Source organism: Bacteroides sp. A1C1, from assembly GCF_004328515.1.
In the GTDB taxonomy this organism is placed as follows: domain Bacteria; phylum Bacteroidota; class Bacteroidia; order Bacteroidales; family Bacteroidaceae; genus Bacteroides; species Bacteroides uniformis.
The window spans coordinates 2,249,185-2,306,855 of sequence record NZ_CP036491.1 but is presented as its reverse complement, the minus strand read 5'-3'; the positions used below and the strand labels follow the sequence as shown (position 1 = coordinate 2,306,855).

Here is a 57,671-nt window from a genome sequence, read left to right as displayed (position 1 = left end):
CTGGAGCGACAACGACTCCACACAGGTCAAGGTACCTCCATTCAGCTTTATCAAGCGCGGCTCGGACAACTCACGCAGCATCAATCCCGTATTCAGCCTCGCGCCGAACGAGAAAATCTACGGTTGCGGCGAGTCCGCCACCGCACTGAACAAGGCCGGGCAGAAGGTCAACCTCTTTGTCACCGACCCGCAGGGCCCCGAAACCCCGGACATGTACAAGCCTATCCCCTTCTTTTTCAGTAACCGCGGCTATGGCATGTTTATGCACACTTCCGCCCCCGTGACCTGCGACTTCGGCTGTTCCTACATCGGAGCCACCAAACTCTTCATGGCAGACGAAGCGATGGACATCTTCATCTTCCTAGGTTCGCCGAAGGAGATGCTGAGCGAATACACCGCACTGGTAGGACGGCCCGAAATGCCCCCCTTGTGGAGCTTCGGCACCTGGATGAGCCGCATCACCTACTTCAGCGAAGCAGAGGGCCGCGACGTAGCCCGGAAACTGCGTGAGAACAAGATACCGAGCGATGTCATCCACTTCGATACCGGCTGGTTCAGCGTGGACTGGCAATGCGACTACGCCTTTGCCGCCGACCGCTTCGACAATCCCCGGCAGATGCTCACCGACCTGAGGTCACAAGGTTTCCGCACCTGCCTCTGGCAACTTCCCTACTTCACTCCGAAAAACAAGTTCTTCCCTGAGTTGGTAGAACGCGGTCTGTACGTGCGCAACGGCAAGGGACAGCTCCCCTACGAGGACGTGGTGCTGGACTTCACCAACCCCGAAACCGTGCAGTGGTATCAAGAGAAGCTCGGCAACCTGATTGAAATGGGTGTAGGCGCCATCAAAGTAGACTTCGGCGAAGGTGCCCCACTGGATGCCATCTATGCCAACGGCCGTAGCGGACTATACGAACACAACCTCTATCCCCTGCGCTACAACAAGACCGTGGCCGAGGTAATCAAGAAGATACACGGCGAAAACATTATCTGGGCACGTTCCGCATGGGCAGGCTCACAACGCTACCCGCTGCACTGGGGCGGTGACGCCGCCACTACCGAAACCGGTTTCGAGGGAACCATCCGCAGCGGCCTCTCCATCGGACTGAGCGGATTCTGCTTCTGGAGCAATGACATAGGCGGCTTCGTGACCCAAAGCCCCGAAAGCCTCTACCGCCGCTGGCTGCCCTTCGGCTTCCTCACCAGCCACAGCCGCGTGCACGGAGCACCTCCCACCGAGCCGTGGTACTACGGGAAAGAGTTCACAGACTATTTCCGCCGTTGTGCCGAACTGAAGTACAAACTGATGCCCTACGTATATGCACAATCCAAAGAGTGCACCGAAAACGGCTGGCCGATGCTCCGCGCCCTGCTGCTGGAGTATCCCGACGACCCGGGTGCATGGCTGGTAGAGGACGAGTACATGTTCGGTTCCAATCTCCTCGTGGCACCCATGCTCGAAGAGGGCAGCGGACGGGATGTCTACCTCCCCGGACGGCAGAAATGGATAGACTACCAGACCGGAAAGGTGTATGCTCCGGGATGGAACCATATCGAGTGCGGCACCCTGCCCATCATCATTCTTGTAAAGGACGGTTCGGCCATCCCCCATATCCCCGTGGCACAATGCACAGACCAAATGAAGTGGGACAAGATTACGTGGAAGAAGTATCTGGCAGACGAAAAGAAAGCCGAAGGGTTGCTCTGTCTGCCGCAGGACGGACGGTTGCAACGAATGTCCATCCCATAATCCCCTATCCTTTCATGTACGAGATGCGCATCTCAAGTTGCATGAGATATACATCTCGTACATCATGAGATGCACATCTCGTGCAGACAAAAGGTATAGATTGAGATAACAACCAAGAATGTTTGCTATGACAACTCACTACATTGAATCCATTAAACCCTAATGAACCATGAGAAACAAGTCACTACTCCTCATTTTCTCTCTGCTGCTTTGCCTGCAGACAAGCGCACAACAAACACAAGCCTTCCAAGATACCACGCTCACCGACGAACAGCGCGTAGACCATCTTCTTTCCATCCTGACATTGGATGAAAAGATAAACCTTCTTTCCACCGACCTCGGTGTCCCCCGCCTCAACATTCCCCGTTGCGGACACTACGAAGGACTGCACGGGCTGACCCTCGGCGGGCCTGCCATGTGGGGCGGACGCCAAAGAACGGAAGACGGGAAAGTAGTCCCCACAGACTGCCCCACCACCATATTCCCCCAATCCTACGGTCTGGGCTCCACATGGGACACCGATTTGGTGCAGAAAGTAGCGGAACAAGCCGCTGAAGAAGCCCGCTACTACATGCAGACCACCGGTAACAAGCGTCATGCCCTCGTGATGCGCGCTCCGAATGCCGACCTTGCCCGCGACCCGCGCTGGGGACGTACCGAGGAGAGTTTCGGAGAAGATGCTTTCCTCACCGCCCAACTCACCATTGCCAGCGTACGCGGCCTGCAAGGCAATCATCCCCGCTACTGGAAAACTGCCTCTCTGATGAAACACTTCCTTGCTAATAGTAACGAGGACGGACGGGACAGCACTTCCTCCGACTTCGACACGCGGCTGTTCCATGAATACTACGCTTATCCTTTCTATAAAGGCATCACCGAGGGAGGCAGCCGCGCCTTCATGGCCGCCTACAACAGTTGGAACGGCATCCCCATGTCCATCCATCCCTGCCTCGAAGAGATTACCCGCAAGCAATGGGGCAACAACGGTATCATCTGTACGGACGGCGGTGCCCTGAAACTGCTGATTGAAGCGCACAAGAGTTTTCCAAGCTTTGCGGAGGGTGCCGCTGCCGTAGTAAAAGCCACCACAGGACAATTTCTCGACGTATACGTTCCTTACGTCAAGGAAGCGCTGGAAAAGGGATTGCTGACCGAAGCCGACATTGACAAAGCCATCCGCGGGAACATCTTCGTCGCCCTCAAGCTTGGCTTGCTGGACGGGGACCACTCCCGTAACCCTTATCTCTCCATCGGAAAGGACAGTACGCAGGCACCGCCTTTCATGACAGCAGAAGCCCGCAGGCTGGCACGGGAAGTCACCGCCAAGTCCGTGGTATTATTGAAAAACAAGAATCTCCTGCCACTCGATGCCGGAAAGCTGCGTAAAATAGCCGTTATAGGCCCGTATTCGGACAAAATCGTACAAGACTGGTATAGTGGTACCCCGCCTTACGAAACAACGATTCTGAGTGGCATACGCAATGCTGTGAAAGAAGGAACCGAAATCATCCACGCCGAAGACAACCGCATGGGCCAGGCGGAAAAGGCTGCCGCAGCCGCCGACATCGCCATTGTATGTGTAGGAAACCATCCTTACGGCACACGTGCGGACTGGAAGTTCTCTCCCGTCCCCAGTGACGGCCGCGAAGCCGTGGACCGCAAATCGCTGATGCTGCCCGATGAAGACTTGGTGAAGCTGGTGCTCAAAGCCAATCCCAATACCATACTGGTGCTCGTCAGCAGTTTCCCCTACACCATCAACTGGAGCCAGGAGCACGTGCCTGCCATCGTTCACATCACCCACTGCAGCCAGGAGCAGGGCAACGGACTGGCCGACGTACTCTTCGGCAAGGTAAATCCAGCCGGACGTACCGTACAGACGTGGGTGAAAGACATCATCGACCTGCCCGACATGATGGACTACGACATCCGCAACGGACGTACGTATATGTACCACCAAGGCCCTGTGCTCTATCCTTTCGGCTATGGTCTGAGCTATTCCGACTTTACGTACGAGAAGATTGAATCCGTCAAGCAAGACAAGAAGAACATCCGCGTGACGGTATCAGTGAAGAATACCAGCGGACGCGACGGAGAAGAAGTCGTACAGCTCTATGCCAGCTATCCGGACTCCAAAGTGGAACGTCCTTCCAAGCAGTTGCGCGCCTTCAAGCGTATCCCCATCAAGGCCGGCGAAACCCGGGAAGTGACGCTTACCGTTCCCAAAGAGGAGCTCGGCTATTGGAACGAAGGAAAGCAGATGTTCGTTGTAGAACCCGGAACGGTGAAGCTGCTGATAGGGGCTTCGTCGGAAGATATACGGTTGGAGGGAAAGATCAGGCTATAAGAATGAAAAAGCCATCCCTTAACATACCGACTATAAAAATTAGCGAGTTATGCCACAACAACGTGGCAAACCCGCTAATTACATATTTGCAAGCATAAATGAAGTACAAGGTCACTTTATAATAAACTCATATCTTCCTGCCGCCAGTTCCACCACCCGTACATTCTCGGCCTTGTCAGGTAAAGTGAGTGTAGCTGTACTGTTAGCGGGCACTGTAACTTCATAATGCACACATTTCCCTTTCCATTCCCAGCGAGAAACAATTTTACCGTAAGGCGACCGATGACGAGCTTCAAACCGTTTCAATCCCTTTATGAAATGGGGACGGAGCAGAATGTTTTGAAAACCAGGTTGCGCGGGATCAGGGAAAATACCTCCCAGCCCCTTGTAGAACCAAGCACCTATTTCACCGAACATCATATGATTGTCCGAGATGTCACGAGTAGCCTGCAAATCCCAGTTCTCGAGCAGCGTAGTGGCACCGTTCACCATCCACCAACCCCATGAAGGATAAGTGTCCTGTACAGCCACCTTATAAGCTGTTTCAGCATAACCATTTTCGCTGAGTGCATTCAGAATAGCTTTAGCTCCTAATACACCCACATCCAAGTGAAAACCGTCCTCCTCTACCTTATGTGCCAAGTTAGCTGCCACTTTTCCTATCAACTTTTCGGGCACAATCTTCCATTGCAAGGGAACACTCAATTCGGTTTGTGAACCTTCGGCATAGATGCCTGTTTCTCGATTCAGGAACTTATCATTGACAGCTTGCTTTATCTCCTCCGACAAGGCATTATAATATTCGTAATCGGCCTGTTTGCCGAAGAGTTTGGCAGCAGCGGCCAAAATCTTGGTATCTACATAAAAGTAGACCGAGGAAGTCAGCTCTTTATTGGATTTTGACTTCACCGGCACCCAGTCTCCGCGCCCCCACGTAGTGAGATGATTGTTAGAGATACGCTCCACATAATCCACATAACGTTTGATGCTCTCGTAACAATCGCTCAAGGGCTTGCTATCACCGTAGAAGAGGTAGATATTCCAAGGGATGATGGCAATAGTACTAGTCCAGTCCAGCCCGTTGTCTGTACCATATCCCCATCCACCAGTTGGAATAATATCGGGCAGCACTCCGTTGGGCTGCTGTTCGTCACGATGGTCGGCCAACCATTTTTCGTAAACGGTAATTCCATCAAAGTTATAAAATGCTGCCTCAATGGCAAAATGACCGTCACCAGTCCAACCGTTCTTCTCGCGCTGAGGGCAATCGGTGGGGTAGCCCATCAGATTGGAAAGGTAAGAGTGATTGGCAGCATGGAGCAGCTTGCCTATCAGTGGGCTCGAAGATTCCAAGCTACCTACTGCCGGCACATCACTGTGCATGAAGTAAGCAATCAAGCTGTTTTGGTCAAGCTCAATAGGCTTATCTGCCACTACCTCCACATAACGAAATCCCTTGTAATTAAATCGGGGCATGAACTCATCCTCTTCTCCACTCAGAATGAGAATGTCCGTCTGAAAAGGGTCTTTCTCCTTATCGCCTCGAAAGTAGACATCAATGTTCGAGAGATCGAGGCGGCCATTTGGATGTAAGCGTTCGCCATGTTTGATTCTGACCTCCGTTCCCCGTTCACCCGAAACATGAATACAAGTCACACCGGACATATTTTGCCCGAAATCATAGATGTATGTTTTCTCGTCCACTTTGCGGAAAGAGACGGCGGGGAAAATCTTTACATTACGGATGGGATGTACTTGCTGGGCAGTGACATTGGAAGAAGGTACACTCCGATAGGCTACTCCGCGCCACTTGGAATCATCGAATTCCGGAGTGCTCCATCCTTTCTGCTCCAGACGTGCATCGTAGTGCTCGCCAGTATAGATACTATTAAAAGTGATTGCACCCGACGCTGTCCGCCAACTGAGATCGGTGGGAATAGTCTCCACGCTTCCATCGGTGTAAGTAATGCGCAAGTCCAGACAGAAAGCGGGACGGTTGCGCCAAGGGGCACGGTCGAAGTCCCACACTGCTTTGGATTGATGGTTATACCAGCCGTTACCCAAAAGTACGCCAATAGCGTTGTCACCATTCTGTAATTGTGAAGTCACATCATAAGCCACATACAAGTTGCGGCGATCAAAGCGGGTATAGAGAGGGGCAAGGCAGTGGTCTCCTACCTTCTCGCCATTGATGTAAAGCTCATATAGTCCAGCAGCGGCAATATAAGCACGCGCTGACTTTACCTTTTTGCCGGTCTTGAACTCTTTTCGGAAGTAAGGGGCAGGCCCATAATGAATATCCTTGCCATCGCCAATCCAAGCACCTTGCCAATGTTGCATCCCCATCATGCCCGTTTCAAAGTAAGAGACAGGAGAAGCTGTCTCCTTATATTCCATGTCGCTGCAGATTACTTTCCAATAATATCTAGTGAAAGGCTGCAGTTTTTTGCCCGCATAGGCCACAAGCTGATTACGGGAATCGTTCTTTCCACTATCCCACATCCTGCCACAGCCATTGACCACATTCAACGAGTCTTCGTCTACCACAATCCGCCAGGAAGTCTGCACAGCTCCCTGCCTACCATCTTCCATCCGCCAAGAAAGGCGTGGAACGGGATTATCCAAACCTATAGGTCTGTCAAGATGTTCGCTCCTCAGATCAACCAAACGAACCGGAGTCTGCCCTTGTACAGTAATGCAAGCAAAGAATGTGAATAGAAGCAGTATATTTCTTTTCATAACTCCATTGTTTATCTATTCCGTAGTAATCACCAGTTCCTTGCCCTCCCTCAGTTGGTCATGGGTGATAAAGTAACCGTCAATCTTTTTACCGTCATAAGTAATGTCAATAATCTTCTTGCCGCTTCCTTTCTTCACAATCGTAAAGGGACGACCATTCAGATTGAACGTCACTTTATCGAACAAGGGAACAGTAACAATATATTCAGGATCGGCAGGCGAATAAGTGTAAAGTCCAATAGCATTGAGCACATACCACGAAGACATCTCGCCGGCATCATCCATCCCTGCATAAGCCAGCTTGTCGGCACCCATGTCATAGTAGTGGTTCATCAGACTGTCAAGAATGCATTGGGCTTTCTCTTGTTTGTCTATGAAATAATAGGTGTAAGGAATGCTGTGTCCCGGCTGGTTTCCGTGGCAATAGTTTCCGATGAATCCGGTCAGGTTATGGGCCTCGTAACCTCTCCACGGTTCGCTGAATAAGGAATCTAGTTTAGCCTCCACCGCCTCTTTACTGGGATAGAGCTTAATCATGCCTCCGGGGTCGTGGGGGGCGAAGAAGAGGGCGTTCCATGCATTGGCCTCACGGTACATGTACTGGTAATAGGGATAATACGGATCGAAATCCTGAATCCAGCTACCATCGTCAATCTTACCTCTCCAAAAGCCGGTAGAGGGGTCGAATAGCGTCTTGTAGTTGTTGGAGCGTTCCATCATCAGTTTGTAGTTGGCTTCATCTCCCAGCTCCTTGGCTACCAAGGCTACGGCATAGTCATCGTAAGCATATTCCTGGGTCTTGGTCACAGCCCCTTTGTATTCGTCCCATGTGGGTACATTCACTGTGTCTTTTTCAGCAATCCAACCTCGCTCCATATACTCATCCAAATAGCGACGTCCTCCTTTACCGGGCACCGTAGCATTTTTCAGAATCAACTTATAAGCACGCTCCAGATCGAAATCATGCAAACCACGCAACCAAGAACCAGAAATAAAAGTGGAAGCGTGATCACCATGGAAGAAGGTGGGCATGTAGCCGTCACGCTTCTCACCTTTGTCAATAATAGACCTAATGATGTCAGTAGTCACATCGGGAGAAATCATACCTATGAGTACCAGTTTGTTGCGATAATCGTCCCAAAAAGAAGGGTCAGTGTAATAGTGGAAGCCGTTATTCACTACTTCGCCACGGACATCAGTATATTCATGATTCACATCGCTACGCAAAGCCGGCCATTTAAAAGCATGGAAGAAAGTAGAATAAAACAATCTCTTTTCACGTTCCGTGCCACCTGCAACTTGAATCTTGGAGAGGAGTGCTTCCCAAGCCGCATCAGCTTCTTCTGCCACTTGTGCAAAACTTTTGTTCAACATTTCGGCCTTCAAATTCATTTGAGCATTCTCTATACTCACAAACGAGAAACCAGCCTTCACTTCCAAAGGTTCAACACCTTTGCTGTCGATAAAACGCAGCACAGCCACCTCATGTTTGTCGTCTTTTACCATTTCCACTTGGCCTATTTTATAGTTGGTCTTAGCGTAAAAGTAGATTTTACCGTCGCCATCCTGATAACCCGTGAACGTATTATCGTCAACCTTCTCAATCTTCCAATCACGGACATCATTATTAGAACGGCGGATGTCTACCAATAACGACTTATCGTCGCCCTTGGCGAAAGTATATTTATGGTAGGCACAACGCAAGGTACTGGTCAACTCGGCGTTCACTTTATAGCGTTCCAGATAAACTTGGTAATACCCCGGATGCGCAGATTCCTTCTCGTGACTAAACCCGGAGCAATAATTACCCGGAGCGATAGTTCCCACCACTGGCAACATGGGGACATGCAACAAGTTCCAATGCCCTTTAGCAGTATGTGAAAAACCATAAATCACAGTGTCCTCATATTGATAGCCCGCACCGCTACGAAACTGTGTAACGGGGCTGAGCTGCACCATTGCGTTGGGCAAGGTAGCACCCGGATAAGTTTCCGCACCCCATGTACGTGACTTTATTTTGCGCGTATACCCTAAGTCCTCAGGCTCCCACAAAGTAGCCGTACCCAAGAAAGGATTGACATATTCGGTTAATTTCTTCTGCGTACCGCCACAGCCCGTCAGAACAATCAGGGCGAACAGTAGAAATAAATATTGATTCTGTTTCATCTTTTGTGTTTATTTTATATCAAAAACTGTTGTCTCTAAAAACATTATTTCCAAAATAACTGTCAATTAAAAATGGCTCTAAAAAAAATGTGCCGAAACCCAATAACCAGATTGAGTTTCGACACACTTTTAATTGCTAACTTATTTCAAGCTCTTTTCAAAGAGAGCTTTGGCTTCAATCAAAGTACAACCACTTGTCTGCGTAGTCAGATGGTTGTTGCCGCTATTGTTCATTGCCCAGTTAGTATTATACAGCAAATCAAGTTTATTGATTCCCTTTCGCCACAAAATTTCAGCATTATTGTTAAAGAAAGTGATGAATTTCTTCTTATATATGGGGTCCAAATTCGGTTCCATAATCAGCTGCACATAATAACGCATGAAAATACCCTTAAACAAACCTCCGTCACCATCGCCTTCATCACGAAGTAAATTGTTTCCAGTATCTATCATGCTGCTATTACTGATAGCGAAATTGGCAGCCTTACGAGCATCTTTCAAATAGGACTCTTCTCCTGTGATCTTATACAGTTCGTAAGCAGCACCCAAGAATGTACCTTGGTTATAAGAAAGAGAAAGTGTACTCAACTCACCCGTCTCACCGTTCACATTATCATAGATGGCGCCGGTAGCAGGGTTAAATAAATTTTCACGCTCCCATTTATAAATATTGACAGCCCAATCCAAATCCTCCTGATTCCCGTTAATACGGTAAAGACGAGCAGCAATCAAAGCAGCAGGGCCGTTGGAACAAGCATTTTTGCTCCATAGCTGGTCGTGAGTCCAAGCAATGCCACCACCTGCGTAATCGTTCCAACCGGTCTTGATTTCATTCCACATCTCTTGAGAAGTTTCCAGATACTTGTTTTCATCAGTAACTTCGTACAAGCGAATCATGGTGAGAGCAATCCACTCCATATCATCATAAAAGTTGTTCCAATAACTGCCACCGTTCTTTGCCTTGATACCGACATACCATTTGTCAAACAAGTCGCTGTACTTGCTATCTCCGGTACGATTGTAAGCATCTATCATCACATCCATAGCATGAGCCTGCGGCCAATAATGGAAATCCTTGATTGAACCGTCATTCCCGTAGTTGAAATAATTCTCTTCCGTATTCCAGAAACGATCTATCAGGGTCACAGAACTGCTGTCGGCAGCCGCATCCCAATCTATGGTGTAAAGCCCCTTATCATACATATACTCATCTTCTATCTCGCACGATTGAAGTGCCAAAAGAAGCAGGGGCAGACAAAATAATATTTTTTTCATAATCTCTCCTTAAATTAGTTGACCAATTCCACTTTATGAGTATAGTTCTCCACATTGAATATCACACTAATCTTGGTGATGGCACCCGGATTGTGGCCATCGGCCGCACCATCGAATTCATTGTTCAGTTTCCACTTCTGATCCCATTGGTTATCAGGAGTCTCCATAATGTAGAAATAAGGATCTTCGGGAGTAGCCGCACCAGGATTAGAGTCTGTAGTATTCTTGGTTCCCCAATACTGTATACTACCATCAGCATAAGTCATCAAGAACTTATAGCGTTGGTCGCGCCCCCATCCTTCTTGCTTGAACTCAATTTTATCCTGACCGCAGAACACACCGTTTCCAACATAAGGCAATTCAAAAGTTGCGGCACCACTCGGGCAGAAGTAGAATTCCATCTTACTTACTTCCCTGACGGTTACAGATGCAATGGAGAAATCCATCTCAATGCGATAAACTCCCGTCTTTTCTACGGTTGTCTCGCCTTCGCCTTCCATAATCTTATTGCCATTGATATAAAACACCTTGGCACCTTCGGCTGCTCTATCTACCAGTTTGTAAGTCTTTCCGCCTTCCAACTTCGTAAAGACTTCGAACTTATCCTTTTCGGGTGAAGCACACGCCACGGCCTTAGAAGCATCCATACCACCTTCAGTAGCACTTCCGGTCAAGTAAAGCTGTGCCGGAATCTCTTCAAATCCCACCAAGCGAGTGATGGTGAGCTTCTTGCTTTCCTTTGCCATTACAGAATTCAAACCTCTGGAAGCCATTACTGTCCAAACAAGTGTACCCGTCTCACCACTGTTCAATCCGGCAGCCGCACCAACCTTGTTCAATGTCTTGTGGCTGATGGTAGCATAGCTCAAAGAACCGCCATTGTCAGAAAGCACTTTGTAAATAGGCTTAGAAAAATCTCCACCTTCTTTATCGAATACCACTTCATAAAGAGGGGCACCGCTATCTTCAGCCTTGGCCGACTCCCATTCAAAGAACAGGCTGGCGCTGGCCGACGATTGCAAGACTACTTCCTTGCCGTCAGTGGGTTCATACAACTGATTTACTGAGGAAACTTTGGAATCCTTGTATTCCATGTCTTCCGTACAAGACGTAGCAAAGAGGACTGCCGAAAAAAGAGCTATTGTTGAGAATATTGTTTTCATTGTTCTATTGTTTTTAATGAGTTTAGATACACGTTAATTTCCATATCCCGGATTGTTAGGCGCCAGATTGGGATTCAAATTGATTTCACTGATAGGAACTGCCCAAAGGTAATCTCTTGCCTCTTCGAACTTGCGAGTGTCAAGCTTATTCTCGTCCACGAAGCTTGCACCGCGCACCTTGCCCGACAAGTATTCGTTGCCAGCCTTCCAACGCTTAATATCATACCAGCGCAAACCTTCCATCGCCATTTCTACACGACGTTCGTCGCGAATAATCTGCCTCATCTCTTCCTTACTCTTTCCGGCAGGAAAGTTCAAGGCTGCATCGGCAGTGAATCCGGCACGTTCGCGGATGGGACGGATAGTCTTGTTCCATACCGCTTCAGTCATACCGCTTGTTTCGTGAACAGCCTCAGCATACATCAGCAAGATGTCAGCATAACGCATAGTGATGATATTCATACCGGAATTCTGATCACCGGAAGCCTGCGGATTATAATACTTACGAGTGAAATAACCGGTAGAAGTGCCGTTTCCACCACCATCGTAGGCATCGGTTCCCGAACCCGGACGAATGTTGATGACTACGTCTTTACTGCCATCGTCCACATTGCCACTCCAATCATAGCCATCATAAATGATAGTAGCGGTGAGACGTGGGTCACGGTTATCGTAAGGATAAGCAGGGTTATAATCTGTCCCGGCTTCACTGATAGTCTTTCCACTAAGCATCAGATAAGTGTCTACCAACGATTGCTGCGGCACACGGTTCACGGCACGTCCGCCTCTTGACAAAGGAATCATGTCTACCATCTCACCCCAAGTAATCAAATTGGGTACATAAGAACGATCCATGATAATCTCTTCATTATACTCATTGGCTTCATCAAAAAGCCCGGCATAATCAGGAAATAAAGCATAAGTACCATATTCGCCTTGTTTGTTCATCAGATTGTCGCAATAAAGCATCACATTGTTCCAGTCGCTATCCATCAAGTAGACACGAGCCTGCAAAGCACAAACGGCACCTTTAGTAATTTTGCCCTTGTCTTCTTCGGGCAATTGGTCGCGAGTGGGAAGCGCATCCTTGATGTCTTCCAATTCTTGGTGAATGAAGCTGATAATGGTTTCGCGGTCTGTACGACTTACACTCCGCGATTCTTCCAGCGTGATGTCCTCCGTAAAGAAAGGTACTGCACCATAAAGGTTAGTCAGACGGAAGTAGAGGCTTGCACGGATATAGCGTATCTCGGCAATCATACGTGCTTTAACAGATGCGTCCATGTTGGGTACCAGATCCACCTTTTCAAGGAACACGTGGCAGGTCTTTATACCTCCGTAAAGGTCTTTCCATTCATTCTTGAAGATGTCGAGCGAGGGAGTGGCCATACCTTTGCGAATGGCACGTTGGTCGTCCACACTGCGACCGTCGTAAGCATTGTCACTCAAACTTTCATCGCTCCACATACGGCCTGCATTGTACATCTGGCTGTAAGCCATGTTCACCACATACTGGGCTTTGGTGGTGGAAGTCCAATAAGAGTTATCCGTAAATTTGTTTGTCGGTGCGTTCTCCATCTCGTTGCAACTGCAAAGCATCAGAACAGCCATTCCGGCAAAAGCTATATATTTTTTTAGTTTCATAGTTATCTGTTGTTTTTAGAATTCAATGTCTATACCGAAACCATAGTAACGGAGCGTCGGATAGTTTCTACCAGAATTGGCGCCACTATTACCCATCTTAGAGTCGAACTCAGAAGATTCAGGGTCAATAAACGAGTTATTACTGAAAGTCAGCAAGTTTTGTCCGTTGACATAGATACGTGCCTTTTCCATGCCCACCTTGCGGCTCCATGTTTTGGGGAATGTGTAACCAATCTGCAAGTTCTTCAGACGCAGGTATTTTCCATCCATCAAGAATAGGTCGGAACCTTGTCCGCTTCCGTAGTTGTTTCTGTTGGAAGTAGAACCCGGGGCAGTAAGTCTCGGCCAACGTGCATCGGTGTTGGTAGGAGTCCAGAAATCCAGTTGATGCTTATAGATATTATAAGAGTAATTGGCGTGGAACGGTTCAATCAATTCACCACGAAGCATCATGTCACGCTTGCCCACACCCTGCCAGAACATACCGAAATCGAATCCTTTCCATTCTACATTGTAGTTGAAACCGAAAGTAAGACGAGGGAAGGCATTACCCAAGATAAACTTATCCTTCGAGTCGATGACACCATCTTCGTTACGGTCTACAAACTTCACATCACCCGGCTGTACCTTTCCACCTACAGGAATAGCCGATGCCTCAATCTCCTCGTAGCTTTGGAAAAAGCCGTCCATCTTGTAACCGTAGTAAGACTCCAACGGACATCCTTCACGGGTGATACGGCTCAACTCCTCTATTTGTGAGATTCTTTCGTGACCAGGGTACTTCAGCACTTCATTCCAAGAGTCACCAAGATTGAAGTTGAAGTTATGATTTGCGGCTCCCGTTTTCAAACGATAGTTGATAGAGAGGTCCCAACCTTGATTCTGCATCTCACCAATGTTGTCCATCGCCATATCCGTACCGAATACCGAAGGCACAAGGGGCTTCATTAAAATGTCGCTCGTACGCTTGTAGAAATAGTCGAACGTCACATTCAAAGCGTTATTGAAGAACGAAGCGTCTACACCCACGTTGAAGGTTTTGGTCTTTTCCCAAGTCAAATTATCCTTACCTAACTTAAAACCTGCGCCCGATACTGTCTGGTTGTTGTATGCGTAAGAGTTGTTGTACAGTTCGTAAACAGTAAAACGGTCATAAGTACCAATAGACTGGTTACCCAAGATACCAAAAGAAGTACGCAGTTTCAAGTCACCCACACGTTCCTTGTAAGCCTGCATAAAGTTCTCCTCGCTCAAACGCCAGCCTAATGAAACAGAAGGGAAGAAACCCCATCGGTAGTCTTTATGAAACTTGGAAGAAGCGTCATAACGGAAGCTGAATTCTGTATAATATCTGTCAGCGTAAGAATACCCCACACGTCCCAACAGAGAAGTCAGACTGGTACGGTTGGATTCATCTACAAATGTTTTTCCTGTGATGTTTCCCACAGTACTATTGGTAATGTCTGTACCGATACCCAAGTCGGGATCTACCCCCTTCTTCTCAATCTCATTGCTAGACGAAGTAAACGATTCATTGGTTACTCCAAAAAGCCCGCTGACATTGTGTTTACCGAATGTCTTGTTGTAATCCAACAAAAGTTGGCTATTAATAAGGTAAGCCGTATGATTCCAGTTACTGGTCCGATAGTCAGTATCTTTCACTGGACGTGGTTCGGTAGCCTCTTCATTCAAGTAATAGGATACGCCCAAATTGCGGGTAGAACGCATGTCGTTTATCACATCCGCACCCAACACTCCACGCAACTTCAATCCGTCAATAAGCCGGAATTCAGCATTGACATTAGCGTTCAGATAATTGTTACGATACTTGTTACGGCCACCAGCTTCCAATGCTCCCAATGGGTTAAATTCAGTCAATACATCATTTAACAAATATCTTCCATCTTCCGATTTCATTTTGTAATAATAATAAGTAGGTACACGGGCGGCATCCACTTCCAAACTCCCACCGGTGGTACTTACACTATTATTACGTGTATAAGCCAAAATAGCATTCAGTTTCAAACGTCCCACTTCCGTGCTAACATTGGTACGAAAATTATAACGCTGCACGCCAAAATCACTGTTGCCCACATAATTACTTTCCTGGTCATAATAACCCATGGACACCATGTAAGTAGTTTTATCACTACCTCCAGATACGCTTAGATTGTAATTCTGCTGTAAGGCTGTGCGGACTATCTGATCAAAAAACCAGCTTTCTTCATTTTGATGGGCAGCCAGGTCACGGATTTGATCGGGTGTATACAAAGGAGCCTCTCCAGCATTGGTGGCAGCTAAATTGCGCAAAGTAGCGTTCTGATAGCCTTTCACCGGAGAAAACAAGATATCCGGATTCTGCCATCCCATCATACCACTTAACCGAACTGTCGCACGCTGGTTCTTCTTACCTTTCTTAGTAGTAACCAAAACTACACCATTGGAAGAACGTGAACCATAAATAGCAGCTGTACCGGCATCTTTCAAGATGGAAATGTTCTCAATATCATTGGGATTCAATTTATCGAAACTACCGCCATCAGCTACCAATCCGTCTATGACAAAAAGCGGACTATTGTCATTCACAGTGCTGATACCACGAATATTAAAGTTAGTCTTACGATCATTAGGATTGCTACTGCGCTGCTGGATAACCACGTTGGGCGCAGCCCCTTGCAAAGCATCTGTCATGTTAGCCACGGGACGGTCTTCGATCATGGAAGCCTTTATCTGGTCTACAGCACCTACGGCACTCTTGCGGGTAGTAGTACCATAACCGATGACAATAACTTCATCCAGCACCTTGGTATCCTCCTTTAAGACAACATTCAATTGTTTTTGATTTTTCACAGCAATTTCCTGAGTGGCATATCCCACATAGGAAAAGACGAGAACATCTTGGGCACTACAAACAATGGAATAGTTTCCGTCCACATCTGTAATGGTACCCACACCTTCTTTACCCTTAACAGTAACACTCACTCCAATCAGGCTTTCACCTGTGGCATCCTTAACGGAACCTCTCACCGTGGCATTGTTTTGCTGCACCACAGTAATAGTCTCCGCATGTGCATAAACCGCAGGAGCCTGCGCCAGCATAGTCACAGCAGGCAAGGCAATAAGCCAGAACTTATAGTTCCCACCTATCCGAGCCAGCAATGAATTTACTGTGTACACTCGATTCTTTTTCATATTCTTTAAGATTAAACATTATAATAAATCACGATAAAAAAAGGAAAAGAACACAAATAATACCAACGAACAACCAATTCATGCAATTTGTATCCTAATCCTCCTTCCAGCGCACTTTATTGATTTTAAATAATTCCTGTTTTTACAAGCTGTTCAGCAAATCCACTTTACCCTCGTTCACTAATTTCAAGATCAATTCTCCAAACAGCGTATTCTGCCAAGCAAACCATGCACGGGTAAAGTTAGTGGGGTCATCCTTGTGGAAAGACTCGTGCATGAATCCCGTACCGGCATCCGTATCCATCAGCATTTTGATACAAATCTTTATCTCCTCATCATTCTGGCTGGTGAATGCCTTCATCATGATACTCATAGGCCATACCATATCATAACCAATGTGCGGACCTCCGATACCTTCACCGGCTTTACCTTTAAAAAAGTAAGGGTTGCTGCCACTCCACACAAAGCGGCGTGTATTCTGATAGATAGGATCGTTTACGTCCACATCACCCAAATAAGGCATAGCAAGAAGGCTGGGTACATTGGCATCGTCCATTAACAGATGATTGCCGAATCCATCTACTTCAAATGCATAGATTGTCCCAAACTCAGGATGATTGTAAGTGGCATATTTCTTCAGGGCTGCCTCCACTTCGGCTGCCAAATCGGTGCATTCTTTGGCCAAGGATGTTTCCTTGTTTACTTCCGTCAGAATTTCAGCAGCCTTTCTCAGAGAAGAGACAGCGAAAAAGTTGGAAGGGACCAGGTACTGAAGCGTAGTGGCATCGTCCGATGGGCGGAAAGCGGAAACAATCAGTCCCACCGGTTTGACCGGAGCACCCAAGCCGTCGTTATTCAGCGTATCCAGAGCACGTTCCGTCTTACGTTGGAAACGGTAAGGGCCTACACCGTCCTTACGCTGCTGTTCCTTGAAAGTCTTCAGGATAGCAGTAATTGCCTTCATCCATTCACCGTCGAAGATACTGCTGTCACCAGTTACTTTCCAATACTGGTAAGCCAGACGAAGCGGGTAACAAAGAGAGTCTATCTCCCATTTGCGCTCGTGCAGTTCGGGCTTCATATCTGTCAAGTCAGTCATCCAGTTGCCACCCGTAGGTCCGTCGTTGAAAGCATTGGCGTACGGATCAATGTTGATGCAAAGGAACTGACGGCGAATGACACCTTCGAGCATCTCTTTCAATTGCGCATCATTGTTGGCTAACTGCACATATGGCCACACCTGCGCACCGGAGTCACGCAGCCACATAGCATGGATGTCACCGGTATAAACAAAAGTATCGGGTTTACCGTCCAGCATGCGAAAGTGTACAGTAGTGTCAAGCGTATTAGGAAAGCAATTCTCAAACATCCACGCCAACTTAGGATTGGTAAGCAGTTTCTTCACGCGAACAATCTCAGCTTCCACCGCTTTTGAGGTGAAAAGGCGTTTCTTCATTTTTGGACGATTGCTCTTGTAAGCAGCAGTCATCTGAGCATAGTTCTCCACACAAGTGTTGTCACCTTTCAGGATAAAAGTGTCTGCCTTAGCATAGCCTTGCATACAGAGCATGGCAACAGCGCACAAGGTAATGTTTCTCTTTTTCATTTGGTCTGATTCGTTTTAATTATAAAGACTGATTAGCGAACACGGCCAAACGCGCGTACATCTCTACCATGGCGGCTTGTGTCAGCAGCCATTTACGATTGTCGCGGCTCTTGCCGGTGAAATCAGTATTGAAAAGGCCGTTATCTTCACGGGCATGCGTCCAAGCATAGTCCAGACTGCGGGCAAAGGAATCAAGATAAACCTTGTTACCGTCCACCTGATAGAGTTCCATAAAACCACGCAACATAACGGCGGTGAACCACACATCACCCTTCTTCAGCATATGGAACGGTTCTCCCTGTCCGGGGGTGAATTCCATGAAGAAATAATTATGACAAGCAGCAGCAATCGCTTGCGCATCCTTCAGATACTGCCCATTACCGGTAAGCTGATAGAGCAAAGCAGCCGACTGCATCATCTGACCGCTGTTATAGGCAAATTTGGCACGTCCTATCTCACCGTCCAAACGCATGTTGTCGAAGTAAAGGCAGTCTGTTGTGTCCTGCAATGTTGCTTTAGTCCACTCGTACAAACTCTTCCCTTTCTCAAAATAGGAGCTGTCTTGCGTAGCCTTGAAAAGTTTCAGGGCAAAGACGGAACCAGGGGCGTTGGAACAAGTGTTCTTTGATTCCTTCTTCTGTTCGCACCAATAGATACCTCCTCCCAAACAATCGTCCATACCGCTTTCTATAAACTTCCAGATAAGCTTGGCGCTCTGCAGATAGTTCTCTTGGCTAGTCATCAGATAGACGTCTGTGAAGTCAATGCCGAGCCACACGTTGTCATCGTAAAAGCGGTCGGACAACGGAGCGTCCTTGATGTAAGAAGCATACGCTTCGGGCATACGACGAGTATCGAAATATTCAGCAAGTCCCGGAAGCACTTTCTCATCAAGCAACTTCTGATAGTTCCCGAAATCTTTCTTGTTATCTTTAGTGGCCTCCATCAACGCATTCACTGCGGAGAAGGTACCGGAATAAGGCCACAAATAAGAGTAGAGATTGGGACGGTTCTTTTGTTCCTCGGAAGCCAGATAAGTAGCGGTATAGCCTTCCACGTCCGAAGGATAATTCTCACGCAACAGACAAGTGCCCGGTGCGGAATAGTGAGCATATAAGGAATCAAGTGTTTGTGTAGATCTGACCAGCATTGCGTTATCTGCCACAGCCGGTTCTTTCTGTGTCTTGCATCCGGTTACTGCCAAGGCGCATGCCAATAGGCAGAGGAGTGCTTTCTTGGAATTTTTCATCTTTTTTCTACGGCATTAAATTGTTCGACTTGTTTTTCACTCCGTTGCAGGAGTCTTCTTTTATATAATATATAAACCCTATTAAAAACGATTGCAAAAATAGACAGTAAGGTTAAAAGCCAACTATAAATCCGTGACATAACCGTCCACATTCCGGACATGGCAGAATTCTAAAACAAGTTTGTCACAAAACAGACACACCGTTTCCCCCATACTTCGGAAACATCATTTCCCAACAACTGGAAATTCTGAAATACGCAGGGTTGTACAACCGTAGGGTATCAGCGTGATTTCTTGCTCTCCTCCTTCGGCACTGCCACAGAAAGAGAAAGGCTGGGGCCCTGCCATTTCATTATATACTGTCCAAGTAGGGATAAGACGAGCCTTCATCTTTATTTCAACCGGTGCATTTTCCTGATTCCAAGGAAAGTCCAATTGCTGTTTTTGGCTATTGATACTTACTTGGGCCACCTCGTTCATTCTGTTACGGTCAAAATCCACCAATCCGTAGTTCCATGGATCCGAAGAAGTCACCTGATAATAATAAGAACCATACCAACTATCCTTAAACTCTTTCTTTTCCCAATTTTCTTCCATTTTCAGGGCATATACCAACGGACCTCTTTCAATAGATACTGCGTTTTCATACCAAGTGCTAGTAAAGACCTCCATGGGCAGATACAGTTCAATCTTATCATTCCGCTTCCATATACGGTCTACGATAGCTATTTTCCCACCTTTGACAGTTTGCTCCATCTTTCCATTTACCCGTATTTCAGCTTGCTTGCACCACTTCGGAACACGCAGGTGAAATGGAAATTTCACTTGTTTCACCTTATTTCTCACCTCTTTAATGGTAAAAGTTATCTGATGATCCATCGGATAGTAAGTATCTTCACTGATAACCACCGGTACATTATCACCCACATTGGCTGTTACTTCCGACGGAGAATAGACAATGGCTGCAATGCCGTTATCAGGTGTGGCATACCATAGGTGCTGTGTAAATTTTGGCCAACCTTGGTGCATATTCGAAAAACAACATGGGTATCCAGTCAGAGTGCCAAAAGCAAGGTCTGTTCCTTCATGATCCTGGTCGAAGTTGCGACGATGGCGTGTTACCATCACCTGATTCGGTTGCTGGAAATATTGCTTAGTCATAAAGTCATCGGATATTTGGGCTGGTAAAGCATTAAAAGCAATGCGTTCCAAATGGTCGGCAAAGTCTATGTCTCCTGTAATCTCCACCATTTTTTCCAGCGAGTACATCAACTCTACGGCCGAACACAACTCCGAGCCTTGTGTAGGATTGTTTCCATGCAAAGCCTCATCGCCTCCATACATGCCTTGCGGCTGTCCGTGGAACCGGCGAATATCTCGAAAGCCTTCCTTGACAGCATCAATATATTTCCGGTCGGTATCTTGCTGATAATAAATAATCGGTTCTTTGATGCCTTGTGCCAAATTAACACAGTGTATAGTGCAGGGTCTGCGCAAGTCTCCCCTATCTACCATATCTATGAAACTGAAACTCTGCCGGTGCAGCAAATGCCCCAATTCAAGCAAAAAATCCTCCCCCGTAAGATTATAAAGCCAATATACAGCTTGCAAATTGTCACAAGCACGGAATTCTGCCCAACTGCTCCAGTGTCCTAAAGGTTTTTGCGGCAAGGTATTCAGTTGATAACGGAAATATTTTGTCATAAAAGCGACGACTCTCTTATCGTTCGTTGCCGAATAATACTGCTGTAGGATTTTCAGCACGACCATACGCGGCCACCAGTCTTGCGAGTTATCACGTTGCAGTCCAGGCTCTCCCGGATAATCTTTTTCAGGACCGAAGAATCCGTCCTCACGCTGGCTCTGCAAAGCCCATTCTATCCAAGGTTGCACTTTGGCTTTCAAGACATCATCATCCAGTATATACGCCAAAGGAAGTAGACCGTCTATCCAGTATGGACCGCGTTCCCACTGGTCTCCATCACCACCTAACCAACCATTGCGTTTGCCCATAACCGAAGGGTAAAGAACATCCATCTGACCACTGGCGCCATTTTTCTGACGAACCAGCATTTCGTGCAACCAGCCTTTAGGTTTGATACTGCCTAAAGGAAGTTCCATTAAGGGCTTACGGAGTAGAGGATAGCGATTATTCTTGTAGTTTCCTTCTACTACCTGGCTCAAAAGAGCATCCACTTGTTTCTCCGCCTCAGGCGTAAACCACTTTTGAGCAGATATTGTAAAGAGATTAGCAGCTAATAAACATACAACAGCAAATATTTTAATTTTCATTTTTCAAGGTATTTGTTATTTCCAATAAATTTACTTCAATAGAGTTGTTAACTTACTCACATTAAGCACTTACACCTGAGAATCATCAGATCCTTGTGTCTGTGGTGACAGACACAAGGATCTGAAAAATGGGAATATAATAACTGTTTATTCGTATACTTCCATTTCATAAATGCGCACATCTTTACCAGAAGCCGATTGCATGGGCTGTGTCACTAAAAGACGCAGGTAGCGAACACTTTCAGACTTATTTAGCGTGCGATTCAGTACATTCTTACCATTACCAGAAACATAGTCCAGTGTGCGCCATTCACCATTCTTGTCGCTCTTACCTTGCAGAAAGCAGGAGGAAGTGACGTAGGAATGGTTTTCGCCGGCAGCGTTCAGTAACTTCCAGCCATTAATGCTTCTTTCACCGCCCAAATCAAAGTCTACGTAGTGGGGCATTTCAGCAATAGCACACCACTTTGTGTTTTCGTCGCCATCTACCATGAAAGCCGGCTTCTCTTTCTCGTTCACATAGCTTGAATAGCCCATTACCATGTCCTGCTTCAGAATGTTCACTCTCTCTGTGGAGCTTTCCGTCTGATAGCGATTGCACTTGTTTGCCGTACGGAACAGTTCGGAAGCGGGACAAACAGAAGTAGCAGCAACATCAGTCAAAGTGGCGGCAAAAATAACAATATCCTTATTATCGGGCAATACCACCTCAGTAGCCTTTTCTGGCAGGTCTATTGCGAACTTAAACATGTAAGTGAACTCATACGGCTGATCGCCTTCACCGGAATGGCGGTGCGTACCCACATAGGCAACTTCAGCATCTTTCAGATAACCTTCCGTATGTCCGGTGTGCCCCCACTGACCGATGAAGCCAGTATAAGAAGGAACAATGACTTCCTGCACATACTTGCCTACGCGGAATATCCCCTTCACATCTTTATCAGAAGCGGCAGCAGCAAGGATATAGAGTCTGTTATAAGTACAGTCGGCGGGCAGTTTCAGTACATTGCCCTTGCAAGCCATACCATTCAGCTCTTCACGTGTCTCCAATTTGAAAGGCACTCCATGCACATTCATCTCGGCAGGTATCAATTCAGCAGCATAAGAATAACCAGACTCAAAGTTGGCAGCAGCCTTGAACTCGTTCCAACTGAAGCACTTCTTATCATAAACAAGGGGCAATGGTTCGGCCACCGTCTGCACCTTTTTATTGGAAGCAAAACGTACCTTGTAGGTCTTAATGCTGTTTGGATTGACTGACACTTCCAAGCGATTTCCACTGAATGTAGCCTTACCGATGGTCTTTTCCGTACCATCTGCTTCTACAGCAGCCACAAGGTTGTCGGCAAAGACAATCGAGGCTTTCTGCGCCTGCTTGCCTGCGGCTTCATACACGCGTACCACATATTCATCTGAACTTTCGGCTTTCTTTAAGGCTTTAATAAGTACATTCCGGTTATCGGAAAAAGCCAATGAATAGCTCTTACCTAATTCGCCGCGATGCTTTCCAACAACGAACGCCTTGATGCGCTGGTTCAGCAACTCAGCATTCTCGCGGGTTTGAACTACGTCCAAAGCGCCCACATGACCTACCAAGCTGTAAGTAAAGGTATGGTGACCGAAGTCCTGACGATCTTGATAAGCATAGTTCTTTTTTGTCTTCGGAGTGTGCAGCAAAGTGAGACGCAAGGTATTGTTATCAGGCTTGTCCCAGCCATATTTGCTGTCGTTCATGATGGAAACGCCATAAGAGCCGTTAGCGTCCGTCAAATCTGCCCAATATTGAGCGTATACTTCGTAAGCGGTCAAGATGTTGTTTCCTCTCTGCACGCTGCCTACGCCCAAGTCGTAAGTGCCCACCTCATTATTCAAATTGAGGGGAAACTCAGCCTTCAACAGAGCGTTGGTAGACTGCCAGTCCACTTCGTTAGTAAAGTCAATGCGGTGGGCCAATACACCTTCATACAAATGGATGTACTGGCGGAAAAAAGAATCATCGTGACGTTTCTCCACGCAGAGAGTCTTACGTAATGCACCGTTTTCGCAAAGAGTCACTTTCACATCCTCGGTGATGGAAATAGGAGTGGCGTCCACAGTCTCTTTCAATATCTCCCATGCCGGCCATTCGAATGACTTGTTTTCAGTGAAGAGGGCTAAACGAATAGCCTTACCAGCCTTTACCAATTCCTTGTTGTTTCTCTTGTCGAACAGTGAAGTAATGTCACCGTTCTCATTCAATGTCAGTTTGTAGAACGAATTTTCAACACTTGCAGCTTCAACAGCAGACATCTCTTTTCCTTCGCCGGAGAGGCGGACATCGTAAACTGCGTATCCATTGGCGGGTACAGTGGCTTCTACTAACAAGCGGACCTTTCCATCAGTATATGAAACCAACTGAGAAACCACCAACTTGCCTTGTTCGTTATATACAGCCACACTTTTGGGAAAACGGGAAGCCTCCACTTCGATGGTCACCACATCTGCAGCCTTGAAGCCCGAAGCGTTATAGAGCACTACGGGAATCCCCTTGACACGAGTATCAAGCTTGCCTGCCACACTTCCCACAGAATGAGTCAGGATACCGGAGAACTGTTTCAGAGAGAGAAGTTCATCGTTCCAAGAAAATTCATAGGCACGGGGAATGCTGGTACCAGTCAAATCATCGTGGAATTGGTGGAATATGAAGCGCTGCCAAGACTCCGTCAGGCTCTTACCAGGATATTCGGCAACCCCCAAAAGGGCAGCAGCCACAGAAGCACGTTCAGCGGCATCACCCAAAAGTTCATTTTGACGATTATAGAGTTTCATAGCAGCCTGTGAAGTGTAGCAGCCGGTTCCATGAACGTCCATCAGCAATTCACCGTCAAATACGGGGAGCTCGGGATGGCTGCCATAAGGCTGGTAATCCTTGAACAACTGGTCACTGGCTGCACTGATAATCTTCAACGGACCGTCTCCCTTGATACCTTTCTCCACGGAAGCCACAGAAGCGATGGTAGGTGAACCGCCCACATCACCTGTTCCATAGTAGCGGTAAACGGTATTCAGGGGAGTGCATTTGGAGAGTTCCATCAAATATTTATTTTCTGAAAGGTCTTCATTATCCCAACGACGACCGTAATCATATCCGTGAGCCAGCATGACGGACGCTCCATCCACTCCTTTCCACAGTCCGATGGTAAAGGGATGCTTGCTCTTACCGTAGAAAGGATTGTTACGCCAATCCAGCTTCTGTGAAGAGAAACCTATCAGTCCACAATGGGCAGCAACAGTAGGCAATGTCCAACCGAATCCGAAGCAATCGGGAAGGAAGATGTCGGTACTTTCTACCCCCAGCTCCTTACGATAGAACTCCTGCCCCAGCATAATGTTGCGAATAAACGATTCAACAGACGGCACCAAAGTGTCGGTAGCATCCCAACTGGCCCCACTCACATGCCATCGACCTGCCTTTACAAAAGCCTTCATCAGTTCGTATTCACGAGGATAATATTCCTTCATCCAAGCATATTTCACTCCACCTTCAAAATTAAAGATATAGTCGGGGTACTGGTTCAAAAGGAAAAGGTTCTGATTCAAGGTATTCCAAACATAATCCTTAATAGTAGTCTGAATGTCCCAGTTCCACTGCGTGTCCAAGTGGGCATCTGCCACCATGTACGCTTTTGCTTTCTTCGGTGCAACGGTCTGAGCCGATAATTGTCCTCCTGCAACGGCCAACATCACGGCTCCCGCTATCAGATGGGTCTTCCCCATCAGTATTCGTCTCTTTTTCATGGTTTTGTTATTATTGTTTTTTCGTAAAAGATAATGTCAATTCGATATAAACCACCGCATTCTTTGTTATAAATGTGCTGCCTCCTCTAGCCGCAAACCGCTCTTTCACCTTCTCTCTTTAGCCTCCATCCGGCAACAATAGTTTTCTGACATGTGGAATGTTGGTAACAAAAATAGCCCATCCTTCACTCTCATACTGTACAGATTCGCGACATAGATATGTAAAAAGTCGTCTGTGGCATGATTTTATATATTTATGTCATAAATAGCATACATTTCCTACAGAATACAAACTACTTTTGTATATTGTAAAAATCCAAAAGCTAAGAACATGAAAAAACAATTCCTACTCTCGGCAGTTCTCTGCCTCTCACTGACCGCTTTCGGACAGAAAGTACATCAACTGGCCTCACCCAGCGGAAACATCCGCATCTCAGTGGAGCTGACCGATCAAATCCAATATGATGTAACCCAAGGAAATCAAACACTGATGGACAACTGTGTCATTGGTCTGGAAACTGCCAACCACCAGCTGGGCATCCATCCTAAACTAAACAAAGTAGTACGCCAAAATGTAAACGAGGAACTGACTCCCATCGTACCCCTGAAATTCTCTACTATAACCAACCGCTACAACCAATTGCTACTGAAGTTTAAAGGAGGCTATTCAGTAGAGTTCCGTGCCTTTGATGACGGATTCGCCTACCGCTTCCTTACTGACCTGAAAGGCGAGCAAGAAATAATGAATGAAATCCTCCGCCTGAACTTTGTGGATGATTGCCTGCTACATCTTCAGCAACCTGACGGCTTTAAGACTTCCTATGAAGAAGAATATCGCCACCAAACAAGCAGCGAGTGGAAAAACTCCAATCGCATGGCTCTGCTTCCCCTTTTAGCCAGCACACCCAAAGGTGACAAAATCCTCATGAGTGAAACCAATCTGACAGACTATCCCGCCATGTTTCTGAAAAACGATGGACAAGGCGGCATTACCGCCGTCTTCCCCCGTCTGCCTCTTGAATTCGGAGAAGACGGTGACCGCAGTCTCAAGATTCTGAAAGAAGCCAACTGCATAGCCCGTACCGCAGGCAAGCGCAGTTATCCATGGCGTTACTTCGTCATTACCGACGATGACCGCAAACTTATAGAAAACACTCTATCCTATCGCCTCGCTGAAAAGAATGTCATAGAAAACACCTCTTGGATTAAACCAGGACTAGCCAGCTGGGAATGGTGGAACGGAGCCACACCCTACGGCCCCGACGTGGACTTCAAAGCAGGTTGCAACCTTGACACCTACAAATACTTCATCGACTTCGCATCCCACTACGGCGTAGAATATATAGTAATGGACGAAGGCTGGGCCATGAACACCCGCAACCCCTATAAACCCAATCCCTCGGTAGACATACACGAACTCATCCGCTACGGCAAAGAAAAAAACGTAGGCATTGTGTTATGGCTCACTTGGCTTACGGTAGAAAACCACTTTGACCTATTCGAAACTTTCGAAAAGTGGGGTGTGAAAGGCGTAAAGATAGATTTCATGGATCGTAGCGACCAATGGATGGTAAACTTCTATGAACGCGTAGCACATGAAGCCGCCAAACACCATCTCTTCGTTGACTTTCACGGTGCTTTCAAACCTGCCGGATTAGAATACAAATACCCAAACGTACTCTCCTACGAAGGCGTAAGAGGTATGGAGCAAATGGGCGGATGCCGTCCCGACAACAGTGTCTATTTCCCCTTCATACGCAACGCAGTAGGAGCCATGGACTATACTCCCGGCGCCATGCTTAGCATGCAGCCTGAAGTCTACCATTCCGAACGTCCCAATTCTGCCAGCATCGGCACACGTGCCTATCAGATGGCACTCTTTGTTCTTTTTGAAACCGGCCTGCAGATGATGGCAGACAATCCTACCCTCTATTATCGCAACGACGAGTGTACACGTTTCATCACCCAAGTACCCCAAACATGGGACGAAACCATCGCTCTCGAAGCCAAAGCAGGAGAATATGCCATCGTGGCCAAACGCAAAGGAGAACAATGGTATATAGGAGGCATGACCAACAACCGCGAACGTGAACGGGTCTTTAACATCTCCCTTGATTTCCTGCAAGAAGGAAAAAATTATCTCATGACCTCTTTTGAAGACGGCATCAACGCTGACCACCAAGCCATGGACTACCGCAAGCAAGAACAATCCTTGAAGAAAGGCGACCATATCACAGTCCGTTTGGCACGCAACGGTGGATTCGCTGCGGTCATTCGCTAATCATATCCATACCTATCTGCTCCGTACAAATACATTTCTAAGGATACGGAGCAGATACAAAGCAAACTGTAAGCCTACAACTAAAGAAATATATTGCAAATATTGACTGTTTCCACCTTAAAATATATCTTTGCAACTCAAAATCAATACAACAAGCCACATGAAAGACATATACTGGAAAGGCCATACGATTTTATTGCTTATCAGCCTCTTATGCTGTTTTCCGGATTTTGTGTACGCTTACAGCCTACGGCAATTCTCCAATAAAAACGGTCTTTCCAATAGTGCCATCCAATCCCTTTACCAAGATAGCCAAGGTGTACTATGGATAGGAACATGCGACGGACTGAACGTGTTTGACGGCAACAATATCCACCTATATACGCCCGTTGATGTGTCACGCAACCTATTGTCAGGCAACATTATCAGCCAGATCGTAGAATCAGAGCCAGGCATACTGTGGTTACAAACCAACTACGGGTTAGACAGATTGGATACATACCGACAGACCTGCCGGACCTTTACCGAATTCAAGGACAACATCTTCTTGGCACGAAGCAACAACAAGTGCATGTTAGTGCTGAAAGATGACGGAAATCTGTATCACTACCAACAAGAGAACCAGAAATTTCTCCAGTTAAACATCTCTTCCATGGATTTTAATAAAGTACTGTCCATGACCATTGATTCCAACAACCTGCTTTGGATATTCGCAACTGGAAACAACACTCGTTGCTATCGTCTGAACCACACGGGAAAAAGCGTGACACTGATTCCGGAAAAGCCATTTGGACATCACGGCTTGAAGCATGCCTTCATCGGAGAAGATTCAGCCTACTTCATTGATGAAACCTATGCCCTCTACGAATATAGTTTCAGCAACCGACAGTGTTACTACATTGCCGACCTGAAAGACGAAATAGAAAAACGAGGTGAAGTATCTTCCATCATCAAACGAGAAAATGACTTCTGTATCGGTTTCAAAAGCAGCGGCTTGATAGTACTGAAATATGAAGCAAACCAAAAGATTAAATACCGTATAGAATACACTGAAATACAGTCGGGTATCTTCTGTCTGATGAAAGACAAATTTCAAGATATCGTATGGGTAGCTACCGACGGAGAAGGGTTATACATGCTTTACAATGACACATTCACCATGACCAACACCCTGCTCAACACTCCCGCATATCAGGTGAACAACCCGGTACGCAGCCTTTACCTCGACCCACAGCAAACCTTATGGATAGGAACCAAAGGCAGTGGCATATTGCGTATACCGAATTATCTTGTCAACAATACACCCGAAAAACATGATCGTCTCATCACCGGTAACAGCACATTGACCGACAACTCCGTCTACTGTTTTGCACCCGGTGGAAAAGACCGACTTTGGATAGGTACGGAAAACGGAATCAATTATTATTCCTACTCTACCCACCAATTGAAAGAACTGGCGGTACAAGCCAATGGAACCAAAGTGAAATATGTGCACTCCATTGATCAAACCAATGACAGTACACTTTGGATTTCCACCGTGGGCGAAGGAATCGTAAAGGTGACACTAGAAAATCAGAGAAAAGATCCTATTGTGAAGCATGCTACACGGACTTTGGTGAGTAACGGACATATGGCATCAAACTATTTTTTCACCTCCTACCGTGAAAGCAGCTCTACGCTGTGGTTCGGGAACAGAGGGCTCGGAGCCTACCGCATTGATGTACGTACTGGAGAAATGGCACAGTTCCGCTTCAACAACTTGGTAAACAGCCAAACCGCCAACGATGTGTTCGCCATACACAAAAACGAGCAAGGCTACTGGCTGGGCACTGGATCAGGGCTTCTCCGCTTCTACTCAAACGAAGACGGAAACCCAGACAGCATCAGTGCAAAGCTCTACACCAACAGCACCGTACATGGTATCTTGGAGGACAACCGAGGCAATCTCTGGGTGAGTACCAATCAAGGATTAATGAGACTCAATCCCCAAGAACAGACCAAGCAGACCTACAACAACGGAAACGGACTGGCCGTGACCGAATTTAGTGATGGAGCCTTCTACAAAGACAATGCTACGGGAATCCTTTTCTTTGGAGGTGTAAACGGCTTCGTCACCGTGAAGCCCGATTCTTACATCACCACGGACTATATGCCCGAAATCAGCCTGAAAGGACTTTCCATCTTCGGTAAGGAATACAACCTGCATGACTTTTTACATTACAAAGACGGGAAGCCCGTGCTACAACTGGACTACAAACACAACTTCTTCCAGCTCAACTTCCGGATAACAGACTACATTAACGGAAACGACTATTTCTACTCCTATAAACTAAAGGAAGCAAGCGACCAATGGATAGAAAACGGAGTTTCACCCAATGCCATCTTCTCCAACCTTTCCCCCGGAGAATATACTCTGTTTGTGAAATACCGCAACAACATCAACGGTAAAGAAAGCCATCCGCAAGCCTTCACCATTTACATCGCTCCTCCCTGGTATCTCAGTACCTGGGCCTATGTGGGCTACTTTTTGTTAGGGTTACTATTATGTACAGGCATAGTCGCCTATGCATTCTATACCTACCGCCTGAAGCGGCAGCACATGATGAAGAAAATGGAACGACAGAAAAAAGAGGAAGTCTATGAATCAAAACTACGCTTCTTCACCAACATCACCCACGAGTTTTGCACCCCCCTCACCCTGATTCAGGGACCGTGCGAGAAGATACTCACCCACAAGGAGACAGATATCTACACGCACCGCTACGCCAAGATGATTCAGCAAAATGTGGAAAAGCTGAATGGTCTCATTGTGGAATTGCTGGAGTTCAGAAGACTGGAAACGGAAAACAAAATGCTCTCCATACAGCCGCAACCTGTTTCCGAAAAGTTAAGGGACATCGCCGAATCCTTCGGTGACATGGCGGAAAACAGAGAAATGAACTACTGCCTTGACATAGCCCCCGAACTGACATGGAACACCGACCTGAGCTGCTTCAACAAAATAGCCGGAAACCTCATATCCAACGCTTTCAAGTACACACCCGACAAGGGGAACATCAGCGTAACATTGTACACGAAAAACGAACGTCTTATTTTGAAGATAGCCAATACCGGCAAAGGCATCACACCGGAAAATCTCGGAAAGATATTCGACCGCTATAAGATTCTCGACTCCGTGGAGATGAACGGCAAAAACTCAAGAAACGGACTGGGGTTGGCCATCTGCAAAAACATGGTGACCCTGTTGGAAGGAGACATAAACATCGAAAGCACACCGGGCGAACTGACCACCTTCACTGTAAGCCTTCCCTCGCTCCCCCCAAACGGACAAGAAGTACCGCAAACTGCATACGAAGCGGCTTCTCCAAGCATTCCCACCGAAGAAGTGCAAGAATTGCCCGAAAAATACACCCAAGAATTCGACGCAAACAAGCAGACGGTCATGGTGATAGATGATGACCCTTCCATGCTGTGGTTCGTATCCGAAATATTCACAGAGAAATACAACGTACTCTCTTTCAATAATGCCCAAAAGGCATTAGACAGCCTGGAGCAACGACAGCCAGATCTCATCATCTCAGACGTGATGATGCCCGATATAGATGGGTTATCCTTCACCTTCACCATCAAGCAACACAAGCTGTGGAGCCATATTCCCCTAATCCTGCTCTCAGCACTGCATCACGAAGACGACCAAGTAAAAGGACTGGAATCGGGGGCGGATGCCTATGTCACCAAGCCTTTCAATGTGAAATATTTGGAAAAGATGGTCTATCATCTCATCCGCCGCGAAGAAAACCTGAAGGAATATTATAGTTCGGCACTCAGCACCTTTACCTGGAAAGAAGGAAGCTGCTTGCACAAAGAAGAACAAGAATTCTTAGAGAAAATGACAGAAGTCATTGAAAAGAACTTAGCCAATCCAGACCTGCAAGTAGAACTTTTGAGTAAGGAAATGGGCTACAGCAGCCGGCAGTTCTACCGCAAACTGAAACCACTTACTGACAAATCGCCTGCCGACATCATCAAAGAATACCGCCTCTCCACGGCGGAACGCTTGTTAGTCTCCAGCAACTTCACCATCGAAGAGCTGATGGACCGCACGGGATTCACCAACCGAAGCACTTTCTATAAAGCTTTTTCACAACGTTACGGAATGCCACCCCGTCAATACTGCGAACAGCAAAAGAAGAACGTGAAGGAAGGACAGGAAATCACTAATACTTAATCATCTTATACCATCTGTATTTATGAAAAGAAGCTCTTTTTTGAGTATCGCATTCACCGGGCTGCTTGCTACCGCAACAGCGCAAACTCACGAACAACCCGAATGGAATGACCTGAACATTTCGGGAGTGAACAAAGAAACGGCATGCCAAACCGCTATTCCCTTTGCCGACGAAGGACAAGCCCTACGCCTGAGCATCGAGGAATCCCCCTATTATCAAACTCTGAACGGTACATGGAAATTCCATTGGGTGGCCGATCCCGAAAAACGGCCGAAGGATTTCTTCAAGCCCGACTACGACGTAAGTGGCTGGGATAACATCAAAGTGCCCGCCACATGGCAGATAGAGGCTGTACGCCATAATAAGCCCTGGGACAAGCCTTTGTATTGTAATACCATTTACCCTTTCTGTGATTACAGTAAAGGAGTACAATGGCCCAACGTCATCCAACCTCGCCCGGCAGACTATACTTTTGCCAACATGCCCAATCCCGTAGGCAGTTACCGACGTGAATTCACTTTGCCCACATCTTGGAAGGGCAGAGATGTATTTATTCGCTTCAATGGAGTGGAAGCAGGTTTCTATCTTTGGTTGAACGGTAAAAAAGTGGGCTATTCAGAAGACAGCTACTTACCTGCCGAGTTCAATCTGACTCCCTATTTACAAGAAGGAAAAAACACATTGGCAGTTGAAGTGTACCGTTTCACCGATGGAAGTTTTCTTGAATGTCAAGATTTCTGGCGGTTCAGCGGTATCTTCCGCGATGTATTCCTATGGTCAGCACCACGCACGCAAATTAGGGACTTCTTCTTCCGAACCGACTTGGACGGAGATTATCGTAATGCTACAGTTTTTTTGGACGTGGAAATCACCGGTAAGAAAAGTTCTGCCGAACTCATAGTGAAGCTCTCCGACACAGAAGGAAAGGAAGTGCTATCACGCACTATCCACGCCACAAAAATAGGTAGTACCCATCTGGAATTCGATGTGAAGAACCCACTGAAATGGACAGCCGAAACACCCAGCCTCTACAACCTGACCCTGACCCTAAAACAGAAAGGAAAAGTGACAGACCTACGTAGTGTAAAGGTAGGCTTCCGCGAAATAGAGTTTGCCAAAAACGGACAACTGCTGATTAACGGCAAACCCACTCTTTTCAAAGGTGTCAACCGCCACGATCACAGCCCATTGAATGGCCGTACCGTCTCCAAAGAAGAGATGGAAAAGGACGTACAACTAATGAAAGCGCTGAACGTAAATGCTGTCCGTACCTCCCATTACCCCAACAACCCTTACTTTTACGACCTATGCGACCGCTATGGCATCTATGTATTGGCAGAAGCCAATGTAGAGTGCCACGGCGAAATGCGTCTCTCACACGAGCCACAGTGGGAAAAATCATTCACCGAGCGCAACGAGAACCAAGTGAAACGTTTCCGTAACCACGCTTCCATCGTAATGTGGTCCATGGGCAACGAATCGGGAAACGGAAACAACTTCTCCACTGCTGAAAAGGCCATCAAACGTTTGGATACTACCCGCCCCACCCACTACGAGGGAAACAGTTCCTTCTGCGACGTGACCAGTTGCATGTACCCAAGTGTGGACTGGCTGGAAAACGTAGGCCGTGAACGATTGGAGAAAATACAAAAGGGCGAGATCGTGAAACCTCACGTAGTATGCGAGTATGCCCATGCCATGGGAAATTCCATAGGAAACTTCAAGGAATACTGGGAAACCTACGAACGCTATCCGGCACTCATCGGAGGTTTCATTTGGGATTGGGTGGACCAAAGCCTGCGTATGCCCACTCCCGACGGCAAAGGCTTCTACATGGCCGTAGGCGGTGACTTTGGTGACAAGCCCAACGACGGTAACTTCTGTACCAACGGCGTCATCTTCTCCGACCGTACATTATCTGCCAAATCCTATGAAATGAAGAAGATACATCAACCCATCCGCATAGAAGCATTAGGGAATGGCAAATATAGAATCAGCAACAAGCGATTCCATGCCAATATGGAAGACCTCTACGGGAGATACGAAATAACGGAAGATGGAAGGACCGTCTGCTCAGGCAATCTGGAAGATTTGAAGCTGGAAGCACAGGCAAGCAAAGTCATCACCCTGCCAGACATACCCGCAACGAAGGTACCCGGAGCAGAATACTTTATCAATTTCAGTTTCTGCCAAAAAAGAGATACCGAATGGGCAAAAGCCGACTACGAGGTAGCCACCGAACAATTCAAGCTATCAAGCAGCGAGAAACCTATATTCGTACCCGAAAAAGGAAACATCAATCTAAACGAAACTGCCGACGCATTGGTGGTGAAAGGTGAACGTTTTGAAGCTGTCTTCTCCAAGGAAGAAGGAACTTTATCGGCATATACATTGAATAATATCCCCCTGATAAGTAAAGGACTCGAACTGAACCTCTTCCGTGCTCCCACCGACAACGATAAACAGGTAAGTGGCGATTGGCAACGCAAAGGCCTTTACCAGCTGCAAGCGGAAACCGGCAAATGGGAAACCCACCAAGAAGAGGACAGAATAACCCTGCACATCCGGAACTGCCACAAAGGTAAACTCGGTTTTGAGTATCGCACAGAAATAGAATACACCGTAAATGCCGATGGTTCCATCATGGTGAACAGTGTCATCATCCCGGTATCCGACAGCGAAATCATTCCGCGTGTGGGCTATCGAATGGAACTGCCCGAAGGCTTCGAGCGTATGCGTTGGTATGGACGTGGCCCATGGGAAAACTACGTAGACCGCAAGGATGCCACCCCAATAGGCGTATACGAAAGTACAGTATCCGACCAATGGGTGAACTATGTAAAGCCTCAGGAGATGGGTAACCATGAAGAGGTACGCTGGATTTCCATCACCAACGCCGACGGTATGGGCTTCGTTTTCGTGGCAGGCGACCAAATGGCGGCTTCTGCCCTGCATGTCAGAGCACAAGACATGGCAGACCCCGACCATCTGCAAAAACTGATTCACAAATACGACATCCCGATGCGCAAGGAGACAGTTCTTTGTCTTGATGCCCACAATCGTCCTCTGGGCAACGCAAGCTGCGGTCCAGGCCCGATGAAAAAATACGAACTGCAAGCAACTCCCGTAGCATTCAGCTTCATCATGATGCCTTTGGAAAGAAGCTACACGCAAAGTGAGCTTACCAAGAAAGCACGCGTACAGATGCCTGCATGCATGCCCGTAATGGTAGAACGCGATAACAACGGTTACCTGCAAATGAGTACCGGAACTCCGGACGCGACCATCTTCTACAGCCTTAACGGTAACGAATACCGGGAATACACAGCTCCATTCGAGTTCATTGACGGTGGAAAGATACAAACATACGCTGTTTCTGGAAAATTAGGCAAGAGCCTGGTCACTACTATGGAACTACCCATATTCGTAGACCACTCGGCATGGAAGGTGGTCTCCTCCAGCAGCGACAGCCAAGGAGAAGAGGCGCAAAACGCCATCGATGGAGACCCTTCCACGTATTGGCACACCCGTTGGCACGAACCCATTCCAGAGTTTCCACACAGCATTGTGGTAGACATGGCTTCCCTACTGGTAGTGGACAAATTCATCTACACAGCACGACATTCCAATGATAACGGACACGTCAAAGACTACGAGCTAAGCTTCAGCAAAGACGGAAAAAATTGGGAAAGCACCGTCAAAGGTACATTCTCCAATCTGACGTCTGCCCAAACCATAACATTGGAAACACCCGTCACTGCCCGTTACTTCAAATTCGTTCCCTTGTCCGAAATGCACGGCAGGAAATGGGCTTCGGCAGCCGAACTGAATGTGAGCATCCTGAAAAACATCAGCGGAGCATCCCAGAGACAAATAGTGGTCTCCGTAGACAGCGATGCAGACAACAGCATGAAGCTGGCGGCAGACGGTAACATAAACACCTATTGGCACACGGTACACAACCAATTCTACATAGCTCCCTACCCTCATGAGATACATCTTTCCCTATCCAAAGAGGCCACTATAAAGGGTATCCGCTACACTCCGCGACAAGATAGCGAAGAAGGACGGATAGCTTCCTATGAAGTATATGCAAGCAAAGATGGAAAAAATTGGGGGCAGCCCATTATCTATGGCACCTTCCATATAGGTACAGCAACGCAAACTATAGAATTTACTCCTTGCCGGGCACGTTATGTGAAACTATTGGGATTATCGGCCCATGACAAAGGAAAGAAAGCTGCCATAGCAGAATTAGAGATAATCTTGGAAGAATAATTTTAGAGGAAAAACTATTAACCATGGAGTTTCAGGGCTTGTGCAAAAACTTGTACAAGTCCTGAAATTCCACGTTTTCTCCTATAAGTAAAAATCACTTTCCCTTCACTATCCGCTTAATATCATTCAGCTTGTTCAGCGCCTCCAGCGGCGTCAAGTTATTCACATCCAGATTCAGTATCTCATCGCGTATCTGGCACAGCACCGGGTCGTCGAGCTGAAAGAAGCTGAGCTGCATACCACCGCGTGTCTCTCCCACTTCCACCATCGGTTTGCTGGAAATCCCCTGCTGGCGGTTGTCTGTTTCCAGTTGTTTCAGAATGTCATTGGCACGCTTCACGATGCTTTTGGGCATACCCGCCATTTTGGCTACATGAATACCGAAGGAGTGTTCGCTGCCACCGCGCTCCAATTTGCGCAGGAAGATGACTTTGTTATCTATCTCCTTCACCGAAACGTTGTAGTTCTTAATACGCTTGAAGCTTTTCTCCATCTCGTTCAACTCATGGTAGTGCGTGGCAAACAAGGTGCGTGCCTTCGCCTTTGGATGCTCATGGATATGCTCCACAATCGCCCAGGCGATGGAAATACCGTCGTACGTAGAAGTACCGCGTCCCAGCTCGTCGAACAGCACCAGGCTGCGGGGAGAAAGGTTGTTCAAGATATCCGCCGCCTCGTTCATCTCCACCATAAAGGTAGACTCGCCCACGGAAATATTATCGCTGGCACCCACACGGGTGAATATCTTATCCACCAAACCGATATGGGCACTCTCCGCAGGCACGAAACTGCCGATTTGAGCCAGCAGCGTAATCAGCGCCGTCTGCCTCAGCAAAGCGGACTTACCCGCCATGTTGGGACCCGTAATGATGATAATCTGCTGCGTCTGGCTGTCCAGCATCACATCGTTGGCAATATACTTCTCGCCGATGGGGAGCTGCTTCTCAATGACCGGATGCCGTCCCTGACGGATTTCCAACACGTCGTCGTCGGCAATGACGGGGCGTATATAGTTGTTCTCGCGCGCCGCTGTGGCAAAGGAGAGCAGGCAGTCCAACCGTGCTATCTGGTTCGCATTGATTTGAATGGCAGGAATGAACTCGCTCAAAGATTGTACCAGCTCTGCATAGAGTTGTGTTTCCAGTACCAGTATCTTGTCCTCCGCGCCGAGAATCTTCTCCTCGTACTCCTTCAATTCCTGGGTAATATAGCGCTCGGCATTGGCAAGGGTCTGTTTGCGTATCCACTCTGCCGGCACCTTGTCCTTATGCGTGTTGCGCACCTCAATGTAGTAGCCGAAGACATTGTTGTAGCCTATCTTCAAGCTGGGAATCTCTGTCAGTTCGCTCTCGCGCTGCTGTATCTGCAACAGATAATCCTTGCCGGAGTAGGCAATCCGGCGCAACTCGTCCAGCTCGGCACTGACACCGGATTTGATGACACCTCCCTTATTAATCAATAACGGCGGGTCATTGTCTATCTCCCGGTCAATGCGGTCGCGGATAAACTGGCAGATATTCAACTGCTCGCCTATATGGTTCAAGCTGGCATTATCGGCATCCATGCAAGCCGCCTTGATGGGTTCTATCGCCTGCAAAGCCACCTTCAGCGCCACCACCTCACGCGGAGAGACACGCCCTACCGCCACTTTGGAGATGATGCGTTCCAAGTCGCCAATCAAATGCAACTGCTCTTCTATCAACTCTTTGAAATCAGGCTGGCGGAAAAAGTATTCCACCACATTCAGCCGCTCGTTAATCGGCTGCACGTCCTTCAACGGGAATACCAGCCAGCGTTTCAGCAGGCGGGCACCCATCGGGCTGATGGTCTTGTCTATCACATTCAGCAGACTACTGCCACCGTCGTTCATCGACCCCATCAACTCCAGGCTGCGCACCGTGAACTTATCCAGGCGGACATACTTATCCTCCTCGATGCGTGCCAGCGAAGTGACATGCCCTATCTGCGTATGCTGCGTCATGATGAGGTATTGCAGGATGGCTCCCGAAGCGATGATACCGTTCTTGAGATGCTCCACACCGAAGCCTTTCAAGTTCTTCACCTCGAAATGCTTCAGCAGCTTTTCGCGGGCAGATGTCTCGGTAAACACCCAGTCGTCCAACTCGAAGGTGAAGAACTTGCTGCCGAAGTTTCCTTCGAACATCAGCCGCTTGCCACGCTCGAAAAGCACCTCTTTGGGGGCAAAGTTGTTCAGCAGCTTGTCCACATAGTCGAAAGGTCCTTCCGCCGTCAGAAATTCGCCCGTAGATATGTCCAGGAAAGCCACACCGCAGGCACCCTTACCGAAATGCACGGCAGCCAGGAAGTTGTTCTCCCGGTAGTTCAGCACATTGTCGTTGATGGAAACTCCCGGCGTCACCAGCTCCGTGATGCCGCGCTTCACCAGTTTCTTCGTCAGCTTCGGGTCCTCCAACTGGTCGCAGATGGCCACACGCTTGCCGGCACGTATCAGCTTGGGCAGATAGGTGTCGAGCGCATGATGCGGGAAACCCGCCATTTCGATGGTTTTCCCCTTGCCATTGGCACGTTTGGTCAAGGTAATACCGAGGATTTCGGACGCGACGACGGCATCGGTGGAATAGGTTTCATAGAAGTCACCACAACGAAACAGCATGACAGCATCGGGATGCTTTGCCTTCAAGTCGAGGAACTGCTTCATCATCGGGGTAAGGACAATATCTTCGTGCATACAAGTCTTTAATTTTTAATTTCCAAAGCTTTGAGCCAAGAGAGCAGGAAATCGTCAAGTAAGACCCAAAACTTAATGTGACAAAGATAATTCTTTTTTAGAAAACAGCCACGGAGAGGCTTCAAAACCTTAGCAAGCCTTAACAAAGAGACGCATTTTCCTAAAACATGTTATAAAACAGTCTTTTTTATTTGCTTTATTTGGAGATAAGCAAAAAGTTCGTACCTTTGCAATGTGTTTTTCATAGTATTAGATTTAAGGTTAACAAAGGTTGGAGTACAGCGGTACTCCTTTTTTTATGCCCATACCTTTCGTATCTTTCCCCTTTTCCCTTACAAAAGTACATATTCACTCGGCGAAACGCCCTTTATCTTCTTGAAAACCTTGTTCATGCGATCCCAACAAGGATGAGCAACAGTTGTCTCCCATTTACTACATTCCCTATTTAAGCAACAATTCCTGCAATACTGCATTTTAAATTCTTGCTTACTAAAACTTATTCGTCCGACAGCCGTTGAATTATCGTCCGACAATTGTCGGACGATAATTCAACGGCTGTCGGACGATAATTCAACAAGTATCGGACGAATAAATCTTAGCAAATAGAGAGATAGATGGCTTACCGCTTGATTTATTTGTGATTATCCGCGCACACAATCAGTACCTCCCCAAAAGAATCAAGTTGCCAATGGGGTCTCATAGAGATTGTCATTGCAACTTCAGGAATGGCAACGTATTTCCACCGGTAGACAACGGCAATTTCCCGTCCCATTTCTCCACAGCCTTTAGTTGAATCAATTCCGGCGTGATGCTTTGTTGAAGGATACGGTTGGCATCTGCCTTACCCTTGGCGGCAGCTACTACCTTTTCCGCCTCGGCTATAGCGGCTTTCTTTTCATTCTCCACCTTCAAGGCATTCTGCACAGCAGTATTCTTTTCGTCAATGGCAGCTTGCAGCACATCGTTGGGTTTCACGGACGACTGTATGTTGGTAAACGTAAAGCCACGGGTACTGAGACGCTCCTTCAGTAATGCCTCCACCTCCTTCTCGAAAGCCGGACGGTTGTTGATGAGCGAATCCGTCTCATAGAGTCCTGCCACGTCCTTATAAGCGTTCTTCACTTCTGTCAGGATAACACTCTGTTCCAATTCTTCGGTAGTCTTGCGATAGCGTAGAAAAACTACTTTGGCATCCTCCCGCTCAATGAAGTATTCTATAGTAGGGTCTGTCTTGAAGATGGTTCCCTTCTTGTCCTGAATGTCGAAAGGTTCGTAGTCTACAATCTGCGCAAATGCAGGATATTCGAATAGCTGCTTGGCAAAACGGTTGTAAACCACCCATCCGGTTTCCACCTTGGCATCATCTACTCCACGCTCACTACCGGCCAGATTGACGATGATGCCCGTCTGTCCCGAATCAATACGCTCCACGGCAAACATGACCAAGAACAATACTATAATTCCAATGACTGCGACTCCTGCCGCGCCTACTCTCACTGTTGATTTGTTTGTGACTTTCATGGTGTTTTCTGTTAGTTTAATGAGTGAATAATGCTCCAAAGATATTTATAATTGTTTGTTCAAGAAAGGCAATCCGGTTATTTTTGGAAGAGAAGAAGGCCTCCCTCCCGCACACAGTGTAGAAAGGAGGCCCATAGTCTCTATATTTTCAGAATTTACTCAGTCACGATACGACCTGCCAACAGTGATTTCTTCAGATAACTTTCAGCACACTATAGGAATTACCCTCACTCCCACTGGACATGGTGCTGATTTCCTTTGCCACTTCTTTCAGTCTTGCCGGATTGCTGTATTTATATATAATTGTAGGATATACCTTTTTACAGAATTCTGTGCCAAATTACTTAAACGTTCGTGTTTGCGAAATAATATTGCCATAATGTCTTGGTTTTTAAAATAAATAGAATAGAAATCGTGTTTTCTTATTTCTCTGCCAATAACTGCACAGATTCACCCGTCATGTGATGGTGCTGTCAAGCTCCAGTCATTGTTCTTTTCGTCCCATTCGTAGCTGAGGTAGCGCAGGACACTGCTGTCGGTCTGCCGATAGACGGCTTTCTGCTTGATGTCGGTGTAGGCATTGCTTTGCTCGTTCCAGAGGGCGTATTCCACAGTGACGTCATCCGTATAGAAGAAGTTAAGACTGTGGTGCTTCTCAAAGCTTTGCGTGGATTCGTTCCATTTCAGCACTTCTTTTTGGGAGATGCGACCGGAGTTGTCGTAAATGTAATTGTACTTCAAGTGGTGGTGCAGGAATTTCTGATTCTCCACTTTGAATACGGTTTGTGTTTCCACACGGCCGTCGTTGGTTTCGGTATTATAGGCAAAGTTGTCTGTACGATTAACGGCTGCTGCGCTTACTACGTTTACTAAAGAGGTCATTGCGATGATTGCTGAAATTACTAAAGTCTTCATAATGGTTCTATTTTTTAAGTTATACATTTTGTTTCAAGTTCTTGTCTTTGGGGGAGTTGTTCCCTTTCGACATTGCAAAGATAGGAGGTGGTAAAAAGCTTTTAGGTTATCGTTACGTTAATGTTAGGTTAACGGAGATATTTATTACTTTTGCGCCCAAAACAAGAACAAAATGAAAACACGTTTCCTCTTATATCTTTCCTTTTCCAATCTATCGGAGACGTAACTGGATAGGCATACAGCAGACTGTCACCACATCTACTATTGAGAAGTACCATCTTTCTTCTATGTCGTCCCAAACGGTTCGGACTTTCTTCGCTTCGAAAAGCTTGATGGCATTATGCTGGGTCATGATATTATGTTTTCAATTTTTAGTTTTAAGCTCTTTGATTGGGTCCTCGTTATGTGACAGAAACAATGCTCTTTCTTCAATTTAATCATAATTTCTGTTTTATTGCATCAGTTGACATAGTCTGTTTTCTTAGGTATAGTACAAAATATATGATTATTTTGACTTAAAACAAATCGCAGTCAATAAATCACTGCACATCATATGACAATAGGGAATAGCCTGCACCACAGACCATCCCCTATCACCTTAATTCTACTTGTGTGACTTCCTCTTACTTCACCACACCGTCCGTCATCGTAAAGCCTTCCAGAGAGCCGGCTTTCACCTGAATACAAATCACACTGATGGCGCTGTCTGCCGCAGCCGACAATTGGCGTTCTCCTGCCGGAGCCACGCGAAGCCAGTCACCCGCCTGCAGTTCTACGGTTTCTCCGTCAACCACCATGGTGCCGCGTCCGGAGAGGACGGCATAAATTTCTTCATTTTGCTTGTGCGAATGCACAAAAGGTACTCCTGCACCAGCCGGCAAATTGCTGATAGATACTTCTGCACCAGTCAGATTCAATGAATCGTGCAACTCGACACGTGCCTCGCCTGCAGGCACATTTACTTTCTGATAGTTCTTCATAATCACTTCTCCTTAGTATGTTTTGATTTATGGCTGCAAAGTTAGCCAACTACCAGACATCGTACAAGAAGGCACTTGAAGCTCAGTTAGTTACCTCCATGTTACCATTATTGGCAAATAAGGAGTTAGAAAAATAAGATTAACAAAAATTATTACTATTTTTGCCGAAAAAGCAAATATCGACTAAACTCTATAAAACATGAAGATTCTGAAAAAAATTTCAAAAGTAATAGTCATCGTAATGGCTGTACTGGCAACCATTTGGTGTGGTTTGTATGTTTATGCCAACTATTTCTATAATGACAAGCAGATTGATGTAGAAAACTTCTACATCGCGGAACTACCGTTACCCCCCTCGCAGTTTGAAGAAGATTTCAAAGAAATACACCAGATTGTCATGGAGAATTATTCATTATACCAGGCCAAGCATCTGAATATGGATTCATTGTATCAAGCTTGTGACGCCCGCGTTCGCCAGGCGCAGACCACCACAGACTACGGACTGATAGTGCAGGAATACATCTCTGCCTTACAATGCGCCCACGCCATTACCTGCTACAAGAGGTACACAGCCAATCAGCGCGTAGCCTTTATAGAGGATTCCTTGTTCGTTGACAAACCCAGTGACTATCTGACAGAATACGGCTTCCAGGACAAAGACCGGATTATAGCTATCAACGGACTCCCCTATAAACAATGGATTGAACAGAACGAAAAATATACCGAAGCATCTACCATCCCCCACAGACGGCTCCGTACAGCCTATGATGCGTTCCGTAGTTATGCAGACACCCTAAGAAACTATACACTGCTGAGAGGGGGCGATACTCTGACCGCCACCCTTCCCTTGAAACAAAGGGACTATTTTCCGGATAACGAAGAACAAACTGTGGAGAGCAGGATATTACAAGACAGCATTGGTTACCTTACCATCAAAACCATGATGAACCCCGTCATGGAAGATTTCAAGGCGGTCTATCCCAAAGTCAAGGATTTACCATACCTCATTATAGACGTACGTAGAAACGGCGGAGGAAACAGCATGAATGGAGTAAACATCTGCAAGTACTTCATCCGCGAAGCACAACCACACTGCGTCAGCAAGAGCTACATCATGCAGCCCGAAGCCGACGCCTATAAAGGTAAAATCTATCTGCTGACCGACACATATACGCTCTCTGCTGCCGAGAGCTTCACACTCGACATGAAGGAAAGCGGAAATGTCACCCTCATCGGCGAAGCTACCGGAGGGGATACCGGCAATGGCCCCCGTCCTTTCTGTACCAAACAGCGGACCTATTTCCGTATCCCTACCCGCCAGCCGGACGTCTCTTCTAAAGGTTTCCCCATGGAAGGTATAGGCATACCGCCCCATCATCAAGTATCCCAAACCGTAGCAGATTTCATGAAGGATGAAGATACAGTGCTGAATTATGCTGTCGGACTGATAACAGAGAAACAATAATACATTTCCTCAACGAAAAAGAGCCAAGTATCAAAGGTGTGTCACCTCACGATACTTGGCTCTTTTGTATTTGATATATTATCCTTTATTTGGTACTTGCCAACATCAAAGCCGCATTGCTGTCATTCAGTTCGTAAACGGTAGTTTGCGTATAGCTGTCGTAACCATTAGTTCTACTGTTCCAACGGGCATAGTTCAACTCAACTTCACTGTCAGTGTATTCAACATCCAGCTTGAAATAAGGCACCCAGGCTTCCTTTACGCTATCCCACTTGAAAGCTTCCTTGCTCGTCACACGGTTCTCACTGTCATAAGTGTAAGTGTAGCGGAGGTGACGGAAAAGGTGTCCGTCCTCATTGCGGAAGATAGTCTTGGCGGTCATCAGTTCTCCGGTCATCTCCTCGTTTTTCACATAATCGGCAGGAGTTGTCGCGCTTGCAGAAAAGTTCATTACACTTGCCATTACCACTGCCATCATTACCACTGCTTTTGAAAATACTGTTGCTTTCATAATCGTTATTTTTTATTGTTATTACTTCTTTCTCTGAGGAGGTTGTTGTTTCATAACCGCCTTCGCCTATATATAGTCAATCTGCGTGCCAAAGAATTAAATCACTGATTATCAAAGAATAACTATTTTATAGTAATGTCCATTTTCGGACAACTGTCCGCACAAAAACGAACAGCAAAACAAAAAATAAACGAAATATCATGAAAGTATTTCTACATTAGCAATAATATTATGTAACAGTAGTAAATTGTTTGATGATTGTCCCTACAAAAAGCTGATTTATACTTATCTTATCTCAATGGCGGCATCTGAAAACGTGGTGGGGCAATAGTCGCTCCGCCACTGCCCCCTCTATTATCAAAGACGGTGTTACGCAGAATCTCATACAAGATTCCACCTACATCCAGACTTAATTTAAACTTGTCGAAATTATAATAGGGAATCACAACGGGAACCGTCTCCCAACGACCGCGATAAGCATCGTAATAACGTTGTACTCCAACTTCCATACCAAAACGTTCGGACATATCCAAAGACATGGTGGCACCGTAGCGGTGGGTATCCATCCCGTAAGTATTTCCTATGGCATACGAACCGAAAACCTTAAAAGCTACACGGTCCGAAGCCTGATACCGCAAAGCTCCCGAAGTACTGAAAGCCTGCCCGGTGGAATGAATCATATTTATCTTCATGGCATCTACGCCAAGCTGGAGCGTCAGCCTTTGGTTAAAGGCATGCTGATATCCCAGGGAAGCATTGTTGAAACGTCCGATACCCGGTACGCTGGTCTGCCCACCGGAACCGAATAACATGCCGTGAGGAAACTGTCTTAATACACCGCTTGTACTGTAATCTCCCCGAAATAGCAGGGAAGGATTGGTCTGATAAGGCAGACGAAGAGACTCTTTCAGTGAAAAATCGGGCAGGGAATAGGAGTGCTCCGGATGAAACATGGAAGAAGGGGCAGAGTTTTCAGAAGGAAGCTCAAAAGGAGAGAATAGAGATTCATTGAATTCCGGCTGTATCTGTATACTGTCACGAATGAAACATACACTGTCTTCCTGCGCAGAAAGCAATTGCGGCACAAAAGCCAACAGCAGGCAGATTCCCAAACGGCCACCAAGACAAGAGATACTGACTTTCCGTTTTATACGCATATACCCTCCTTCTTTATATTCATATAATACTGCTATACAAAAATAACGAAAATAAACCAGAAGAACAGTACATGTACTGCTAAATTATTGCAATATAGAAGGATACATTATTAATTTTCTATCAGTATCAATCCTACTCCTTTCACTGTTTTAATGGTTACCGACTCGTCTTCCGAAAGAAATTTCCGAAGTTTCGTCACAAATACATCCAGGCTGCGGGAAGCAAAGTAATCATCTTCCGTATTCCAGAATTTATCCAAGATAGCTTCCCGGCGGATAACGTCTCCCCGCTTCTCACAAAGCATCTGCAACAAACCTGTCTCGCGCACAGTCAAAGTCTTGTTTACACCCGAAGCATGTTTCAAAGTGGCATGTGTGGCATCCAACACATATTCCTTGCCTATCTTGTAGCATTGACTCGTGTCTTTCGATTTTTCGCCTTTGGAAAGCTTCAATAAGGCGTGGACATGTGCATCCAGTTCTTCGGGAATGAACGGTTTCTTTATATAGTTATTGGCACCGATTTCATAACCTTTTACCACATCTTTAGGAGATATCAGGGCAGAGGAGAACAGAATCGGAGTTTCCCCATCTGTCTCGCGGATACGCTTCACCATCTCGTAACCGTTCATAACGGGCATTTCTATATCAGATACTATCACATCAGGATGTTGTTCTTTCCACTGTTTCAAGCCCTCCTCGCCATTGGCGGCAGCAATCACTTCATAACCGCCTATCATATCTTCCAACCCGCCCTGAACTATATATCTCAAGCTTGCATCGTCTTCTACCAACAATAACTTTATCATAATGCGTTTATTATATATTGCAAAAATAAGGAAAAGAATGAATGCAACAGTCATATTGCTATAAAATAAACGAGGAAAACAACGCCTCTTAACCTAATATTAACGTAGCGATAACTTATGAAGCATGTGCCCCACTCTACCTTTGCAACATCAATACAAAAAATCCACACTATGAAAGCAGATATTTCAATAACAAAAAGCCGAAAAGGGACAGAGATAGTAGTTTCGGGCAAGAGGATTAATAAATACGGCATCATAGCTGCCATAGTATTTGCAGTACCAATGCTGATTCTGTTTCAGTCGATACATGGAGAAACAACCAGCCATCTATCGCTGGTCAGATTCTTCATGTGTATATTGGCAGCTGTCCTGGTAAATCTATTCCTACATAAACTGTTGTTCAGATTGTTTTCGCCGATACGCATGTGGCAATATCGCACCACATGCCTGCTGCCCTTCCTGCTACTGGGTATATTGCCCCTTATATATGGTATGACAAGTGGCAATTATGATGTCACACGATTTGGAATATTACTGGCTGTCATGAGTTTCGACGACCTTTACATCCTCTGGCAATTACGCTCATTCGGCGGAGACTCCTATATTACTGACAAATCAGAAGGATTGAATTTCCACGTGTGGTAAATTTATACAGTCTCAATAGGAAAGTAGAGTGTAAATTCACTGAAGCGCCCCTCTTCACTTTCCACTTCTACCCTGCCGCCATGTGCCAGCATCACCTGCTGTACATAATTCAGGCCCAGACCAAAACCTGCAGCACCGCCCCTTCCACTTCGCCCGACTGCTGCAGAACGTTCAAAACGGTTGAAGATAAGAGACTGGTCTTTTAAGGGAATACCCAATCCGTTGTCACACACCTTTATCTTGCAGAAGCCTTTCTCCGATTCGCAAATAATATCTATCTTTACCTCTTCATGGGAATATTTAATGGCATTGTCCAGCAGATTGCCCAACACTTCACGCAAACAGAAGGCATCGGCATACACCATTTCACAACGATGATAAACGGTCGTAAATTCTACCCTTTTGCTGGTTTTCAGAGAAATTTTGGCAATCATATCATCAAGTAAAGGCCGCAAAGGCACCTCTTCCTGATGGAGTTCCAAATGTCCCTCATCCAGCTTGGTAAGTACCAGTACACGATTGGAAAGGGTAAGCAGATGCTCACACTCTTCCATCATCGCCTGCCGGTATTTCTCTTCTTTTCCGGGCTTACCGGACAATTTGCCGCTATTCAGAATATGAGCTCCCATCAGGATGGAACTCAGAGGAGACTTCATGTCGTGTATCATAGCATAAGTAAAATCCTTCTGGAATTGCTCCAAATGCCGCTGTGTACGCAAAACTTTCACCTGGCCGAGAATACAGTCCAACACCACCAAAAACATCACCCAAAGAGGCAGAAACAGATACCATACGGAACTTATGACGTAGCGATACGGATTCTTCACCACACCTTGTATACAAAGGATGCTGTCCTCCTTCAACGGTATAAACCGGGAAGAAATATCCTGATATTTTGCCGAGGCATATCCTGCTTCCACCACTGTACTATCGGAGGGAGCGTAGTACTGGCGGATACCACTCTTATAGGTCATTCCCAAGGCTTCCAACCTGGAAGCAAAAGCAGAATCGAGGTACTGCACGGAGAGAGGAAGTTCCATTCCGCTTTCATTGATGCTGCGCTGCATAATCAAAGCAGAGCGTAGTCGATAATTCAAATCGACCGGATTGTACATATGTACCACTCCAAAGCGGTTCACCTTATACTTCGACTGCTCTTTCTCCAGAAATTCCCTTTGCTCCTTTGCAAAAGGCGATTCAACACTCTCTTCCCATTCATCCTTTCCATCCCTATCAGTCTGTTCGTAGAGCAAAGAAAGGCGGCGTTTCAAGACCTCGTCATAAAAAGCCGCTTCAAAACAATCATTTACCTGATAGGCAGTTTCTTTGAAAGAAGCACGGTACAGATAGACAAACCAGACTACCATCAGCAGACAGCCGGCAATCAACCCGACAATCGAAAAGACTTTAAAAGAATATTGCTTGCGCACCTGCCGCTGCCGTTCGCTTTGCTTAGCTCCCGTAAGCGTATGTTCTGTCATGTCCAGCAAATGTTGCCCCGAGGCTTCTATATCTGCCCACCGGCTCTCCGATATCTGACTACGTACCTCACCTATCGGCAACCTCATCTTCTCTGCCAGCACATAAAAAGCAGACCGCTGCTTCTCAATATCATTACCTTGTTTAAGTATGGAATCCATTTGCCTGGCCCAACTGTACACCAGAAAAACAACCAAGAGAAGCGTAGGAAGGAACAAAAAGACTATATCCTTGACAAGCGGTATAAAAGGAGAAAACATGACAGCTTCAATGGCCTCTCCTTTCTTCTCATTCAACCAGGCTTTTTCCGAAAGAACAGACTTGAACCGTACATATACCGAACGCTTGCTTCTGTCCGTCGCAGGACGGATATTTACAGTCCGGTCTATATTTTTCCATTTCAGTTTCTTCTCTACCAACCTCGCCATCACATCTAATGGAATGGCGACATGATATACATCTTCGAGAAAGGAAGCTGCCTGCTGATAGTTTAAAAACATCTCATCTTCGAAAGACCTGATACTGTCTTTGGATAGATACGAGTAAAAAGGGATAGTCATGTCAGGAAACGGTAAATTATTAATCTCGTTGTCCACCGTTTCGATAAAAGCCAGACGGAAACATTCGTTCAGTGCGCGTTCCGCCTCTTTCTTGGTATTGTCGTAAGCATACATCATACCACCAATCTGCACCACAATTACCAGTAGCAGCCCTACAATAGAAAGGATATAGAGTGAACGAAGTTTCATCTTACCTATTATTTTGAGGACAAAGATAGCATTTTATCATAGAAAAAGAACTGATACAAAAAAGATAGCCTTGGACTTTTATTTATCCAAAGCTATCCATACAAGTACAATCCCTGCGATAGAGACGTCTACAGAATTATTTGCGAAGAGTCAACTTATCAATCCCAAAGAAACCGGTATCATGTCCCGGAGCCAGTGCAATCGACTCAATCTGCAACTCATTCTTTCCTTTTTTCAAATTGACCCGCCCAAGATTCACCAAAAGCAGAGACACTTCTCCATTGGTCAGACTGACTTCTGGAGTAATCACCTTATCATTTACACGAAGGGCAAATGTACCATAATCAGGCGCCACAGTGAACTGTATTTTCGCATAATAAGTTCCTTCCACTTCACTGTCAAAAACCAATGACAGCTTATCTCCCGGTTTAAACTCTTTCCAGTAGAGCTGCATACCCTCACTCCACAAGGGGTGGAAGTTGGTCTGCAATTCAACGGAACCCATATGCCCCGGACGAGGCTGCATGACTTCGCCCTCCACAACCAGACTCATCCCTGAACCGAAAATATCTGACGGTTGGTTGGCAACCCGTTCGCGTACATCGCTCACAAAGGGTTTTGGCTGTATTTCGCCTCCGGGAAGCATATACCAGAAGGTTATCGGAGCATAATTAAGGTGTATATTCGACCAATCGAATAACTCCATGTCAAAGCGCAGGCTCCGGGTAAACGGAATCGCATCCAAACTACGAACACGGGTATTCTGCGCCAAACCTATGTGAGCATAACAACCATCTCCTATGGGTTGGGCAACAAAAGGATGGTTTATCCACGGTTCATAGCGCCCCCAGGCATAGCCATAATAATCTTCTGTACCCGTTCCAAAGTGTGACGGAAAGGTTTCACCGTCCACATACACCTTTTCATCTCCTTCTCCCCACCAACCCAAGTTGGGGTTATAGACAGTAACCGCATCTCCCACATACACGCCCCTACCTTTAAGATCGGCAAACGTAAGGTCCTGGGCAAACTCATCGCCCCGGGCATGGATATGCGTAAACTGCTGCCATGTGGTACCAAAGTGCATGGAGCGCTCATCCCACTGCCACTTTCCACTAACTGCAGCAGCCTTGGATATCTCCACCGGCTGTTCCCCATAATTGGTCAAGGTAATCGTACAGTTCCGCTCGAAAGGCATCACCCACCATGCACTCATCACATCATCCTGCACGGCCCGCGTATACCACGTACCAGTTGCAACGGGATAATAGCCTACCCCAAAAAACTCACCGACCGGAGCCCAGACAGTTAGTTCCCCATCAAAGGCAATGGACAAAACCGTAGAGCGAAGTGCTTGGCGACGGTCATCGGCATCAATCCGCATCGAAAGACGACGAATGGCACGAGAGCCGTCAATCGTAAAACTACGGCTTTCACCCGGAGCCAGAGAAGCCGCCAGATTGAGCGTACTTTCTCTTCCCGCAAGCGGAGTATCAATACCAGGTGTTCCTTCCGACAGCTTCTTATTGACAGCAGCTATCAGCCGGGCATTCTTCTTCAACTCTTTGGCCGAGAAAGAAATCACCTTGACCGGAGAAGTATAAGTGCGGTAATTGATAGCATAGTATACAATGGTCTTACTCTCAATTTTCCCCTCCGGAGTAATCTTCAAGTCCGGCGATTCGATAGTCACCTTGCACCGCTTGGCATAAGGTATGGGCAAATATAAATTATGCCCTCTTTCTTCCATCGGAGCCTCATCGGGTACTGAAGTTGAAAGAGGTTCTCCACAAAGGACTTGCCCGCTCAATATATCACGTACATTGCCTTCAATTACCGGTTTTTCCTCATTGTCTATGTAGATACGCAGAGTCCCTTGTCCCCGATTTATGCCGGAGAAAGTCATCCAGAAACGAACTATGGCACCGGGGCCTTCGGCATCCATCATCACATATTCCGTCCTCCCTCCGTTCTCTTCCTGGCGGATAAACTGTCCTTGGTCGAAATTACCAAACCAGGCACGCTTATCCGTCATGTTATGCGAACTACGGTCGTAGCTGCTGAACTGCTTACACGTATAGGCATTTTCGGGCCAACGCGCCAGCACGGAACGGTCTGTCATCTCATGCAACAATGTCTTAAGAGAGATAACCGGGTCGGCCATAGCCAAACCGCTATAGAGAAATATCAACTGAATTACAAAAACTAGTTTTTTCATCATAACCGATTATTTTAGTAAATCTCCATCTCATTGATGCGTAACACCTTTCCTCCTGCATGCTGCATAGGACGGGTTATCATCAAGCGTACATAGCGTACCTGCGCCGGAGTGTCAATCATACGTGATACGACATTCTGCCGGTTTCCATCTATATTGTCAAGTGTCTTCCATTCTTCAGTCTGGCTGTTTCTGCCTTGCAGGAAGCAAGCGGAAGTAATGTACCCTTTGTCCTCACGGCCTGCATTCACCAGTTTCCAACCGCTCACAGTTTTCGCCTCACCCAAATCAAAATCCACATAGTTCAACGCACTTCCCACTTCACACCATTTGGTATCGACATCCCCGTCAACGATGCGTTCGGGCTTCTCATTATCATTAAAATAGCCGGAATAGGCGATAATCTTCGCGTCCTTCAACAGATTTTCTTTTTCCACCTCCACACTGTTCAACTCCATCTCATTGTCACGGATGGCTGTATGGAACAAGCTAGTGGCAACCTGGACGGGTTTCAGAGTTTCCTCCACCAATGTGGCAGCAAAAAGAACAACCTTTTCATTCTTCGGAAGTATAAGGCTGGCAGCACCTGCCGGAATATCAACACCGAACTTGAACATATAGGTAAACTCATAGGCCTCATCGGCTGTAGGAGAGTGGCGGTGAGTTCCCACATAAGCCACTTCGGCATCCTTCAGATAACCTTTGGTATGTCCCGAATGTCCCCACTGTCCGACAAATCCGGTATAGGAAGGTACAATGACCTCACTCTTGTTCCCTCCGCACCGGAAAGTGGCGGCATAGTCCCCGTCCGTAGCGGCAGCCAGAAAATACAGTTTATTATACTTTTTACCTTCCGGTAGAACAATAGTATCACCATTGCACGTCATTCCGTTGGCGGCATCTTTCTCGTCGAGCTGGAAAGGAATCCCGTTTACAGTCAGGGATTCGGGCAACAGTTCTGCCGCAAACGAATAACCCGACTCAAAATCAGCTTCACCGCGGAACTCGTTGAATGAGGAACATTTACAGTTATAGGACAACGGTAAAGAGGCATATTGCAATTGATAAGCGTCCTCGCCCGATGACTTCAAACGTACCTTGAATGTCTTTATAGAATAAGGCTTTATACTTACAGACAGCCCGTTTCCACTGAATTCGGCCGAACCGATACTCTTTTCAGTGCCATCCGCTTCGTAGGCACTGGCAATTTCGCCTGCAAAAGAAAGTACCGCATCCTGCACCTTCTCACCGCCTATCTCATAGACACGCACTACATACTCATCCGAGTTCTCGGCTTTCTTCAATGCCTTGATAATGACATTGCGGTTATTGGAAGAGACGAAAGAGAACTCCTTACCCAATGTACCCCTATGTTTATCGGTACGGAAAGCTTTCAGCTTCTGGTTCAATATCTCCGCCTTCTCTATGGTGACAGCCTTGTCAAGTCCACCGGCATGACCCACCAGACTGTATGTAAAGCAATGATGCCCGAAGTCCTGGCGGTTCTGGTAAGCATAATCCTTGTCTGTTTCGGGGGTATGCAGCAGGGTCAGGCGGAGGGTGTTGTCGTCCGGCTTGTCCCAGCCGTATTTGCTGTCATTCAAGACAGATATGCCATAGTTTCCACTACGGTCAGTCAAATCGGCCCAATACTGTGCATAGACTTCGTAGGCAGTCTCCGTATTGTTGCCCCGCCTCACACTTCCAAGTCCCAAATCGTAGGTGGCTTCCGTATTTGTCATGTTCAAAGGAAATTCGGCCTTCAATAAAGCATTGGACAACTGCCAGTCCACCTCATTGTAAAAGTCTATGCGGTCGGCACGGCTACCCTCATACAAACGGATGTACTGCTTGAAGAGTGACTCTCCATAACGTTTCTCGATGCAGAGTGACTTGCGCAGCTCACCATCCTCCACCAGTGTCATCTTCACATCCTCTGTGATGGAAACCGGTTCCCGGTCTATAGTCTCCTTCAAGATCTCCCAAGCAGGCCACATGTAGGACTTGTTCTGCGTGAAGAGTGCCAGACGAATGGATTTACCGGGTTTCACCAGCTCCTTGCCGTTCTTCTTGTCAAACAACGAAACGATATCACCCTTTGTATCCAGCGTTATCTTATAAATGGAATTCTCCAATGCATTGGAATCCACAGATACCCGGGTGTCAGCCGACGGACCAGAAGTACGGACATCATATACCGCATAACCGGTAGCGGGCACAATAGCCTCTATCAAGAGTCTGGCTTTACCGTCAGCATAGGACAGCAATTGGGCGGCCACTTTCCGGCCATTCATATCATATACGGTAATCCCTTTCGGTTTCTTTGGCAAGGCAAGTTCCACCTCTGCCATATCGGAAACCTGGAATCCAAGCGCATTGTAAAGCACCACCGGTATCCCTTTCACCCTGGTATCCATCTTTCTTGCCACAGCGTCAATGGAGGAAGTAAGAATACCGGAGAACTGCTTGAGGGAAATCAACTCGTCATTCCATGAGAATTCATAAGCCCGCGGTATACTTGTTCCCGTAAGGTCATCATGGAACTGATGGAAAATGAAACGCTGCCAGTTCTCAGTCAATGCAGCTCCGGGATAGGAAGCTTGGTTCAGCCATTCGGCTACAACGGAAGAGCGTTCCGCTGCATCCCCCAAAAGCTCATTCTGACGGTTGTACAGCTTCATGGCAGCCTGAGAAGTATAACATCCGGTACCGTGAACATCCATCAACAGTTCACCGTTGAACTTGGGCAGTTCCGGATGGCTTGCGTAAGGCTGGAAGTCTTTATATATCCGGTCACTCGTGGCACTGACAATCTGCAACGGACCATTGCCTTGCAAGCCTTTCTCTACGGCACGTACAGACTCCAATGTAGGTGAACCGCCTATGTCTCCCGTACCGTAATAGCGGTAGACCATGTGAAGCGGAGAGTGGCCGGTCAATTCCAACAAGTCCTTGTTTTCCGACAGGTCCCCGTCCTCAAAACGTTGGTTATAATCATATCCATGAGTCATCATGATGGTAGAGCCGTCTATACCTTGCCATAAGCCGACAGTGAAAGGATATTTGTCGTTACCGTAGAACGGTTTGTTGCGCCACTGCAACTTCTGGGAGGAGAAGCCGATCAGTCCGCAATGGGACGCAATGGCAGGAAGTGTCCAGCCAAAACCGAAACAGTCCGGTAAGAAAATGTCCGTGCTCTCCACACCGAATTCCTTCCGGTAATAATCCTGGCCGAGCATGATGTTACGAATCGCAGACTCTATGGAAGGAACCAGTGTATCAGTGGCATCCCAGCTGGCTCCACTAATATGCCAACGACCGCTCTCTATGAATTTCTTCATCTCTTCGTATTGCGCCGGATAATATTCCTTCATCCAAGCATACTTGACCGCACCTTCAAAATTAAAGATGTATTCCGGATATTGCTTCAGCAGAAACAAATTCTGACTGATCGTGTTCCATACATAATCCTTAATTGTGGTCTGGATATCCCAGTTCCACTGTGTGTCCAAATGTGCATCAGACACCATGTAGGCTTTCGGTTTTTGCGCCTGAGCATCATTCTGAGCATAGGTACCGCCACCCATTAGCAAGGCAGATACCAATACTGCAATCTGTTTTTTCATTTTCTGTTTATCTATTGTTTATTGTGTTTAGATAGATTTGTTTGCTTGTCTGTGCAGACAAGCAAACCGGTAACGAGAGAGCTATTAATAAAAATAAATTCCTAAGCTTCATATCCAATTCAAGTCAAGTGATTATTATTCCAGCTTCATATCGGCACACATCAGGAAAGCATTGTACGGCCCCCACATGGACATGATGAACCAAAGCTGGTCATCATTATCTTTCAACGGATGTATGTAAGCGCAATACAAAGCTGGATATCTGTCCGCTTCCGCCAATACTTTCGGCTCGCTCCACTGGACGAGATCCTTCGATGTACAATAAAGAATGGCATGCCTTTTGGTCAAAGGAGTCTCGTCATGATTCGGATCATAATTATAAGTCAGAATCCAACGCTCAAACTTCTTGTGCCATATCAGCGACGCTTCTCCTACGGGACCTCTCAATACCGGAGTAGCGGCAGCCTCATTTCCACGTATCCACTCTTTACTTTCACCGTTCCAGTATTCATAGGCCTTCATATCCAGAAGATCTTTCTCAAGGAAACGCGCCAGATACGCAGCATCACCACGTCCGGCCTGTGTGCCGAGCATATAAATCCATCCGTCACATTTGGCATAAGCCACTTGCGAAAAATGACTGTCGGGAGAAAAAGTCACCTCTTCACGCCGCTCCCATGTCCGACCGTCATCATTGGAAGTATAGACAGAAGAAAAATTGGTAAGCCAGCGTCCATGAGGCGCTCCCCAATCATAGATGTTCATAATATGGACACAATCCGTTTTACCGGCCCGAATAGCACTCGTAGGGATGGAAGTCTGGTATACCTCCGGATTCGTCTTACCGCCCGCACATACCTCAAGCGCCTTACCATCAGCATCAAGCAGCATTGAATCTATTTTAAGACCGTCTGTAAGCTCTGTATCCGATGAAAAAGCCAGTACGTTGGAACGCCAGTTGGAACCATTGCCACCATTTTTATTCACGACAAAACCTTCTCCACTGGTATCTCCGAAAAACATGCCCACACGGTTTCCATCCATATGCCACATTAACCCCAAATCCGTTCCATATACATCAAAGTCAGGTCCGGTATTATTGGGATTCAGCAATGTATCTCCCGGCAAAGGATCACCCGTGACACGGGATATCATGCGTACATTATCAATACACAGCGTTTTTTCACTATCAGCATCCTTACAAGCCATATTGCCCGTCAAACTACAGGTAACAAGCCCGAACAGTAAAATTTGTTTAGTTCTCATTCTTATCAATTCCATATACAAGTACACATTCCCACATCTATTCCTTTATTCTTTCCAGGATAATCAGTCCCAGTTCAAACTGGTCCCCACCGTTATTATTTCTCACATGGAAAGTAACCGAATTGGTTTGTTCCGTCAAATTGATGTCTCCTACATGTACTCTGTCTTTAGACACTTCTTTGTCCTTCTTAGTAGAGATCCATCCGGACAGTTGCTTCTGGCGTTGCCAAACCTGGAAGTCGGCACCATTCGGTTTCTCGAAATAGTTTATCAGCACTTTATATTTTCCTTCGGGTACATCGTTCAGCATGATGCGCACTACTCCTCCATGCTGGGTGGTCATACGGATTCCACGCTCATTTGTTACCTGGACACCTCCACCAAGACTCAGCTGCATCAATTGAGGGAAATAAATATGTTCTGTCGGCTGATATACAGTGCGTAATTCAGCAGTAGGCTCTTCTCTGCCTTGCAATGGCTGAGCTGCATAGAAGAATCCAACAGATGTATAATCTACCGGGAAATTATTTTTTACTTCACCATGTTCCATTCCATGATAGATTTCCTTCTCATAGGACATTTTGTCGGCCAAGAAGAAACGGTATCCACCGGTTCTGGCCATCGGAAGTGAATAATCCAGGCAACCATGGAGAGGGAGGCTGTTTCCTCTGTCCCAACGATCCAATAAAGCATACCAGCCACCGTTGTAATAGTCTTCGGAACCGGTGCCGTGCAGACGCATTTTATTATCTACGTAAGTGCTGTCGTCCCCTTCGAAGAACAAGGTCATGCCTGGACGCAGGCCTTGTGCCTGATGGATGGTTCCTACATAATGTCCTTTTCCTTTTTGTGCAGCAAACTTATGGAAAATGCCGAGAGGAGTTTTCTCTCTACGCCATACAGAATAGAACTTACCCTCTTCCTTCACATTACGCTTATTACTGTTATAGTACACTTTAACGTTTACAGAAATAGGAGATTGCTGAATACCTTCTCTCTTTTTATAAATCATCTTCATAGAAGCTGACTTGTCAAAAGGCATTGGCAGATAGCAGTAGTTGGAAGTACCTTGCTTACCCATTAAGATACTCCGCATTGCTCCTTTTCCATAGGCATATCCAAAAAAATCAGCAACGGGGGCATAAATAGCCTCCACCTTCTCATTATCCCATTTAGCTGAAAGAATCACATCTTTGTATAAACCTTCGAAAGATGTTCCGCCATCAATCGACATACCTACAATACGTCCCGGTTCTGCCATCTCAAAGAAAGAAACTTCTTCTCCCGGACTCAGTGTAAATACCTTTTCTTCCGTCTGTACACCAGCTGATTTTCCAAAGGTATAATTCGTTACAGCAGGAGACAAGTCAGCCCATATTCTATTCACCTCAGCCAACAAATCCTTATCCTGCTGTGAGAATTCACCGGTATAGGTTTCCACCTTCTTTCCCGGCAGGTTACGGTATTGTATCTGAATGAATTCCAATTTAGGTCCATCGAAAACAATTTTACAGGACTTTTTATACGTAATGGGCAGATAACAATAAAAACCACCGATTTCATTGCCACAAACGGGCTTTGTAAACGGATAAACCTTACCGGAAAACAAATCCGAGAACTTTATTTTCAAAC

The 57,671-nt window shown here is 46.5% G+C and carries 30 protein-coding genes (2 of these 30 only partly in view); 7 read left to right on the top strand and 23 right to left on the bottom strand.

Annotated elements, in window-relative coordinates; translation table 11 throughout:
- Positions 1-1,750: the 3' portion of an alpha-xylosidase gene (locus EYA81_RS09310; protein WP_131225665.1), read on the top strand. 587 nt of this gene lie to the left of the window's left edge; 1,750 of the gene's 2,337 nt are visible here — the last part of the coding sequence; the start codon falls outside the window, past its left edge; its stop codon occupies positions 1,748-1,750.
- Positions 1,751-1,919: 169 nt separating this feature from the next.
- Complete coding sequence (locus EYA81_RS09305) at positions 1,920-4,097, top strand: glycoside hydrolase family 3 C-terminal domain-containing protein (RefSeq protein WP_131225664.1); 2,178 nt, start codon at positions 1,920-1,922, stop codon at positions 4,095-4,097.
- Between the two features lie 111 nt (positions 4,098-4,208).
- On the opposite strand, the gene EYA81_RS09300 is transcribed toward EYA81_RS09305, so the two are convergent.
- The 10 genes from EYA81_RS09300 to EYA81_RS09255 form a co-directional block, all read right to left on the bottom strand.
- On the bottom strand, positions 4,209-6,836 hold the full coding sequence (locus EYA81_RS09300) for a glycoside hydrolase family 78 protein (RefSeq protein ID WP_131225663.1): 2,628 nt from the start codon (positions 6,834-6,836) through the stop codon (positions 4,209-4,211).
- 15 nt (positions 6,837-6,851) lie between these two features.
- Positions 6,852-9,002, bottom strand: a complete 2,151-nt coding sequence (locus EYA81_RS09295; protein WP_131225662.1) for a GH92 family glycosyl hydrolase — start codon at positions 9,000-9,002, stop codon at positions 6,852-6,854.
- 141 nt (positions 9,003-9,143) lie between these two features.
- Positions 9,144-10,277: a glycoside hydrolase family 76 protein gene (locus EYA81_RS09290; protein WP_005824849.1), complete on the bottom strand. Its 1,134-nt coding sequence runs from the start codon at positions 10,275-10,277 to the stop codon at positions 9,144-9,146.
- Between the two features lie 14 nt (positions 10,278-10,291).
- Positions 10,292-11,440 (bottom strand): SusE domain-containing protein, encoded by a 1,149-nt coding sequence (locus tag EYA81_RS09285; RefSeq protein ID WP_131225661.1) that lies wholly within the window; start codon positions 11,438-11,440, stop codon positions 10,292-10,294.
- Between the two features lie 33 nt (positions 11,441-11,473).
- On the bottom strand, positions 11,474-13,084 hold the full coding sequence (locus tag EYA81_RS09280; RefSeq protein ID WP_117964346.1) for a RagB/SusD family nutrient uptake outer membrane protein: 1,611 nt from the start codon (positions 13,082-13,084) through the stop codon (positions 11,474-11,476).
- Between the two features lie 15 nt (positions 13,085-13,099).
- On the bottom strand, positions 13,100-16,276 hold the full coding sequence (locus EYA81_RS09275) for a TonB-dependent receptor (RefSeq protein ID WP_131225660.1): 3,177 nt from the start codon (positions 16,274-16,276) through the stop codon (positions 13,100-13,102).
- A 142-nt stretch (positions 16,277-16,418) separates the two neighbouring features.
- A complete protein-coding gene (locus EYA81_RS09270) occupies positions 16,419-17,882 on the bottom strand; it encodes a glycoside hydrolase family 125 protein (RefSeq protein WP_005824841.1) in 1,464 nt (487 codons plus the stop codon).
- 19 nt (positions 17,883-17,901) lie between these two features.
- Positions 17,902-19,131, bottom strand: coding sequence for a glycoside hydrolase family 76 protein (locus tag EYA81_RS09265; RefSeq protein WP_119962009.1), 1,230 nt, complete (start codon positions 19,129-19,131; stop codon positions 17,902-17,904).
- A gap of 225 nt (positions 19,132-19,356) precedes the next feature.
- Complete coding sequence (locus EYA81_RS09260; protein ID WP_005824835.1) at positions 19,357-21,423, bottom strand: beta-L-arabinofuranosidase domain-containing protein; 2,067 nt, start codon at positions 21,421-21,423, stop codon at positions 19,357-19,359.
- A gap of 147 nt (positions 21,424-21,570) precedes the next feature.
- Positions 21,571-25,200, bottom strand: coding sequence for a glycoside hydrolase family 38 C-terminal domain-containing protein (locus EYA81_RS09255; RefSeq protein WP_131225659.1), 3,630 nt, complete (start codon positions 25,198-25,200; stop codon positions 21,571-21,573).
- Positions 25,201-25,531: 331 nt separating this feature from the next.
- Here EYA81_RS09255 and EYA81_RS09250 point away from each other — a divergent pair, with 331 nt between their 5' ends.
- The 3 genes from EYA81_RS09250 (at position 25,532) to EYA81_RS09240 (ending at position 35,988) form a co-directional block, all read left to right on the top strand.
- Complete coding sequence (locus EYA81_RS09250; protein ID WP_098031903.1) at positions 25,532-27,481, top strand: glycoside hydrolase family 97 protein; 1,950 nt, start codon at positions 25,532-25,534, stop codon at positions 27,479-27,481.
- A 160-nt stretch (positions 27,482-27,641) separates the two neighbouring features.
- Entirely contained in the window at positions 27,642-31,709 is a 4,068-nt protein-coding gene (locus EYA81_RS09245; protein ID WP_131225658.1) for a hybrid sensor histidine kinase/response regulator transcription factor, read from the top strand.
- A gap of 22 nt (positions 31,710-31,731) precedes the next feature.
- Positions 31,732-35,988, top strand: a complete 4,257-nt coding sequence (locus EYA81_RS09240) for a glycoside hydrolase family 2 TIM barrel-domain containing protein (protein ID WP_120139008.1) — start codon at positions 31,732-31,734, stop codon at positions 35,986-35,988.
- A gap of 94 nt (positions 35,989-36,082) precedes the next feature.
- On the opposite strand, the gene mutS is transcribed toward EYA81_RS09240, so the two are convergent.
- The 5 genes from mutS to EYA81_RS09215 form a co-directional block, all read right to left on the bottom strand.
- Positions 36,083-38,698, bottom strand: coding sequence for a DNA mismatch repair protein MutS (mutS, locus tag EYA81_RS09235; RefSeq protein WP_131225657.1), 2,616 nt, complete (start codon positions 38,696-38,698; stop codon positions 36,083-36,085).
- A 708-nt stretch (positions 38,699-39,406) separates the two neighbouring features.
- The gene (locus EYA81_RS09225) at positions 39,407-40,219 is read right to left on the bottom strand and encodes an SPFH domain-containing protein (protein ID WP_005824816.1); all 813 of its coding nucleotides are present in this window, start codon (positions 40,217-40,219) and stop codon (positions 39,407-39,409) included.
- Positions 40,220-40,669: 450 nt separating this feature from the next.
- Positions 40,670-41,134 (bottom strand): DUF3836 domain-containing protein, encoded by a 465-nt coding sequence (locus EYA81_RS09220; protein ID WP_117599908.1) that lies wholly within the window; start codon positions 41,132-41,134, stop codon positions 40,670-40,672.
- A 211-nt stretch (positions 41,135-41,345) separates the two neighbouring features.
- Positions 41,346-41,486, bottom strand: a complete 141-nt coding sequence (locus EYA81_RS19200) for a hypothetical protein (protein ID WP_005824809.1) — start codon at positions 41,484-41,486, stop codon at positions 41,346-41,348.
- A gap of 271 nt (positions 41,487-41,757) precedes the next feature.
- Positions 41,758-42,114 carry a cupin domain-containing protein gene (locus EYA81_RS09215; RefSeq protein ID WP_005824807.1) on the bottom strand — a complete coding sequence of 119 codons (357 nt, stop codon included), beginning with the start codon at positions 42,112-42,114 and terminating at the stop codon, positions 41,758-41,760.
- A 199-nt stretch (positions 42,115-42,313) separates the two neighbouring features.
- On the opposite strand from EYA81_RS09215, the gene EYA81_RS09210 reads away from it, so the two are divergent.
- Complete coding sequence (locus EYA81_RS09210) at positions 42,314-43,579, top strand: S41 family peptidase (protein WP_117599909.1); 1,266 nt, start codon at positions 42,314-42,316, stop codon at positions 43,577-43,579.
- Positions 43,580-43,664: 85 nt separating this feature from the next.
- Here EYA81_RS09210 and EYA81_RS09205 read toward each other — a convergent pair whose 3' ends face one another.
- The 3 genes from EYA81_RS09205 to EYA81_RS09195 form a co-directional block, all read right to left on the bottom strand.
- Positions 43,665-44,090, bottom strand: a complete 426-nt coding sequence (locus tag EYA81_RS09205) for a DUF3836 domain-containing protein (protein ID WP_005824804.1) — start codon at positions 44,088-44,090, stop codon at positions 43,665-43,667.
- A gap of 290 nt (positions 44,091-44,380) precedes the next feature.
- Complete coding sequence (locus EYA81_RS09200) at positions 44,381-45,247, bottom strand: hypothetical protein (protein ID WP_117599910.1); 867 nt, start codon at positions 45,245-45,247, stop codon at positions 44,381-44,383.
- 110 nt (positions 45,248-45,357) lie between these two features.
- Positions 45,358-46,056 (bottom strand): response regulator transcription factor, encoded by a 699-nt coding sequence (locus EYA81_RS09195; RefSeq protein ID WP_009037487.1) that lies wholly within the window; start codon positions 46,054-46,056, stop codon positions 45,358-45,360.
- A 171-nt stretch (positions 46,057-46,227) separates the two neighbouring features.
- Here EYA81_RS09195 and EYA81_RS09190 point away from each other — a divergent pair, with 171 nt between their 5' ends.
- Complete coding sequence (locus EYA81_RS09190; RefSeq protein ID WP_227187434.1) at positions 46,228-46,701, top strand: metalloprotease family protein; 474 nt, start codon at positions 46,228-46,230, stop codon at positions 46,699-46,701.
- Between the two features lie 2 nt (positions 46,702-46,703).
- Here EYA81_RS09190 and EYA81_RS09185 read toward each other — a convergent pair whose 3' ends face one another.
- The 5 genes from EYA81_RS09185 to EYA81_RS09165 all read right to left on the bottom strand — a co-directional run.
- The gene (locus EYA81_RS09185) at positions 46,704-48,929 is read right to left on the bottom strand and encodes a sensor histidine kinase KdpD (protein WP_009037489.1); all 2,226 of its coding nucleotides are present in this window, start codon (positions 48,927-48,929) and stop codon (positions 46,704-46,706) included.
- Between the two features lie 136 nt (positions 48,930-49,065).
- Positions 49,066-51,150 (bottom strand): DUF2961 domain-containing protein, encoded by a 2,085-nt coding sequence (locus EYA81_RS09180; RefSeq protein WP_008662208.1) that lies wholly within the window; start codon positions 51,148-51,150, stop codon positions 49,066-49,068.
- 11 nt (positions 51,151-51,161) lie between these two features.
- The gene (locus EYA81_RS09175) at positions 51,162-54,773 is read right to left on the bottom strand and encodes a glycoside hydrolase family 38 C-terminal domain-containing protein (protein ID WP_117599912.1); all 3,612 of its coding nucleotides are present in this window, start codon (positions 54,771-54,773) and stop codon (positions 51,162-51,164) included.
- A 135-nt stretch (positions 54,774-54,908) separates the two neighbouring features.
- Entirely contained in the window at positions 54,909-56,054 is a 1,146-nt protein-coding gene (locus EYA81_RS09170; RefSeq protein ID WP_022400933.1) for a DUF4185 domain-containing protein, read from the bottom strand.
- A gap of 22 nt (positions 56,055-56,076) precedes the next feature.
- On the bottom strand, positions 56,077-57,671 hold the 3' portion of the coding sequence (locus tag EYA81_RS09165; RefSeq protein ID WP_117599913.1) for a glycoside hydrolase family 172 protein. 349 nt of this gene lie beyond the right edge of the window; the window shows 1,595 of its 1,944 coding nt (coding positions 350-1,944); its start codon lies beyond the right edge, outside the window; its stop codon occupies positions 56,077-56,079.

What these genes read in the sequence shown, in the direction of transcription:
- EYA81_RS09270 (WP_005824841.1), bottom strand. Translation starts at nt 17,882, where the DNA reads ATGAAAAAGAGAAACATTACCTTGTGCGCTGTTGCCATGCTCTGTATG.
- EYA81_RS09215 (WP_005824807.1), bottom strand. Translation starts at nt 42,114, where the DNA reads ATGAAGAACTATCAGAAAGTAAATGTGCCTGCAGGCGAGGCACGTGTC.
- EYA81_RS19200 (WP_005824809.1), bottom strand. Translation starts at nt 41,486, where the DNA reads ATGACCCAGCATAATGCCATCAAGCTTTTCGAAGCGAAGAAAGTCCGA.
- EYA81_RS09180 (WP_008662208.1), bottom strand. Translation starts at nt 51,150, where the DNA reads ATGATGAAAAAACTAGTTTTTGTAATTCAGTTGATATTTCTCTATAGC.
- EYA81_RS09305 (WP_131225664.1), top strand. Translation starts at nt 1,920, where the DNA reads ATGAGAAACAAGTCACTACTCCTCATTTTCTCTCTGCTGCTTTGCCTG.
- EYA81_RS09185 (WP_009037489.1), bottom strand. Translation starts at nt 48,929, where the DNA reads ATGAAACTTCGTTCACTCTATATCCTTTCTATTGTAGGGCTGCTACTG.
- EYA81_RS09285 (WP_131225661.1), bottom strand. Translation starts at nt 11,440, where the DNA reads ATGAAAACAATATTCTCAACAATAGCTCTTTTTTCGGCAGTCCTCTTT.
- EYA81_RS09260 (WP_005824835.1), bottom strand. Translation starts at nt 21,423, where the DNA reads ATGAAAATTAAAATATTTGCTGTTGTATGTTTATTAGCTGCTAATCTC.
- EYA81_RS09295 (WP_131225662.1), bottom strand. Translation starts at nt 9,002, where the DNA reads ATGAAACAGAATCAATATTTATTTCTACTGTTCGCCCTGATTGTTCTG.
- EYA81_RS09225 (WP_005824816.1), bottom strand. Translation starts at nt 40,219, where the DNA reads ATGAAAGTCACAAACAAATCAACAGTGAGAGTAGGCGCGGCAGGAGTC.
- EYA81_RS09205 (WP_005824804.1), bottom strand. Translation starts at nt 44,090, where the DNA reads ATGAAAGCAACAGTATTTTCAAAAGCAGTGGTAATGATGGCAGTGGTA.
- EYA81_RS09220 (WP_117599908.1), bottom strand. Translation starts at nt 41,134, where the DNA reads ATGAAGACTTTAGTAATTTCAGCAATCATCGCAATGACCTCTTTAGTA.
- EYA81_RS09210 (WP_117599909.1), top strand. Translation starts at nt 42,314, where the DNA reads ATGAAGATTCTGAAAAAAATTTCAAAAGTAATAGTCATCGTAATGGCT.
- EYA81_RS09190 (WP_227187434.1), top strand. Translation starts at nt 46,228, where the DNA reads ATGAAAGCAGATATTTCAATAACAAAAAGCCGAAAAGGGACAGAGATA.
- EYA81_RS09290 (WP_005824849.1), bottom strand. Translation starts at nt 10,277, where the DNA reads ATGAAAAAAATATTATTTTGTCTGCCCCTGCTTCTTTTGGCACTTCAA.
- EYA81_RS09250 (WP_098031903.1), top strand. Translation starts at nt 25,532, where the DNA reads ATGAAAAAACAATTCCTACTCTCGGCAGTTCTCTGCCTCTCACTGACC.
- EYA81_RS09195 (WP_009037487.1), bottom strand. Translation starts at nt 46,056, where the DNA reads ATGATAAAGTTATTGTTGGTAGAAGACGATGCAAGCTTGAGATATATA.
- EYA81_RS09200 (WP_117599910.1), bottom strand. Translation starts at nt 45,247, where the DNA reads ATGCGTATAAAACGGAAAGTCAGTATCTCTTGTCTTGGTGGCCGTTTG.
- EYA81_RS09245 (WP_131225658.1), top strand. Translation starts at nt 27,642, where the DNA reads ATGAAAGACATATACTGGAAAGGCCATACGATTTTATTGCTTATCAGC.
- EYA81_RS09255 (WP_131225659.1), bottom strand. Translation starts at nt 25,200, where the DNA reads ATGAAAAAGAGACGAATACTGATGGGGAAGACCCATCTGATAGCGGGA.
- EYA81_RS09300 (WP_131225663.1), bottom strand. Translation starts at nt 6,836, where the DNA reads ATGAAAAGAAATATACTGCTTCTATTCACATTCTTTGCTTGCATTACT.
- EYA81_RS09275 (WP_131225660.1), bottom strand. Translation starts at nt 16,276, where the DNA reads ATGAAAAAGAATCGAGTGTACACAGTAAATTCATTGCTGGCTCGGATA.
- EYA81_RS09265 (WP_119962009.1), bottom strand. Translation starts at nt 19,131, where the DNA reads ATGAAAAATTCCAAGAAAGCACTCCTCTGCCTATTGGCATGCGCCTTG.
- mutS (WP_131225657.1), bottom strand. Translation starts at nt 38,698, where the DNA reads ATGCACGAAGATATTGTCCTTACCCCGATGATGAAGCAGTTCCTCGAC.
- EYA81_RS09175 (WP_117599912.1), bottom strand. Translation starts at nt 54,773, where the DNA reads ATGAAAAAACAGATTGCAGTATTGGTATCTGCCTTGCTAATGGGTGGC.
- EYA81_RS09240 (WP_120139008.1), top strand. Translation starts at nt 31,732, where the DNA reads ATGAAAAGAAGCTCTTTTTTGAGTATCGCATTCACCGGGCTGCTTGCT.
- EYA81_RS09280 (WP_117964346.1), bottom strand. Translation starts at nt 13,084, where the DNA reads ATGAAACTAAAAAAATATATAGCTTTTGCCGGAATGGCTGTTCTGATG.
- EYA81_RS09170 (WP_022400933.1), bottom strand. Translation starts at nt 56,054, where the DNA reads ATGGAATTGATAAGAATGAGAACTAAACAAATTTTACTGTTCGGGCTT.